Genomic DNA, 56,314 nt, shown 5'->3' on the forward strand with positions numbered 1-56,314 from the left:
GCAGCGAGACGCCGTTGCGCTCCACGCCGAAGCGCGCGCGGAAGGTGCCGCCGCCTTCCTTCACATGGAGGTTGGTGTTGTAGAGCACATGCGTGCCCGGATGCCGCCATTCCGGCTTGCCCCAGCACGGCCAGGGCAGGCCGTAGAAGTCGCCGCGGATCTCGGGCGGCGCGTCGTCCTTCGCGCGCAGCGTCACCAGGTCGAACTTGTCCTGGTGCTGCATGTGCAGCTTCAGGCGTTCCGGCGACTGGCCGGTGTAGCCGGTGGAGATGGCGCCGCGGTTGATCTCGCGCAGGATGCTCTCCGAGGTCGGCGCGTTGTCCTTGATCTCGAAGCCCTGGAACATCTCCGCCTGCATGCGGAAGGGCATGTTGCGCTTCTGCGCCGCCGCGTCGATCGCGCCGGCGAGGCGATAGAGCGCCTCGTAGTCGTCCTTGCTCTCGAAGATCGGCTTCACGATCTGCGAGCCCCACTGCACCGAGCGGTTGGACGCGGTGCGGCTGCCGGAGGTCTCGAACTGCGTGCAGATCGGCAGCAGGTAGGTGTTCTCCCGCCGGTTCGCGAGCACGGCGAAGGTCGTCGGATGCGGGTCCGCGACCACCAGCAGATCCAGCTTCTCGAGCCCGCGCACGGCTTCTGGCATGCGCGTCACGGTGTTGCCGCCATGGCCGAAGACGACCATCGCCTTGAAGTTGTCGCGCTGCTGCACCTGATCGCGCGGCAGCGTCACCGCATCGAAGTAGCGCGTGGTCGGGATGCCCGGCGTCGTCATCATGGCCGGGCTGTCGAAGCGCGCGACGATGCTCTCATAGGAGACGCCCCAGACGCGCGACCAGTGCCTCCACGCATTCTCGTCCAGGCCGTAATAGGCCGGCAGCGTCGTGACATCGAGGCCGAAGTCGGTCGCGCCCTGCACGTTGCAGTGGCCACGGAAGATGTTCGCGCCCGTGCCCTCCTTGCCGACATTGCCGGTGGCGAGCAGCAGGATCGAATAGGCGCGGACATTCGCCGTGCCGACCGTCTTCTGCGTGGCGCCCATGCACCAGATCAGGGTGGAGGGCTTCTGCGTGGCGAACAGCTCGGCCACCTTGCGAAGCTGCGCGCCCGGCACGCCGGTGACGCGCTCGACCTCCTGCGGGTTCCATTTCGCGACCTCGGTGCGGACGTCGTCCATGCCGTAGACGCGCTGGCGGATGAACTCCTTGTCCTCCCAGCCATTCTCGAAGATGTGCCAGAGCAGGCCCCAGATGATGGGGATGTCCGTGCCCGGGCGGATGCGCACGTACTCGGTCGCGTGCGCCGCGGTGCGCGTGAAGCGCGGGTCGATGACGATCAGGTTGGCGCGGTTCATCTCCTTGCCGCTCAGCACGTGCTGCAGCGACACGGGATGTGCCTCCGCGGGATTCCCGCCCATGATGATCATGGTCTTGGAATTGCGGATGTCGTTGTAGGAATTGGTTTGCGCGCCGTAGCCCCAGGTGTTGGCGACGCCGGCGACGGTGGTCGAATGGCAGATGCGCGCCTGATGGTCGACGTTGTTGGTGCCCCAGAAGGCCGCGAACTTGCGGTAGAGGTAGGCGCCCTCGTTCGAGAACTTGGCGCTGCCCAGCCAGAACACGCTGTCAGGGCCCGAAGCCTGGCGCACCGCCATCAGCTTGTCGCCGATCTCGGCCAGCGCGGCGTCCCAGGACATCCGCTGCCACTGTCCGTTCACCAGCTTCATCGGGTACTTGATGCGCCGGTCGCCGTGCACGAGCTCGCGCACCGAAGCGCCCTTGGCGCAATGCGTGCCGCGGTTGATCGGGCTGTCCCAGGACGGTTCCTGCCCGACCCAGACGCCGTTCTGCACCTCGGCGGTCACGGTGCAGCCGACCGAGCAATGCGTGCAGACGTTCTTGATGCGCGTGATCGGCTGCGCGAAGTCGGTCGGCCCGGCGGCGGCCGGGCGCACCGTGGTCAGCGGAATGGCGCCGAGCGCGGAGAGACCGACGCCCGTCAGCCCCGCCTGCCTCAGGAAGGCGCGGCGGTCGAGACCGCCGGCGGAAAGCCCGGCATAGGCCGCGGCGAGACGCTGCTTGCCGGCACGGGCCTCGGAACGCTTGATCAGCATGGGGTTGCGCTCCCGTCGTCTTGCTTCAGCCGCCGTAGCGGTTGGTGCGGTAGAAGGCCTGCACGTCGGCGCTGTTCGGCTGGTAGCGCGCCTTCAGGCGGTCGGCCTCGTTCTCCTTGCGTGCGGCGCCGGGCGGCACGGCATCGGCCCGCACCGGGCCCGCCGCTTCCGCGACGCCCGCCGCGGCGGCACCACCGGCCGCGAGACCCAGCGCTTTCAGGAATCCACGACGTTCGGCCACTTCCCTCTCCCTCGTGCTCATCTCACACCACTCCCGCGGCCATGCCCTAGGCCGGCAGCCCCAGGGCCGCCTGCTCGATATCCATCGTCACACGCCCGAGCCGGCCGACGGCGCGGTAGAAGCGCGCCATCTCCGCCGCCTCGAGATCCGCGAAGAACCTGCCGGCCCACGGCCGCAGGTGCCTCTCGAAAAATGCCTCGGCCTCCGCCGCGCCGCCCTCGAAACTGCCGGAAAGCAGCCCGGCATAGACCTCGCATTCCGAGCCGGCATGATCCTCGGGCTCGGAGACGCCGGAGGCGCGCTCGAGGCCGAGCCGGGCGAGGTCGCCGCGCAACTCGGCCAGTGGCCGGTCATGCAGGAATCCGGTGAGGTAGTAGGAGGCGAAGGGCAGCAGCTCGCCGCGCCCGAGGCCGATGAAGAGGTCGTGGAATTCGCGCTCGACCGACACCGAGTCGGCAACGGCGGCAGCCGCGGCGAGCGCGCCATAGGCCTCCCCGAGGGGGGTGCGGTCGCCGGGAAGGGTCCGCAAGCCGGCCAGCAAGCCGTCGTCGGGTGCCGCGACCAGCAACCGCCCCAGCAGGGCGAAAAGGCGCGCACGCTCGATCGTCTGCGGGTCAACCGCAATATCTGCGCCGTCCCGGGCGGGCATGCCGTGCGTCGTCTCCCACTCCCTCAATTCTTTACAAGAATACTATGGAAACGCATCGGGGGACAGCGAATTGGAACCATCGCCGGTTGTTGCGAATAATTCGCAACAACCGCTCTCAACTTGGAAGGGCGGAGCCGTGACGCCGAGCGGCAGCGGGGGCCGGGGCAGGCGGCACCTCGGCCGGGGTCTCCATGGCGGCCGGGCAGGCCCCGACGGCCGGCGCGGCAGGCGCCGGGCCTTCCGCCTTCGCCGCGTCACCCTCTGCTTTCACCGCGTCACCCTCCGCTTTCACCGCGGCCAGGCGGGCGGCCTCCTCGTCGCGATCGAGCCCGATCGCCTGGGCCAGCAGGCGCCTGACATCACCGCCGAGTTCCAAAGCGAAGCCGGGCACGCCATCCGGTGCGTTGAAATCCCAGGCGTAGTCCGCCGGGCCGACGAAATCGCGGATCGCCGGGTCGATCGCCCAGGCCTTGCGCAGCGCGGCGCGCTTGATCGCCTCCGGCACCTCCTTGCGTAGGAAGGCCGTGAAGTCGCTCTCGGCGGTGAGGTCCTCGATCGGCGGCAGGCTGGCGGGGTCGAATGCCGGCTCGACGGGTGGCGGAGGGGCAGCGGGCTCGGGGACGGGAGGCTGCACCTCCGGTTCCGCGACCGGCAGGCCGGCCTCCGCCGCGCGCTTGCGGCGCGACCAGCGGGACAGGAAGCCTTCCTCGCTCATGCCTCCTCCACCCGCGTCCGGCGGCCGAGCGAATCCGTATCGGCGCGGTCTCGCTTGCGCTTGTGGAATTCGCGCACCTGATGGTGCTCGGCGACGAAGGCTTCGAGCGTCGCGCGCAGCGCGGGCGGCATCGGCAGCGCCTCGAGCAGGTCGGCCCCCGATTCAGCGTAGAGCTGCGCCTCCCCCGCATCCACCGTCACGGCCTGCAGGGCGAAGCCGGGCGCGGCCTCGACCGGGCGCAGCACGACCCAGATGCGCGGCGGGTCCTGCTGCAGGTTGTGGATGTAGTTGTCGGTGTCGGTCGGGTGCAGCGCGACCTCGGCCGCGCCGGCGAAGAACAGGGTGCGGCCGGCTTCCTCCCGCAGCACGGTCCATGCGGCCACCGGCGGCGGGTCCTCGAGCACGTCGCGCGCGCTCCAGGCGAACTCGGCCCAGGGCGTCGCGCCGGGGCGGCGTTCCGCGACCACGCCGACGGGGATGCGGATGGTGCCCGGGACTTCCAGCGTCATGCCGCTTCCTCCTTCGCCACCAGCGGCAGGCCGGAGACCAGGTTCTGCGGCTTCATGCGCACGCGACTGGCCGCATCCATCGCCAGCGCGAGGTAGACCGGCCGGCCGGCGACGCGCGGCAGGACGCGCGAGGCATCGCGGAATTCCAGCACGCCGAGCCAGAGGATGCGCGCGAGCCGGTCCTGCTTCACCTTCTTCCCGTGCCAGAGGTCGTTGGCGACGGCCGTCGCCTCCGCATCCAGGCCGATGTGCCAGGTCCAGTTGGCATCCTCGATCACCGGCACCGGGCGGATCGCGACCTCCTCGGCGAAGATGTGGCGGATGAAGCGTTCCAGCGCGCGCGCCAGGCCGTGCTGGCCGTCGCGCCCCTCGGCGATGTCGAGGGCGAAGTCGTGCGCGTCGGACCGGCCGGCGTAGAGATGGCCGTTCGCCTCGTTGAGCACGTCGAGCTCGACCTCGCGCGGCGGCGAGCCGGCCTCGACCAGCAACTGGCCGAGCGCACCGAAGCCGCCGTCGCGGCCGCGCATCTCGACCACTTCCTCGTCGGCGAGCAGCAGCGCGCCCTGGTGGATGGCGGCGCGCTGCGGGCGATAGAGCAATTCGCCGGCGCGCAGCGCGAAGGGATCCCCCTCCCCTTCCAGCGCCGCGCGCGCGACGAGATGCGTCAGCATCTGCAGCAGGATCGGCGGCACGCCGGTCACGCCATCGCGGTAGAGCGCAAGCCAGGCGGCCTCCAGCGAGGGCTGCGCGGCGACGCGGTCGCGGAAGCGCAGGAAGTGGGCGAAATTCTCCCGCGCATCGGCATCGGCCAGGGCTTCGATGCGCACCGGCGCCACCGCCTGCGACGGGTCCTCCATCAGCGCGGCGTGCAGCGCGCGTTCGGCGTCGCAGGCTTCCTCGGGCGGCAGCAATTCGGGCCGCGCGAGGAAGGCGCGCCAGAGATCCGGCGTCGCCGCCAGCCGCCCGTGCTCCACCACGTCGCAAAGGTGATGGCCCGAGGCGACCCAGAAATCGCCGGGAGAAAGCAGCCCGCTCATCGCTTCGACCCCGATCGCTGCGGCTCGCCGACAGCCGGTTCCTCCGCCGCGCGGGCCATGCGCGCGAGATCCGGCCGGATCGGCTCTTCCGCCTCGCCCTCCACCGGGATGGCGGCGAAGACCGGCAGCGTCTGGAAGCTGCGGTGCTCCTTCGGCCGCTCGTGCAGGGTGCGGAAGCGCTCGCGCTGCTCGCCGCCCTCCAGGCTGCGCGCCAGCGCGACGAGCGTGCCGGGCGGGTGCTCGCAGAGGGATTCGGCGAAGGCGACCTCCTCCTCCGCCGCGGCGCGGGCGGCGGCCTCGTCCGGCGCGCCATAGGCCGCGCGCAGATGCGCGGCGAGCAGCGCGACCGCTTCGGACCGCTGCGCCGCCGTCGCCTCCGCCACCTCGACCAGCGTGGACCAGCCGAAGGAAGACAGGCCGAGGAAGCCCGCGCGGAAGGCCTGGCGGCGCTTGCCGGGCATCTTCGCCGGATCCTCGTCCCAGAAGCAGAAGCCGCCGGGCACGGCCCATTCGCCGGGTTCTGCCGCGGCCGGGAAGACCAGCGCGTCCGATGGATCGAGCCGGAGGGTGCGCAGCAGCCGCGTCATGCCGCCACCGCCTCGGCGAGTGGCAGGCGCTGCTGCTGCTCACCGCGCTGCAGGATCAGGTCGCCGCTCGCCGGGTCGATGCCGCGCCTTGCGCCGCCACTCACCGCCGGATCGAGCCGCGCGAGATAGCGTTCCGCCACCACGCGGACGCCGCGCGCCTGCCAGTCCGCCAGCGTCGCCATCAGGTGGCGCGCCCAGGCGGCGGTCAGTTCGGCCGGGCTGGTGTCGTTGTAGCCTTCCTCGAACAGCGTGGTGCGGCCGGGGTCGCGCCCGGGCTCGGCATCCGCCACATCGGCGAAGCGGATCTCAATGCCGACCACCAGCCAGTCCGGCACCGCATCCTCCGCGCAGTCGGGCGGCGCGGCCAGCCGCGCGCCGCCGACCACGCCGCCATTCACGCGAATCGTCGCCGGCCAGTCGAAGGTCAGCGGCACCTCGGGCGGGCCGAAGGCGCCGGCGGCGTCGGCAAAGGCGCTCATCGCCGCCAGCAGCGCGGGGCGGGCGGCGGCGAGCGGCTGCTCGGGCTCGAGCACCACCGCCGCCTCGATCCGCGCCCAGGACCGCACCCAGGCGAGGCTTCCCGCGCCGTGTTCGGGCGCCATCGCCACCGCGCGCGCCATGGCGTCGCCACCCTCGCGCAGGGCGACGATCGGCGTGAACACGCTCGGCAGGTCGGGCAGGCCCTCCATCACGGCGTCTCCGTCCCTCGCAACTCCGTCAATCGGGGCATATATGCGCCCGGCCCCGGACTTCACAGCGGGGCGCCTCGGGGGTTGTTCGGTCGATGAGCGGAACGGACGGGCGCATTGCCCTGGTGTGCAGCTGCGAAGACACGATGCGCCTCGACGAGCGCGCGATCGCGCGCGGCTGCCGCGCAGAGCTCCGCACCGCCGAGCAGCTCTGCCAGGCGCAACTGGACCGCTTCATGGCGGCGCTCGCCACCGGCCGCCCGCTGACCGTCGCCTGCACCGCCCAGGCGCCGCTCTTCGCCCAGGAAGCCGAGGAGGCGCAGGCGGCGACGCCCACCTTCGTCAACATCCGCGAACACGCCGGCTGGTCGGACGAAGGCAAGGCCGCCGGGCCGAAGATGGCCGCACTGATCGCCGCCGCCGCCGAGCCGATGCCGCCGACGCCGCTGGTGCCGCTGGAAAGCCGCGGCGTCACGCTGGTGCTCGGCCGCGACGCGCGGGCGCTGGAGGTCGCCGCGCGGCTGCAGGACAAGCTCGACCTGACCGTGCTGCTGACCGGCACCGAGGATGTCACGCCGCCGCGCGCCGCGCCTTTCCCGGTGATGAAGGGCCGCGCCCGCGCCGCGACGGGATGGCTCGGCGCCTTCGAGGTGGCGGTGGATGGCGCCGCCATGCCGCGCCCCTCCTCCCGCGCGCGCTACGAATGGGGGCCGGGCAAGGATGGCGCGGTCAGCCGCGCCGACATCGTGCTGGACCTGACCGGCGGGACACCGCTGTTTCCGACGCATGAGCTCCGCCAGGGCTACCTGCGCGCCGACCCCGCCGATGCCGCAGCGGTGGAGCGCGCCATCGGGGCCGCCGGCGACCTGGTCGGCACCTTCGACAAGCCGCGCTTCGTCGCCTTCGACGCCGCGCTCTGCGCGCATGCGCGGAACAGGCGGACCGGGTGCACGCGCTGCCTCGACCTCTGCCCGACCGGCGCCATCACGCCGGGCACCGGGCCGCAGAAGGACCAGGTCGTCATCAGCGCGGAGATCTGCGCCGGCTGCGGCGCCTGCGCCGCGGTCTGCCCGACCGGCGCCGCCACCTACGCCCTGCCGCCGGCCGCCGCCTTGGCGCGGCGCATCCGCACGCTGCTGCTCGCCTATCGCGCGGCGGGCGGCGAGGCGCCCGTCCTGTTGTTCCACGACGAGGCGCAGGGCGAGCCGATGCTCGACGCCCTCGGCCGCCACGGGGATGGCCTGCCGGCGCGCGTGCTGCCGCTGCGGGTGAACGAGCCGACGGCGCTGGACCTCTCGCTGCTCGCCGGCGCCTTCGCCTGGGGGGCGAGCGCGGTGCGCGTGCTGCTGCCGGGCAAACGCAGGCACGGCGCGGACGGCGTGTTCCGCAACATCGACTATGTGAACGCGGCGCTGGAGGGGATGGGCCTCGGCCACGCCACGCCGCGCGCGTCCGCGATCGAGACGGACGACCCCTTCACCTTGGGCGAGGCGCTCGCCGCCCTGCCCGACGCGCCCTTCGGCTTCGCGCCTTCCAGCCACCAGGCGATCGGCACGCCGCGGGAGATGGCGCTGCAGACGCTTCGCGCCCTGCGTGGCGCAGCGGGCGCCGAGGCGGCGACGGTGGCGATGCCGGCGCTGGCCCCCTTCGGCATCGCCAGGGTGGATGCCTCGGGCTGCACGCTCTGCCTCGCCTGCACCAGCGTCTGCCCGACCTCCGCCTTCTCCGCCAACCCGGAAACGCCGCAACTCCGCTTCCTGGAGGATGCCTGCGTGCAGTGCGGCCTCTGCGCCGCCACCTGCCCGGAGAAGGTCATCACGCTGGAACCGCGCCTGAACTTCGCCGCCGAAGCCGCAGCGCCCAAGGTGGTGAAGGAGGAGGAACCCGCCGCCTGCCCGCGCTGCGGCAAGCTGTTCGGGACGAAGGCTTCGATCGCGCGGGTCAGGGCGAAGCTCGCGGCGCACTGGATGTTCGCCGATGCGAAGAAGCTCGCGATCCTCGACCTCTGCGAGGATTGCCGGATCGCGGAAGCGACCGCGGGCGGGTTCGATCCCTATGCCGGGCCTGAAAGGCCGGTCGCCAAGACCACCGAGGACTACCTGCGCGAGGCGGAGCGGGCGAAGCGGGAGGAGTCCTGATGCCGGCCAGCCTCGCGGCGGCCCCGGTATCGGCGTGTTTCGCGCGCGGCTGCCCCCCAGCCCCGCGCGACAGACCGCTGAACCCTGCCGATGAGGTCACCGGCAAGCCTCGGCGGCATGAGCCGGCTTTGGCACGTTTCCTGCGCTGCCCCCCTCGCCCGCCCGGGCCGCATGGTCCGCAGGGGGCCGCGTCCGGCATCCTGCCGTGCGCGAACCGCAAGGGGGTAGCATGCAGATCTCCTCAAGTGGCGGCAGCGCAGCCACCGCCATGATGCAACAGATGCGCGAACGCATGTTCGCGCGCGCCGATTCCGACGGAAGCGGCGGTCTATCGGTCGATGAGTTCAAGGCCATGGGGCCGCCGCCCGGGGGACCGCCCCCGGGTGGCCCCCCGCCGGGCGGTGCCGGCGCGGCAAGTTCTACCGAGGGCTCGGCGAATGCTGCCGCGACCTCGGAAAGCGATGCCGTGCAGTCGCTCTTCAACAGCCTCGACACGGATGGCGACGGCACCGTCAGCCAGGCGGAACTCGAGGCCGGCCGCTCTCAGCGCGAGGCGGGCGCGCAAGGCCCGCTTGGCCATGAGGCGCTCGCCACGCTGCTCGCCGCGCAGGAGCAGGGCAGCGGCGACGCTTCCGCGCAGGACGGCACGGACATGCGCGCAATGGTCGACCAGATCATCCGCCAGGTCATCGCCGCCTACGGGGAGCAGCGGGACAGCAGCACGGCCAGCACGGCCGTCTCGGCCTGAACGACAGGCGGACGCCAGAACGGCGCCCGTCGCCCTCGCCCGCTCAGTTCCTCGGCAGCCGCGCCACGCTCGGCGCGTCCGGATTCTGCGCCCGGTGCCGCAGCAGGTGGTCGGCCAGCACGATCGCCACCATCGCCTCGCCGACCGGGACGGCGCGGATACCGACGCAGGGGTCATGGCGGCCCTTGGTCAGCACCTCCACCTCCCGCCCTTGGCGGTCGACCGAGGCGCGCGGCGTCAGGATGGAGGAGGTCGGCTTCACCGCGAAGCGCGCGACGATCGGCTGGCCGGTGCTGATGCCGCCGAGAATCCCGCCGGCATGATTGGACTGGAAGGCCACCGTGCCATCGGCGTTCATGCGCATCTCATCGGCGTTTTCCGCCCCGGTCAGCCCGGCGGCGCCGAAGCCGTCGCCGATCTCGACACCCTTCACGGCGTTGATGGACATCAGCGCGGAAGCGAGGTCGGCATCGAGCTTGCCGTAGATCGGCGCGCCGAGGCCGGGGGGGGCGCCCTCCGCCACCACCTCGATCACGGCGCCGACGGAATTGCCGGACTTGCGGAGATCCAGCAGCTTCTCCTCCCACCGCGCGGCGGCGGCGCGGTCGGGGCAGAAGAAGGCGTTCTCCTCCACCGCCGCCCAGTCCCAGGCGGCCGGATCGACCCAGTCGCCACCGACCGAGACCAGCGCGCCGCGGATGCGCAGATCGGGGCCCAGCACCTTGCGCGCGACCGCGCCCGCGGCGACGCGCATCGCCGTCTCCCGCGCCGAGGACCGGCCGCCGCCGCGATAGTCGCGGATGCCGTATTTCAGCTCATAGGTGACGTCGGCGTGGCCGGGGCGGAACCGTTCGGCGATCTCGGAATAGTCCTTCGACCGCTGATCGGTGTTCTCGATGTGCAGGGCGATCGGCGTGCCGGTGGTCAGCCCGTCGAACACGCCGGAGAGGATGCGGACCTGGTCCGGCTCCTGCCGCTGGGTGACGAATTTCGATTGGCCTGGGCGCCGCTTGTCGAGCCAGGGCTGGATATCGGCCTCGGACAGCGCGATGCGCGGCGGCACCCCGTCCACCACGCAGCCGATGGCGGGGCCGTGGCTCTCGCCCCAGCTCGTGAAACGGAAGAGATGGCCGAAGGTATTGTGCGTCATGGAATCAGGGCGCCTGCGTAACCGCCTCTCACGGGCTCCGCAACTCCAGCTTGTCGAAGAAGAGCATGACCGCGAAGGCGTGCCAGGTCATGCCGGGGGGCAGGGACATGCTGCGGTCCTCCCGCCGGTAGACCCCGGGTTCCAGCGCCCAACCGCGCGTGATCCGGCCGGCCGGCTCGGCCACGAACCTCATGCTGTCCGTCGCGGCACGGCCGGCGGCCCAGTTCGCGGCGCGAACCTCGGCGGCCCTCGGGCGCAGCGCGAGGTCGTGGCGCAGGGCCGGGACACGCATCCAGAACAGCGCTGCGAAGGCCCCCGCCAGCGCCAGCATGGCCGCCGAGCGCCTGAAGGCAGCCGGCGGCCGCGCCAGGCTCGCCGCCAGCAGCATGGCGGCCACCACCAGCAGTCCCTGGCGGAAGGTTTCGTGCCGCTCGCAGCAGAGCATGCCGAACTGCCTGTACGCGAGGACCATCGAGGCGAAGGTGGTCGCCAGCATGGCTGCAGCGCCGGTCAGGCAGGTAAGGCGTGCCGACATGGAAACCGGCCCCGGCGGCAGCAGCGCCCAGAACCCGGCGAGGAACGCCAGCTTCACCGGGATTCCCCACCGCAGGTCCGCGGGCAGGTCAGGGTCGGCAGGCACCCCCCCCAGGATATCGGCGAGGTGCCGGGTCGCTGCGGCCAGGCTCAGCCAGGTCTCGCCCACCGTGCCGCTGGGCGCGAAGACCTCCAACGCGGCACCGACGCGGTTTGCCACGAGGCCCACCATGATGCCTCCGGCGAGTGCCAGCGGCGGGATCCAGACCCAGGCTCCCTGCTCCGGCGCAATCTGCGGAATCCACCGCCCCAGGCCGTGGCGCAGGAACTGGCCGGCACACAGCAGGAGAGCCGCGATGGCGCCGAGTTCCACGCTCCCGGCAGCCAGCAGCAAGGACGCGCAGATCGCGGCATCGACCCTGCCGCCCCGCCGCGGGCCGGCCAGCAGGACGGCCGCCGCGCACAGGCCGGCCAGCGCCGGCACATAGGCCAAGGCGGCCGCCGGCCAGTACCACATCTCCCCCGGTCGCGCGACGAGCAGCACCGCCGCGGCCATCGCCAGCGGCAGGACAATGCCGATCCGGGCCAGCCGGCCGGCGAGCAGGAGGATGGCGATGCCGCCGGCCCAGGTCGCGGCGAGGATCCAGGCGACCCCCGGCCGGTCCAGCCAGGCAACCGCACTCGAATAGCCGAAGAGCAGCAGTTCGGAGATCGGGCGCGGGCTCCAGCCGAACATCCGTTCCGCCACCTGGCGCCAGCCGAACCGCTGATGCTGGGCGAACTGGATGTATTCGTCTGGAAACCACGCGCCGAGCGGCAGCAGGGCCGCATGGGCCGCGAGCACCACCGCCGCGGCGACCGCGACGGATGCTGTGATGATCAGGGCGCTCGGAATGACCGCTCCGTGGCCGGACATCAGACGGTCGTGATGTCCGGCGCGTCCGGGTTCTTCATGCCGACGATGTGGTAGCCGCTGTCCACGTGGTGCACCTCACCCGTCACGCCCTGCGACAGGTCGGAGAGCAGATAGAGGCCCGACCCGCCCACTTCATCGATCGTCACGTTGCGGCGCAGCGGCGAATTGTACTGGTTCCACTTCAGGATGTAGCGGAAATCCCCGATGCCGCTCGCCGCCAGCGTCTTGATCGGGCCGGCGGAAATCGCGTTCACGCGGATGCCGCGGTCGCCGAGGTCGGTCGCCATGTAGCGGACCGAGGCTTCCAGCGCCGCCTTGGCCACGCCCATGACATTGTAGTGCGGCGTCACGCGCTCCGCGCCCAGGTAGGACAGCGTCAGCAGGGACCCGCCGGCCGACATCATCGCCGCCGCGCGCTGCCCGACCGCCACGAAGGAGAAGCAGGAGATGTCCATGGCCTGCAGGAAGGCCGCGCGCGGCGTGTCGAGGTAGCGCCCGCGCAGGAACTGCTTGTCGGCATAGCCGATGGCATGAACCAGGAAGTCCAGCTTGCCCCAGGCCTTCTCCACCGCGGCGAAGGCCTCGTCCATGCTGGCGTCGTCCGCCACGTCGCAGGGCAGGAGGAGGGAGGAGCCTATGCTCTCGGCCAGCGGGCGGACGCGCTTCTCCAGCGCGTCCCCCTGGTAGGTGAAGGCCACCTCGGCGCCCTGGGCGGCGACCGCGCGGGCGATGCCCCAGGCGATCGAGCGGTCGTTCGCGACCCCCATGATAAGGCCGCGCTTGCCCTTCATGAGGGTGCCCGTGGCGATGCTGGGCTCTGGCGCGGCGTCATTCATCACTGGCGGAACCCATGTGGTTGAATCGGATGGGGGGGGTGGTGCCATGGCAGGAAGCGCCGGGCAAGAGCTTCGGCCCCGGCCGGTCGGAGGGTGCCCCCCTTGCCGCGGCCGCCCGCAGGCCGATACAGGCGGGAGCCCAGGAGCACCGCATGGCCGCCACCCCCACCCCCGACGACCCGATCGCCATCTTCGAAGCCTGGATGGCGGAGGCCGCGAAAAGCGAACCGAACGACGCCAACGCCGTCTGCCTGGCGACGGCGACGCCGCAGGGCCTGCCCTCCGCCCGCATGGTGCTGCTGAAGGGCGTCGATGCCCGGGGCTTCGTCTTCTATACCAATGTCGACAGCCGCAAGGGCGCGGAACTGGCCGCCAATCCCCATGCCGCGCTCTGCTTCCACTGGAAGAGCCTGGCGCGCAGCGTGCGGGTGGAAGGGCCGGTCGAGCGCGTCTCCGACGCCGAGGCCGATGCCTACTATGCCTCGCGCGCGCGGACCTCGCGCCTCGGCGCCTGGGCCTCGAAGCAGTCCCGCCCGCTGGAATCGCGCTTCGCGCTGGAAAAGGCGGTGGCGGAATACGGCGTGAAGTTTGCGATCGGCGAGATCCCCCGCCCGCCCTTCTGGTCCGGCTTCCGCGTCCTGCCGAAGCGCATCGAGCTCTGGCGCGACATGCCCTTCCGCCTGCATGAGCGCCGCGTCTTCCACCGCGACGGCGAAGGCTGGCGGATCGAGACGCTCTACCCGTGACCATCCCGCAGGCGCAGCGGGAGGCGGCGGAACTGCTTGCCCGCCTCTCCGGCGCCGCGCCGGTCGAGACGCACATCTCCGCCGTCTATGTCGGGCGCGACACCGCCTGGAAGATGAAGAAGGCGGTCGCCCTCGGCTTCCTCGACTTCACCTCGCTGGCGGAACGGGAACGCTTCTGCCGGCGGGAGCTGGAACTCAACCAGCCCCATGCGCCAGGCCTCTATCGCGACGTGGTGCCGCTCACCCGCGGCCCGGACGGTCGCCTGCGGGAAGGCGGGGACGGACCGGCGGTGGAATGGGTGCTGCGCATGGCGCCCGTGCCGGCGGGTGATTTCCTCGACGAGATCGCCGCGCGCGAGGGGCTGCCGCCCAGGCTGCTCGATGCGGTGGCCGATGCGGTCGCGGCGATGCATGCGGCGGCGCCGCGCGCGGAAACCGACCCGCCCGCGGCGATGGCCGCGATCCTCGACGGCAACGTGCCCTCCGCCCTGCGCGCCGGGCTCGACCCGGGCCGCGTCCGGGCCTGGGCGGCGGCGGCGCGGGCCGAGCTCGCGCGCGTCGCGCCGGCGCTCGCGGCGCGCGGTGCGGCAGGCTTCGTGCGGCGCTGCCATGGCGACCTGCATCTGGGGAATTTCTGCCTGTGGGAAGGCCGGCCGACGCCCTTCGACGCGCTGGAGTTCGACGAGGCGCTGGCGCGCATCGATGTCGGCTACGACCTCGCTTTCCTGCTGATGGACCTCGACCTCCGGCTCGGCCGCGCGGCGGCGAACCGCGTGCTGAACCGCTACGTCGCGCGCGGTGGCGACGCCGGGCTGCTGGTCGGATTGCCGCTCTGGCTCTCGCTGCGCGCCATGATCCGCGCCCATGTGGAAGGCACGCGCGGGCGGGACTGGTCGGTGCTGCTGACGGCGGCGGAAGCGCATCTCGCGCCCGCCGCCACGCGCCTCGTCGCGGTCGGCGGCCTGCAGGGGACGGGCAAGTCCACCCTGGCGCGGGCGCTGGCGCCGGCGCTCGGCCGCTGCCCCGGCGCGCTGGTGCTGCGCAGCGACGAGATCCGCAAGCGCCGCTTCGGCGTCGCGCCGGAAGCGCGCCTGCCGGCGGCGGCCTATGCCGAGGGCGTCAGCGCCGCCGTGCACGCGGAGATGTTCGCCATGGCGGCGACCGCCCTCGCCGCCGGCCAGGCGGTGGTGCTCGACGCCGTCTTCCTCGACCCCGGACACCGCGCGCAGGCCGAGGCGGTGGCCCGCGCGGCAGGGGTGCGCTTCGACGGGATATGGCTCGAGGCGCCGCTCGAAATCCTGCGCGCACGCCTCGCCGCCCGGCACGGCGATGCCTCCGACGCCAACGAGGCGGTGCTGCTGCGTGCCGCCGCCGTCGATCCCGGCGCCATGGCCTGGCACCGCGTGGCGGCCGACGACGGCGCCGCCGCCGCCGCGCGGTCTGCCATTGGCATGAAAGGGCATTCCATGTGCTAGTCTTCCGCCTCGACCGGTGAAGACTACGGCGAGGAAGGGGAGCTTCACATCATGGCCTATCGCCGCCTGCTGCTGCCGTTGACGGGAACCGCCGCGGGAGAGGCCGCGCTCGCCACCGCCCTGATCGCCGCGCGCATCTGGGGTGCCCATGTCCACTGCCTGCATGTCCGCGTCGATGCGCGGGACGTCGCACCGCTCGCCGGCGAGGGGCTCTCGGGCGCGATGATCGAGGAGATGATGGCGGCGACCGAGCGCGAGAGCGGCGAACGCGCCGAGCGCGTCCGTTCCCTGTTCGACAAGTTCACCTCGGGGCTCGGCGGCGTGACGCTGGCGGACAACCCCGACTCCGCCGCGAAGTCCGGCGGGCCGACGCTCTCCTTCGAATCCATCGCGGGGCGGGAGGAGGACATCGTCGCCCAGCAGTCCCGCCTCTACGACATGGCGGTGGTGCCGCATCCGGAAGCCGGCGAGGATGTTTCCAGCAGCGACGCGCTGCACGCCATCCTGTTCGATTCCGGCCGCCCGGTGCTGATCGCGCCGCGGACCGCGCCAAGCGACATCGGCAACCGCATCTGCGTCGCCTGGAACGGCACGGCGGAGAGCGCGGCCGCCGTCGCCGCGGCGCTGCCCTGGCTGCACAAGGCCTCGGCCGTGCGCATCCTCTGCGCCGACGAGTACCAGCGGCGCGGCCCGAAGGCCGAAGGCATCCAGGCCTATCTGCGCTGGCATTCCATCAATGCGGAGATCGTGCCGTTCAAGCCGACGACGCGGGAAGTGGGCGCGGGGCTGCTCGGCGCAGTGCGGGATTTCGGCGCCGACCTGCTGTGCATGGGTGCCTATTCGCATTCGCGGCTGCGGCAGCTCATCCTCGGCGGCGTCACGCGGCACGTGCTGGAGAACGCCGAGATCCCCGTGCTGATGTGCCGCTGAACGCGGCGCGACGATAGCCGCCGGCCCGCCACCGCATCGCCCGTTCGGGCAGTTGCCGGACCCGACCGGGCCGACCTCGGCGCACCGGTTCCGGGCGGGGCGTGGCGATGGCCGCGATCAGGTCGGCTTCCCCGCGCGCATCGGCCGAGGCGATGCCGCGCGCAGGACCTCATTGATGCAGTGAATGGCGGCGATCGGGACGGGCCCGATGCGCGGGACGCCCTGCGGCGCCTATCTCCCTGTCGAACGGCATCGGGGCCCCGGCGGCCCCGCCCAGGACATGGAGACCCCGCGATGATCGACATCCGCCCCTTCGACAGCCTCGGCAAGGCGAAGTTCGGCTGGCTCAACGCCAACCACCATTTCTCCTTCGGCCACTACATGGACGCGTCCCGGATGAACTGGGGCCGGCTGAGGGTGTGGAACGACGACGAGATCGCGCCGGGCACCGGCTTCGACCCGCACCCGCACCGCGACATGGAGATCATCACCTATGTCCGGCAGGGTGCCATCACCCACAAGGACAGCATGGGCAACGAAGGCCGCACCGCGGCCGGCGACGTGCAGGTGATGAGCGCCGGCAACGGCGTGGTGCACGCCGAATACAACCGCGAAGCCGAGACCACGACGCTGTTCCAGATCTGGATCATGCCCGACCGCCGCGGCGTGAAGCCCTCCTGGGGCGCCAAGCAGTTCCCGAAGGAAAAGCGGGAAGCATCCTTCGAGGTGCTCGCCTCCGGCCGGCCGCAGGATGAGGGCAACGGTGCGCTGCCGATCAACGTCGACGGCGCGGTGATGGCGGCGACGCTGCGGAAAGGCCAGACCCTGGTGCAGCCGCTCGCCGAGGGCCGCGCCGCCTACATCGTGCCGGCCAGGGGTGCGGTGACGGTGAACGGGATCGCCGCCGCCGCGCGTGACGGCATCGCCATCCGCGACGAACGGGACATCGCCATAACCGCCATCGAGGATGCGGAGCTGGTGATGGTGGAGGTGGCGGCCGACTGATCCCGGTGCGCGACGCGCCATGAGGCCCGCCGCACAAGGGCGCAAGCCTTGTGCGGCGGGCATGCGGAGGTTCAGTGCAGGTCGGGGGCCCTGCCCTCCGGGCGGCGCCGGCGGCGAAAGCGCCAGCCGGCGGCATCGAGGCGCCGCGCCAAGCCGATCAGCGGCGGGTCGAGATAGGCCAGCGCCGGCTCATGCATGAAGGCCGCGAGGGCCTCGGCAGGGTGATCGACGCCGAAGGCGGCTTCGGTCACGGCGTACAGGAGCAGCGCCTCATCTCCCGTCAGTCGCGCGCAATGCGGACAGCCGACATCCACCACGCGGACGGCCTGCATGGCGACGCCGTGCATCAGGGCGTGGGCGGACAGGCCGGCCTCCTCCGGCCCGCCGGCCTCGGCGATCGCGGTCAGCACGGCCGGCAGGGGGTCCAGCTTGTCGCGCACCGCGGCGACCCAGGGCCGCAGGCAGGTCATCAGGACGAAGTCGGTGGCGGCGTCGAGGCCGGCGGCCCGGTCAGGCCAGGGCTGCGCGAAGCGGCCGAAGCTGAGGATCTGTCCCATGCGCTGTCTCGTCCCGAAGCGTCGCGGCGGTTTAGCTTTGTTGCGAATGACTCGCAATAGCAGTTCTGCCGCCCCTATGTCACATCACTGTCGTTGATGGGCCGCCCCCCGCCGTCCAGCATGACCCGCCGGCGATCCGCCGGCGCCTTGCCGCTGGGGTCCCATGGAATATTCGCGTCGGTTCAAGTTCCTGCTCTGCGCCCCCGCCTTCGACGAGGTCGGCGACCTGGAAGGTGAGCGCCTCGCCCAGATCGTCCGGGAGATCGAGCAGGACGGCTACCAGGTGGTCCGCGCCCGGCGCGACGACGATGCCGAGCTGGTGGTGCGCACCGACGCCGCGATCGGCTGCATGATCGTCGACTGGGGCAAGAAGGGGCTGCAGGGGAAGTCGGCGCAGCTCATCTCGCTGACCCGCAAGCGCGGCCTCGACCTGCCGGTGATCGTGCTGGTGCGCCGCCACCGGCTCGAGGACATCCCGGTCGAGGTGCTGGATGACGTGGACGGCTTCATCTTCCTCGCCGAGGAGACGCCGGACTTCATCGCCAAGAACCTGGTCTCCCGCCTGCGGCAATATGCCGAGAGCCTCAAGACGCCCTTCTTCGGCGCGCTGGTGGACTATGCCGAGCAGGGCAACATGCTGTGGACCTGCCCGGGGCACAATGGCGGCGTCTTCTACCGGCGCAGCCCGATCGGGCGGATCTTCGTCGAGCATCTCGGCGAGGCGATCTTCCGCGACGACCTCGACAATTCGGTGCTGCAGCTCGGCGACCTGCTGACGCATGAGGGCCCGGCGGCGGCGGCCGAGCGCGAGGCGGCGGCGATCTTCGGCGCCGAGCGCACCTATTTCGTGCTCAACGGCACCTCGACCTCGAACAAGGTGGCGCTCTCCGCCCTGCTGGCGGAGGACGACCTGGTGCTGTTCGACCGCAACAACCACAAGGCGGCGCATCACGGCGCGCTGTTCCTCGGCCAGGCGATCCCGGTCTATCTGGAGACCGACCGCAACGCCTTCGGCCTGATCGGTCCGATCTGCCCGGAGGCGCTGGATGAGGCGGCGATCCGCCAGGCCATCCGCGACAACCCGCTGGTCGGGGACAAGTCCCGCGCCGACGCCCCGCGCCCCTTCCGCGCCGCGGTGATCGAACAATGCACCTATGACGGCACCATCCTCTCGGCCGAGCAGGTGGTCGCGCGCATCGGGCACCTCTGCGACTACATCCTCTTCGACGAGGCCTGGGCCGGGTTCATGAAGTTCCATCCGCTGTTCCGCGGGCGCTTCGGCATGGGGCTGACCGATCTCGGCCCCGACAGCCCGGGCATCATCGTCACCCAGAGCACGCACAAGCAGCTCGCCTCCTTCAGCCAGGCGAGCCAGATCCATGTGAAGGACAGCCATCTGGGCGAGCAGCGGCGCCGGGTGGAGCACCGGCGCTTCAACGAGTTCTTCCTGCTGCACGCCTCGACCAGCCCCTTCTACCCGTTGTTCGCGAGCCTCGATGTCGGCGCGCAGATGATGAAGGGCCGCTCGGGGGAGGTGCTGTGGGACGACACCGTCCGGTTGGGGATCGAGCTGCGCAAGAAGATGCGCATGACCGCGCACGACTTCGCCGCGACCGAGGCCGACCCCGCCCGGCGCTGGTTCTTCGACCCCTTCGTGCCCGACACGGTCGAGGTCCCCGGCAAGGACGGCACACCGAAGCGCCTGCCCTGGGAGGAGGCGCCGACCGACCTGCTCGCCTCCGACCCCGCCCTGTGGGAACTCCGCGAGGGCGAGGCCTGGCACGGCTTCCGCCACGTCGCCCCCGGCTGGGCGATCACCTGCCCGAACAAGCTGACGGTCCTGACGCCCGGCTTCGACCGCGCGGCCGGGACCTATGCGGAGCACGGCATCCCCGCGCCGGTGGTCGCGGAATACCTGCGGCAGAACCGCATCGTCTGCGAGAAGAACGACCTCAACTCGCTGCTCTTCCTGCTGACCCCGGGCGTCGAGAGCAGCAAGGCGGGCACGCTGCTCTCCCACCTCGTCACCTTCAAGAAGCTGCACGACGACAACGCGCCGCTGGACGAGGTGATCCCCGACTTCGTCGCCCGCCGGGCCGCGCGCTATGCCGGGATGCGGCTGCGCGACCTCTGCGCCGGGATGCATGCGCTGTATCGCGAGGCCGGGGTCTCCGCCCTGCAGGGCGCGCAGTTCCGCGCCGAGCACCTGCCCGAGATCGCCATGCCGCCGCATGCCGCGGTGCGGGCGCTCGCACGCAACAAGGTGGACTACCTGCCGCTCGATGAGCTCGATGGGCGGATCGCCACCACGCTGTGGGTGGTCTATCCGCCGGGCATCGCCACCATCGTGCCGGGGGAACGGCTCGGGGCGCGGGCCAGGCCGATGATCGACTACCTGCGCGCCTTCGAACGCGCGGCCAACGCCTTCCCCGGCTTCGAGAGCGAGGTGCAGGGCCTGCACCGGGAAACGCAACCGGACGGGACGGTGCGCTTCTTCACCTACGTCGTGCAGGAGTAGGCTGCGCACCGAGCGAAACGGAGCGCCCGCCATGCCCAGCCTGCCCGACGGCACGCCGATTCCCGCCCTCGGCCAGGGAACCTGGCACATGGGGGAGAATGCGCAGGCGCGGAAGGCCGAGGCGGATGCGCTGCGGCTCGGCCTCGACCTCGGCCTGACGCTGATCGACACCGCCGAGATGTACGCCGAGGGCGGCGCCGAGGAGGTGGTCGGCGAGGCCATCGCCGGGCGGCGGGACGGGGTGTTCCTCGTCTCCAAGGTCTATCCGCACAATGCGTCCCGCCGCGGGGCGGTCGCCGCCTGCGAGCGCAGCCTGAAGCGCATGCGCGTCGAGACGATCGACCTCTACCTGCTGCACTGGCGCGGCTCGGTGCTGCTGGAGGAGACGGTGGAGGCCTTCGAGGCGCTGCAGCGCGCGGGCAAGATCCGCCACTGGGGCGTGTCCAACTGCGATGTGGACGACCTCGAGGAACTCGGCCCGGCGCTGGCGGACTGCGCCACCGACCAGGTGCTCTACAACCTGGAGCACCGCGGCGTGGAGTTCGACCTGCTGCCCTTCTGCGCGGCGCGGCGCATGCCGGTGATGGCCTATTCGCCGGTCGGCCAGGGGGGGCGGCTGCTGCACCACCGCGCGGTGCGGGAGGTGGCGGCACGGCACGACATCACGCCGGCACAGGCGGCGCTTGCCTGGACGCTGCGCGACCCGAACATCGTCAGCATCCCGAAGGCGGCCGAGCCCGCGCATGTGCGGCAGAACGCGGCGGCGCGGGAGGTGGCACTGACGACGGAGGACCTGGCGACGCTCGATGCGGCCTTCGCGCCGCCGGCGCGGAAACGGGGACTCGCCATGCTGTAGCGGGAGCCGGAGAGGGGCGCCGCCCCTCTCCGGACCTCTCCCCGCCAAGGGCCGAAAGGCCCTTGGAACCCGGGATTTGGGCGGTTGCAGGGGGCGACGCGCCCGCCTCGCCTCCCTGACCGCCCATGTCACGGTGTCCAGAGGCCTTTCGGCCTCTGGCGGGTGGGTTCGGGAGGGCAGAGCCCTCCCGACGCCGCCCTTACCGGAACACCGGCACCGCGCTGTCGTCCGACTGGTCCGGCATCGGCACGTCGATCCGCACGCTGGCCGGATCCACCCCGGTGCCGCGGTCCAGCCAGTAGGTCACGCTCTCCGGCCAGGCGATGACGATGACGACCAGCAGCAGTTGCAGCAGCAGCCACGGCACCGCGCCCCAGTAGATGTCGCGGCTTCGCACCTCCCTCGGCGCGATGCCGCGCAGGTAGAACAGCGCGAAGCCGAAGGGCGGGTGCATGAAGGACGTCTGCATGTTGATGCAGAGCAGCACGCCGAACCACACCAGGTCGATGTCGAGCTTGGCCGCGACCGGCACCAGCAGCGGGATGATGATGAAGGCGATCTCGAAGAAATCGAGGAAGAACGCCAGGAAAAAGACGAAGACGTTGACGAAGATCAGGAACCCCGTCTGGCCGCCCGGCAGGTGGGAGAGCAGGTGCTCGATCCACTTGCTGCCGTCCACGCCCTGGAACACCAGGCTGAACACCGTGGCGCCGATCAGGATGAAGATGACCATGGAGGTGAGGCGCATGGTGTTCGCCATCGCCTCCCGCATCAGCTTCCAGGTGAAGCGGCCATTCAGCATCGCCAGCGCCACGGCGCCGACGGCACCCATCGCGCCGGCCTCCGTCGGCGTCGCCAGCCCCATGAAGATGGTGCCGAGCACGAGGAAGATCAGCACGATCGAGGGCACCATGCCCCTGAGCACGCGCCACCAGAGCGACCAGCCACGCGGCGCCAGCGCCTCCGGCGGCAGCGGCGGCACCTTGTGCGGCGCGAAGATCGACACGCCGGCGATGAAGGCGATGAAGAGGAAGACCTGCAGGAAGGACGGCCCGATCGCGCCGGCGTACATGTCGCCGACGCTCTTGCCGAGCTGGTCGCCGAGCACGATCAGCACCAGCGAGGGCGGGATGACCTGCGTGATGGTGCCGGATGCCGCGATGACGCCGGTCGCGATGCGCATGTCGTAGCCGTAGCGCATCATGATCGGCAGCGAGATCATGCCCATGGCGATGACCGAGGCGGCCACCGTGCCGGTGATGGCGCCGAGCACCGCGCCCACCAGGATGACGGCATAGGCGAGCCCGCCCGGCACCTTGCCGAAGAGCTGCCCGGTGCCTTCCAGCAGATCCTCCGCCAGCCCGCAGCGTTCGAGGATTGCGCCCATCAGGGTGAAGAAGGGGATCGAGAGCAGCAGGTCGTTCGACAGGATGCCGAAGACGCGCAGCGGCAGGTTGCCGAGATAGGCGGTGGTGAAGAAGCCCATCTCGATCGACAGGAAGCCGAAGAACAGCCCGACCGCGGACAGCGAGAACGCCACCGGGAAGCCCATCAGCAGGAACACCACCAGGCCGCCGAACATCAGCGGCGGCATGATCTCCAGATCCAGCACGGCGTTACTGCTCCGGTCGGTGGTATTCGGCGAGGTGCGCCGTCGTGGGGTCGATGCCGCGCAGCGCGGCGATCCGCTTCACGAGTTCGGACAGGCCCTGCAGGGAAACCAGCGCGAAGCCGAGCGGCATCATGATCTTGACCGGCCAGCGGATCAGCCCGCCGGCATTGGGCGAGCCTTCCCCGCGCACGAAGGAGTCCCAGAAGAAGGGCCAGGTCATCCAGGCCAGCAACAGCATGCCCGGCAGCAGGAAGAAGATGATGCCGAAGACGTCGATCCACAGCCTCGCCCGCGCCGAGACGCTGCCGTAGACGAGGTCCACCCGCACATGCTCGTTGCGGTTCAGCGTATAGGCCGCGCCGAGCATGACCGTGCCGGCGAACAAATACCACTGTACCTCGAGCCAGGCGTTGGATGACAGCGAGAAGCCATAGCGCACGAAGGCGTTGCCGGCACTGACGGCACAGGCGGCAAGCACCATCCAGTCCGCGATGCGGCCGAAGACGTCGTTCACCGAATCCACGGCGCGGCTGAAGCCGAGAAGTGCACGCATCTAGCGTCTGACCGGGCCGTTCTTCGGCCCCGAATGGCGGCGCATGGCGCGCGGCCCCCCCGTGTGTGACCTTGTCCCCCGACAGGCGAGGCCCCCTCCTAGCCCCGACGGCCAGGCAATGCAAACCGGGTCATATGTTTGGCGTGGCGGCAACGCGGAGCCTATCCTGCCAGGGTGACTCGGTCCTGCCGCCGTCCATGCTGACGGCCCTGGCACTGCTGGTGGCTACCCTGGCGGCGCTCGGTTTCGCCGGGTTGGCGCTTGCCCGCCGCCCGGCGGGGGCGCGGCTGCTGCATGGCGCCTGCGCCGTGGCCGGCTTCGCGCTGGTCGCCGGCGGCGTTGCCGGGCTGCTCGGCGGGCCACAGACGATCGACCTGCCCTTCGGCCCGCCCTGGGGGCCGGCGCGGCTGGCGCTCGATCCGCTCTCCTCCTGGTTCCTGCTGCCGCTCGGCATTGCCGTGGCCTGCGCCTCCCTGTTCGCCCTGGGCGGCATCCACGGGACGGTTCCGGCGCGGGAACTGGTGCCCTGGCCGCTCTTCATCGCCGGCATGGCGCTGACCGTGCTGTCCGCGGACGGCTTCACCCTGCTGCTGGGGTTCGAGGCGATGTCGCTCGCCTCCTGGGCGCTGGTCGCGCACGACCACGCGCAGGCGGAGAATCGCCGGGCGGCGAGGATCTACCTCGGTTTCGCCGGCTTCGGCGGGCTCACGCTCATCCTGGCGATCGGGCTGCTGGCCGGCGGCGCGGGGGATGTCGCCTTCGCGGTCCTGCGGGAAGCCCCCCCCGAAGGCCTGCGCGCCATCGGGGTATTGTTGCTGGTGCTCGCCGGCACAGGCTCGAAGGCCGGGCTCGCGCCGCTGCATGTCTGGCTGCCGCTCGCCCATCCCGCGGCGCCGAGCCATGTCTCGGCGGTGATGTCGGGGGCGATGACCAAGGTCGCGCTCTACATCCTTGCCCGCTTCGCCTTCGACCTGATGGGGCCGGCGCAGCCCTTCTGGATGGGGGCACCGCTGATCGCCCTCGGTGCCGCCTCGGCGGTGATCGGGGCGCTGAGGGCCAATCTGGAGGACGACACCAAGACCCTGCTCGCCTGCTCGACCATCGAGAATGTCGGGCTGATCGCCATGGGGCTCGGCCTGGCGCTCGCCTTCCGCGGTTCGGACCTGACGGCGATGGCGGCGCTGGCGGCCGGGGCGGCGCTGCTGCATGCGCTGAACCACGCGGTCTTCAAGACGCTGCTCTTCCTCGCCGCCGGCGAGGTGCTGCACGGCGCGCTGTCGCGCCGGCTCGACCGGCTCGGCGGGCTGATCCACCGCATGCCCTGGACCGCCTGGGCTGCGCTGGTCGGCACCGCGGCTGCGGCCTCGCTGCCGCCGCTGTCGGGTTTCGCCTCGGAATGGCTGCTGCTGCAGGCGCTGCTGGCCGGCTGGCGGGTCGGCGACCTCGCCTTCCAGATGGGCGTGGCGGCGGCGACGGCGCTGGCGGCGCTGGCCGCGGCACTGGCGGCCTCGGCGATGGTGCGGTTCTGGGGTTTGGCCTTCCTCGGCCGGCCGCGCACGCCACGCGCCGCGGGGGCGGAGGAAACCGGGGGCGCCGCCCGGATCGCGCTGCTGCTGCCGGCCGGGCTCACCGTTCTGCTCGGGCTGGCGCCGGGGCTGATGCTCGACCTCGCGGAACCGGCGCTGCGGCTGATGGCCGGCGCCGCCGCGCCGCGGGCGGGGTCCCTGGCGATCGGCGCGGCGGAAGGCGGCGCCCGCTACTGGCCGCTCTTCGTCGCGGCGCTGCTGGCGGGGGCGATCGGGCTGGCGGTCTGGCTGGTGCGGCGCCGGGCGCCGGCGGGGGTCGCGCGCGGGCCGGCCTGGGATTGCGGCTTCATCGCCGCACCGCCGCACCTGCCCTTCGGCGACCCGGCAACGCAGCCGAGCGCCGCCGGCTTCGGCCAGCCGCTGCGTCGGATGCTGGGCGAAAGCCTGCTCGCCGCGCGCGAGAGCGTCACCATGCCGCCGCCCGGCGACACCCGCCCCGCCCTGCTGCGGGCGAGCCATCACGACCCGGTCCTCGCCGCCCTGGAAGGCCCGCTGCCGCGCTGGCGGGAGGCGATCGCGACCCAGGCGGAGAAGCTGCGGGACCTGTCCATCCGCCAGTGCCTCGGCCTCACCTTCGGGGCGGTGGTGCTGATGCTCGCCCTGCTCGCCTGGCTGGAGGCGCGCTGAGATGGCCGTGGTCTGGGGCATCCTCGCGCAGATCCTTCACCTCGCGCTGATCCTCGCCGCCGCGCCGGCGCTGACCGGCGTGGTGCGCTGGCTGAAGGCGCGGATGATGGGCCGGCAGGGGCCGCATCCGCTGCAGCCGCTGCGGGACCTCGTGAAGCTGCTGCGCAAGCGGCCGGTGCTGGCGGAGAACGCCTCCGCCGTCTCGCGCGCCGCGCCCTATGTCGCGGTCGGCGCGGCGGTGGCGGCGGCGGCGCTGGTGCCCTCCTTCGCCCGCGGCATGGCCTTCGCGCCGCTGGCCGACCTGATCCTGGTGGCGGGGCTGCTGGCGCTCGGGCGCGTCGCCATGGCGCTCGCCGGCATGGATGTCGGCACGCCCTTCGGCGGGCTCGGCGCGGCGCGGGAGATGAGCTTCGCGGCGCTCGCCGAACCCGCGCTGGTGGTGGCGGCGCTGACGCTCGCCATCCTCGCCGCCTCGACCAACCTCGATGCCATCGCCGGCGCCGTGCGCGACGGCGGGCTCGGGCTGCGCGTCTCGCTCGGCCTCGCGCTGGTCGCGCTGCTGGCGGTGGCGGTGGCCGAGAACGCCCGCATCCCGGTGGACAACCCGGCGACGCACCTGGAACTGACCATGGTGCACGAGGCGATGATCCTCGAAGCCTCCGGCCGGCACCTGGCGCTGTGGGACTATGCGGCCATGCTGCGGCTGACGCTGTGGCTCGCCCTGCTGGCGGCGGTCTTCCTGCCGCTCGGCCTGGCGCCGCCGGGTGCTGCGCCGCACCATTGGATCCTCGGCCTGCTCGCCTGGGGGGTGAAGATGGCGGGGCTCGCCCTGGCGCTCGCCGCCTTCGAGAGCGCCATCGCCAAGATGCGCGTCTTCCGCGTGCCGGAATTCCTCGGCGCGGCGCTGCTGCTGGGGCTGCTCGGCGCCATCTTCCTCTTCGTCTCGACGGGGCTGACGTGAGCTTCGGGCAGCTCCCCTACGACGTCGCGCACCTGCTGGGCGGCGGCGTGCTGCTGTTCTCCTTCGTGCTGCTCTACCAGCGGCGGATCGGGGCGGTGATCAACGCCTTCGCGACGCAGGGCACGCTGCTGGCGATCGCCGCGGCCTGGCAGGGCTACGTGCAGGGGGCGCCGGGGCTCTACGTGACGGCGGTGCTGGCGCTGGCGGCCAAGGGCGTGCTGATCCCGCTCGCCCTGCACGCCATCGTCCGGCGGCTCGACCTGCACCGCACGGTGGAGACCGCGCTCGGCATCGGGCCGTCGCTGGTGGCGGGGGTGGGGCTGGTGGGGCTCGCGATCCTCGTCGTGCTGCCGGCGACCGAGGGCGCGCGCGCGCTGGCGCGGGAGGACCTCGCCCTCGCCCTGTCCGTCGTGCTGCTGGGCATGCTCATGATGATCACGCGCCGCAACGCCATCAGCCAGGTGATCGGGCTGCTCAGTCTCGAGAACGGGCTGATCCTCGCCGCCATCGGCGTCGCCGGCATGCCGCTGGTGGTGGAGCTCTCCACCGCCGCGCTGGTGCTGATGGTCGCCGTCGTCGCCGGCGTCTTCGCCTTCCAGATCCGGGAGCGCTTCGACACGCTCGACACCGGCAGCCTGGAAGAACACCGCGGAGAGCGGCGCTGATGCCGCTGCAATGGGCCATCGTCTTCTTCGCCTGGGGCGGTGCGGTCGTGCTGGCGGCGATCCCGAACCTGCGCCATGCGACGCTGGCGAATGCCGCGGTCAGCGCCGGGTCGTTCCTGCTGGCGCTCGCTCTCGCCGCCCAGCCCTTCGCCGAGCATGGCTGGACGCGCACGGATGCGGTCAACCTGCCCTTCATCCTCGTCTCGGCCTTCGTCGGGCTGACCACCTCGGTCTTCTCCGCCGCGACGCTCGACCAGGAAGGCTTCGACCACTGGCGCATCCGCGCCTATCACACCGCCTACCAGGTGTTCATGGGGGCGCAGACGCTGGCGCTGCTGGCGGACAATCTCGGCGTCATGTGGGTGGCGGTGGAGATCGCGACGCTCGCCACCGTGTCGATGGTCGCGGTGCACCGCACGCCAGCGGCCTTCGAGGCGGCGTGGAAGTTCTTCATCCTCTGCGGCGTCGGCATCGCCCTGGCGCTGTTCGGCACCATCGTCCTCTATCTCGCCGCGCAGCCGCTGCTGCACGAGGAAACCGGGCTGTCCTGGGCGGCGCTGATGGGCGTCGCGGCGCAATGCGACCCGGGCACGCTGAACCTCGCCTTCGCCTTCCTGCTGCTCGGCTACGGCACCAAGGCGGGGCTGGTGCCGCTGCATTCCTGGCTGCCGGATGCCCATGCCGAGGGCCCCGTGCCGATCTCCGCCGTGCTGTCGGGGCTGTTGCTGAACGCCGCGATGCTCGCGGTGCTGCGGGCGAAGTCGATCGTCGGCGCGAACCCGGAGGCGATCGCACCGGGACCCTTCCTGCTGGCGCTCGGCCTGGCCTCGGTGCTGCTGGCGGCGCTGGCGCTGTGGCGGCGGCGCGATGCGCGGCGCTTCTTCGCCTGGTCCAGCATCGAGCACATGGGCCTCGCGGCCTTCGCCTTCGGCCTCGGCGGGCCGGCGGCGAACCTCGCGGGACTGCTGCACATGATCGGCCATTCTCTGGTGAAGAGCGCGATCTTCTTCGGCGTCGGCCGCGCCGCCCAGGCCAAGGGCAGCCAGAAGATCGCCGACATCGGCGGGCTGGTGGCGACGCATCCGGCGCTGGGCTGGGGGCTGGCGCTCGCCATCGCGGCGATCGGCGGGCTGCCGCCGGCGCTGATCTTCGCCTCGGAATTCCGGCTGCTCTCGGCGGCGGCGGCGGAGGCGCCGTGGCTCGCCGTGCCGCTGGCCCTCGGCATGATCACGGCGCTGGCGGCGCTGATCACCGTGCTGCAGGCAATGTGCTTCGGAACGCCGACGCCGGACGCGGCGACCGCGCCGAATGGCTGGCGCGAGACGGCGGCGGCGACGCCGCTTTGGCTCCATCTGGCAGTCGCGGCGGGGCTGGGGCTGGCCATGCCGGGGGCGCTGGCGGCGCTGCTGGCCGAGGCTGCGAGGGTGATCGGATGAGCGCCGTGATGAAAGGAAGGTCGGGGGAGGAGAACCTCCCCCGATCCCCCTCCCTTCCTTGTCCCTTGGGAACTGACTTCGGCTGTCAGTCCCCAGGTGCCAGAGAAGGTTGGGGGGTGCGGGGGGAAGTTCCCTTCCCCCCGACCTTTGTCGCCCCATGACCGCAACCGCCCTCATCCGCGGCGGTGCCCCGCAGGGCGCCCGGCCCTTCGAGCGCTTCCTCCTCACTGCCGAGACCTGGGCGGAACTGCCGGCGGCGCTGCTGGCCGAGCCTTCGCTCGCCTTGCTCGGCCTATGGGCGGAGCCCGGCATGGTGCATGCCGCGTTCATGGATGACGAGACGAACGCGGCGCTGCTCGCCTCCGCCCCGGCCGGGGCCGGCCGCTACACCGCCCTCTCCTCCGCCCGCCCCGGTGCCATCCGCTTCGAGCGCATGATCCGCGACCTCTGGGCGCTGACGGCGGAGGGCGCGGTCGATCTCCGCCCCTGGCTCGACCACGGGCGCTGGGGCCTGGAGGGCCCGATGTCCGGCCGCCCCGCGGTGACGGGCGGCGAGCCGCCGCAGCCCGAATTCCTCCCCGTCGAGGGCGAGGGCGTGCATCAGATCCCGGTCGGCCCGATCCATGCCGGCGTCATCGAGCCCGGTCATTTCCGCTTCCACATCCAGGGCGAGCTGGTGGTCCGGCTGGAGGAGCGGCTCGGCTACAAGCACAAGGGCACGCTCGGGCTGATGCTCGGCAAGTCGCCGCGCGCCGCGGCGGCCTTCGCGGCGCGGCTGTCCGGCGATTCCACCGTCGCGCATGGCTGGGCCTTCGCCGCCGCGGCGGAGGCCGCGCTCGGCGCCGAGGTGCCGCCCCGGGCGCTGGCGCTGCGCGCGGTGATGGGCGAGCTCGAGCGCATCCACAATCACCTCAACGACTGGGGCTTCGTCTGCAACGATGCCGCCTTCGCCTTCCCGCATGCCCGCTGCGGCTGGCTGCGCGAAGGCGTGCTGCGCGCCTGCGAGGGCGCCTTCGGCCATCGGCTGATGATGGACCGCGTGCTGCCCGGCGGCGTGGCGCCGGACATCGCGCCGGGCGGGGCGGAGGCGATCCTCGCCGCCCTCGACGCCGTGGAGCGCGAGACGCCCGCCCTGATGCGCATCTATGAGAGCCACGCCAGCCTGCAGGACCGGGTGGTCGGCACCGGGTTCCTCGACCCTATGCTGGCGGCGCGCTTCGCCGCCGGCGGCTTCGTCGGCCGTGGGTCGGGCCGGCGCTTCGATGCGCGGCGGGGGCCCGGCTACGCGCCCTTCGACGCCATGGTTCCGGCGCTCGCGGTGGAGACGGGCGGCGACGTCGATGCGCGGGTGCGGGTGCGGGTGGCGGAGATCGGTACCGCCATCTCGCTCGTGCGGCGCCTGCTGATGACACTGCCGGAGGGCGAGACGCTGCTCCCGCTGCCCTCCCGCGCCGGGGAAGGCAGCGCGATGATCGAGGGCTTCCGCGGGGAGTGCCTCGCCTGGGTGCGGCTGGACGAGGGCGGGCTGATCCGCGCGGTCTTCCTGCGCGACCCTTCCTGGCTGCAATGGCCGCTGCTGGAAGCCGCGATCGAGGGCAACATCGTCGCCGACTTCCCGCTGTGCAACAAATCCTTCAACTGCTCCTACAGCGGGGTGGACCTGTGACCATCCGCTTCGACCAGACGATCCCGATCCTGCGCATCTTCGATCTCGCGAAGGCGCGCGAGTTCTACGTCGACTTCCTCGGCATGAGCTGGGACTGGGAGCATCGCTTCGAGCCGGACCTGCCGGTCTTCGCGCAGGTCTCGCGCGGGGGGCTGCTGCTCTTCCTCAGCGAGCATTTCGGCGACGGCACGCCAGGGACCAAGCTGCTGCTGCGCATGGGCGGACTCGATGCCTTCCGCGCGGAACTTCTCGGCAGGGCCTATCGCCATGCCCGGCCTGGCATCCACGAGCGGCCCTGGGGATGGCGGGACATGGAGGTGACGGACCCCTTCGGCAACCGGCTCGTCTTCTCCGAGCGCATCGGGGAGACATGCGACTGATGCTGTGGCCCCGCCTCGCCCGCGCCCTGCTCGGCAAGCCGCTGACCGATGCACCGCCGCCCGTGCCGCAGCATACGGTCGTCGCGTTGGGGGAACGCCTGGCCGCGGCCGCCCGCGTGCGGCTCGGCCGCAGCCTGGCGATCCGCGAGGTGGACAGCGGATCCTGCAACGGCTGCGAGCTGGAAGTGAACGCGCTGCAGAATGTCGCCTATGACCTCGAACGCTTCGGCCTGCGCTTCGTCGCCTCCCCCAGGCATGCCGACGTGCTACTGGTGACCGGCCCCGCCTGCCGCAACATGACGGAGGCCCTGCAGCGCGCCCTGGACTGCACCCCGGACCCGAAATGGATCGTCGCGGTCGGCGACTGCGCCGTCGATGGCGGCGTCTTCAAGGGATCCTATGCCATTGAGGGCGGCGTCGGCGCGGTGCTGCCGGTGGATCTGCTGATTCCGGGGTGCCCGCCCTCCCCCACCCAGTTGCTGGAAGGGCTGCTGGCGCTGCTGGAAGCCGAGGCGGCGCCGGCCCGGAGATAAAATTGGGCCGGCCGGATCGCTCCAGCCGGCCCAAGAGCCCTTCCAGAGGAAGGACCGGAAACGGTGGCCTGCCGGGAATAAGCCACCGTGACGGAAAGACCTTCGCAGCCGGCACCTCACGGCATGGTGGCAACCGCCTTAACTTCCTGCAACCATTGTGCGAAGGGCTCCACCTCCCGCCATGCCCCCTCCCGCTGCCGTGATGCGGTATGGTGGGCGGCGGAATACCCGGAAGCGGGAGGCCATGATGCGGAACGCAGCCTGGCGGACCGGCGCGGCGGCGAGCCTGCTGCTGAAGGCGGCTGTGGTGCTGGCGGTGCTCCTGGCGGCACTGCCGGCGCTCGCGCAGCAGCGCGTGGCGCTGGTGGTGGGCAACGGCGCCTACCGCGCCGTGCCGCGGCTCGCCAACCCCGCGGCGGATGCGGCGGCGATCGCCGGCGCGCTGCGGGCCGCGGGCTTCTCGACCGAGCTGGTGCGGGATTCCGCCAAGGACGGGATGGAAGCGGCGCTGCGCCGCTTCGGCGTGGCGGCGGAAGGCGCGGAACTCGCGGTCTTCTACTTCGCGGGGCACGGCATCCAGGTCGGCGGCGAGAACTATCTCCTGCCCGTGGATGCCCGGCTGTCCCATGCACGGGACGTGGATTTCGAGCTGATCGGCCTGCCGGTCGTGACCCGGGCGATGCAGCCGGCGCGGGCGCGCGTGCTGATCCTCGATGCCTGCCGCGACAACCCGCTGGCGGCGCAGATGCGCGGGTTGTCCGGCACGCGTTCGGTCGGGCGGGGGCTCGCGCGGGTCGAGACGGTGGACCTCGGCACACTGATCGCATTCTCCACCAGCCCGGGGGCGGTGGCGCTGGACGGCACGGGGCGCAACAGCCCTTTCACCGCGGCGCTGGTGCAGCACATGGCGACGCCGGGCATCGAGATCCGGCAGTTGATGACGCGGGTGCGCCGCTCCGTGGTCGAGGCGACGGGCGGCCAGCAGGTGCCCTGGGACAACAGCAGCCTGATCACCGAGGTGGTGCTGCGGCCCGGGCGCGCCCCCGCCGCGCCGGCCCCGCCGCCGGTCGCCCTGGCGCCGCCGGCATCCCCCGTGCCGCAACCCACGCCGCAGCCCGCCCCGCGCGGCCGTGAGGCCACCATCGCTCCGACGGCCCCGGCCGTGCCGCTGCGTTTCGCGGCAGCCCGGCAGGTGGCGGCGAGCCAGGGCATTCCCCTGCCGGCCGACCTGCCGGCCGAGGCCGGCCGCGGTGCCCACCCCCTGCTCGGTGCCTGGGGCGGCACGCCGCGCTGGAACCGGACCGCGCGCGACTATCTGCTGATCGTCCTCGCCGTGGATGCGGCGGCCGGCTCGGCGGACATCCTGCTCGCGGCCGGCCATGGCACGACGCGCAGTTTCTCCGAAGGGCTGCAGCCAGGCTGGAGCCGCCACCGCGCGGCGCTGCGCGGCGATTCCCTCATCTGGCAGGATGCCCTGGGCGACAGGTTCGAGGCCCGCCGCAGCGACTTCTTCGGCGAGGCGGTGGAGATCATCCACCGGCGGTCGGGCAGCGGCGGCCGCATCGTGAACGCCCAGGGGCAGATCGGGCTGGGCCGGATCGAATAGGTCGCCGCGTCATACCAACGGCCGCCATTTGCGACCGCTGGCATCCGCCCTTTCGTGCCCTGAGACGCCGGGCGCAAACCTCCGGTTTGCCTGGCTTCGCCGGACCACCGGCGGGCCGCATTCCGGATCCGCGGTCACGCCGCAAGGCAACGCGACCGGTTGCCCGTCGCGGCCTCGGCACGAGTCAAGAACTCGTGCCGCCGGTATCAGATCAGGCAGAGCTCCGCCAGGTCCCGCCGCAGCTTCGGCGGCAGCCTGTCCAGCCCGCGGGCGGCAGGGCGTTCCAGCGCGACGTCCGGCGGCGCTTCCTCCGGCTTGAGGTAGCGCCAGCCCTGGAAGGGCTTCATCGGGCGCGCCTCCACCGGCACCAGCGTCGGGTCGAGCACCAGCGCCGCGCAGGCGGTGCCGTCGTCCCATTCCTCCTCGCGGATCTCGAGGATGCGCTGGCGCACCCGGACGAAGCCGGCGACCACCCAGTAGATCGAGCCGCCGTCGGTGACCTCCTCGATCCGCTTGGGGAACATGCGGGTCCAGGCGCGCAGCGGCGGGTCGGTGCGCAGGCGCTCCTGCTGGATCGCCGCCAGCGCGGCGACGTCCTTGGGCCCGACGGAGAGCTTGATCAGGTGCAGCACGGCCCCCTGCATGTCGCGCCGCGGGCCGAGTCGGCAAGCCCCATCCGTCGCAACGCTTCGTAACCGGCCGCGACGCCCCGGCGAAGTCCCGGCAGGAGCGGTCTTCAGGGCCGCGCCGGAGACCCCGATGGCCCGTCCCGACATCCCGGCCGAGCACCGCCCGCGCCTCTATCGCTCGGCGCGGGACACGCCGCTCGATATCGTCCGCGGCTGGCTGCAGGTCTCGGTCTTCGGCGCCCATGCGGTGGGCTCGGCCTTGGGCGCCTGGGGCATCCACGCCGCCCGGCGGCTGTCCAAAGCTTCGGGGCAGTTCCTCTTCCTCTCGGGCTTCGTGCCCGGCTCGGTCCACACGCTCAAGGCGCATCGGAACGAGGTCGGGGCAGCCGGGCGGGACCCGCGGCAGCGGGCCGGCCGGGCGTGGCTGACGCACCGCCTGCTGTTCTGCATGTTCGGGGCGCTGATCCTCCGGGCCAGGATGGCCCTGCCCCTGGCCTTAGAGACCGTTTGGAAAGTCCGTCACCGGTCCGCACCCCCACCCGGCCACCCACGTCAGTATGCTCGAATGGGTGACCGGGTGGGGGTGCGAGCCGGTGACGGACCCGGAAACGCGCCGCGAGGGGCGTTTCCAAACGGGCTCTTGGAGGTGGACCGGCTGCAATGGCGGATGCTGGCGGATGCCCCCTGGACGGCGCTGCTGCTCCACAGGCCGAATTACCACGATATCCTGCCGGTCTTCGTCCTGTGCATGCTCGCCTTGCCCGGCTTCCTGTGGCGGGTGGAGCGGGCGGGCGCGGCGGCGTGGCCGACGGGGATTCGGCTCGGTTCCGCTGCCGAGCCATGCCGGCCTAGGATGCGCGCGCAATCGAACGGGCGCGCCGTGACGGCAGCACAGGACGGCCGGTGGGAAGCATGGATGGCGGCGGCGCAGGCGGGGGACGCCCGCGCCTACGACCTGCTGCTGCGCGACTGCCTGCCCTTGCTGCGCGCCATCGCCCGCCGCCGTATCGCCGACCGGCACGAGGCCGAGGACGCGGTGCAGGACACGCTGCTCACCATCCATCGCATGCTCGCCGCCTACGACCCCGCCCGCCCCGCCCGCCCCTGGATCGCCGCCATCGCCGAGCGCCGCTGCGTGGACCGCCTGCGCCGGCGCGGTCGCGGCGCCGGGCGGGAGACGCCGATCGACGACCATGCCGAGACCCTCGCCGCCCCGCCCGGCACGACGGGGGAGGACCGCATCGCCGGCCGCCAGTTGCGCGATGCCGTGGCGGAGCTGCCCGAGAGCCAGCGCACCGCGCTGCGCCTCGCGAAGCTCGAGGATCTGCCGCTGGCCGAGGCGGCCGCGCGGTCCGGCCTGTCGATCGGCGCGCTGAAGGTGGCGACGCACCGCGCGCTGAAGACGCTGCGCCGGCGCCTGGGCGGGGAGGAGTGACGATGGAGACCGAGGAGCTGATCGGCCGCCTCACCGCCGGGCTCCGCCCCGTGCGGCGCCTGCCGCATCCGCTGCGCCGCGCGGCCACGTGGATCGGCTTCGCGCTGGCCGTGATCGCCGTCTTCGTCGCCGCCTTCGGCCCGCGCCAAGACCTGATGGAGCGCCTCCAACGGCCGCACGAGGTCGCGCAGCTCCTGTTCTGCCTGGCGACCGGCGTGCTGGCGGCGATCGCCGCCTTCGAGCTCTCCCTGCCCGACCGGTCCGCGCGCTGGGTGCTGCTGCCGCTGCCGGCGGCGGCGGCCTGGGTGGCGAGCCTCGGCATGGGCTGCCTCGCGGACATCGCGCGGATGGGGCCGCAGGCGCTGGTGTTCGGCGCCTCCTGGGGGTGCTTCCGATTCATCGTTCTGATGGGCGTGCCGCTGGCGCTCTCGCTGGTGTGGATGCTGCGCCATGCGGGGCCGATCCGGCCGGTGCCCGTTGCCGCCCTGGGCGGGCTCGCCGGCGCGGCGTTGAGCGCGGTCGGGCTGTCGATCTTCCACCACCTCGACGCCGCGCTGATGGTGCTGGCCTGGCATGGCGGCACGACGCTGCTGGTGGTGGCGGGCTTCCTGCTCGCGGGGCGCGCCTGGGGCGCGCGGTCGATGCCGGGCTTCACGGCAGCTTAAGGCGGTACCCGCAGGATGGCTCCGTCCATCCAGCCCGGGGGGGGTCCCGTCCCATGCGTGCGTTCCTGAACCTGCCAGTCGGCCTCAAGCTAGGTGCATCGGGCCTCGTGGCCCTGCTGATGCTCGGCGGTATCATCAGCGCGATCCATGTCACCGGCACGACGGTGCAGGAACGTCTGCACGAGCAGGAGCGCGTCACCGAAGCGGGCGCGCTGCTGTCGAGCGCCTCCACCTCGGCCGCGGAAGCGCCTGTCCATGCATTGACACTGCGCGCCGCCAACACGGCCGAGGAGGTGGAATCCTCCCGCGCAGCGGCGCTCGCCGCGGTCGAGGCGGCGGCGCGTCTCGCCGGCGAGGCCGCCGGCAAGGTCGGCGACGCATCGGCCGCGCGGCTGATGACCGAGGTCGGCACGCGTGCCGAGGCCTACGGCGCGGCCGTGAGCGAGCTGGCGCAGCAGCGCCTGGCCATCCTGCGTGCGCGGGACGAGGTCTTCCTGCAGCGGTCGATGGAATACGACCAGGCCTTCGAAGGCGCCAACGCCACCATCGAGTTCGACCTCACCGGCCCGACGCAGGAGGATGTCCGCAACCGCTTCGTGTCCTTCCACCAGGGCGTGAACGACATGCGGGCCTCGGCGCTGCGCTACCTCGCCACCGGGGATACGCGGCAGGCGCAGCGCGCACGGCGCAGCCTTGCGCAGGCACGGGTGCATGTGCGCGGCGCCGTCTCCGCCGCGCAGGCGCATGCCCGGGTGAAGGAGGAGCTGGAACGCATCGCCCGGCTGGCCGACCAGGCCGGAGAGGGTGCGATCGCCGCGATCGACACCGGAGCGGCACTGCACCGCTACGCCGAGGAGACGGGACGACCCGCGCGCGATGCCTTCGGCGCGGCAGTGACCGCGGCGAATGCACGGCTCAGGGAGCTCGACCGCGGCTCGGCGGCGGCGGTGACCAATGCGCTCTCGCACCAGTCGAGCATCGTGTTCGGCGTGGCCGGCGGCATCGCTCTGGTGCTGCTGCTCTCGGCCTGGGTGATGACGCGCGCGATCGGCACGCCGCTGCGCCGCCTTGCCGGCGCGATCGGCGGGATCGCCGAGGGCCGCAGCGACATCGAGGTGCCGGACCGCGGCCGCCGCGACGAGATCGGCCGCATCGCCGAGGCGCTGGAAGGGCTGCGCGGCAAGGTGGCGGAGGCCTTCAGCCGCAGCCAGATGATCGAGCAGTTGCCGATCGGCGTGGTGGTGGCCAACCCGAATGACGGCTTCCGCATTTCCTATGCCAATGCCTGCTCGCTGGATCTCGCGCGTGGCATGGAAAAGGACATGCGCGTGAAGCCGGAGGAGATCGTCGGGCAGGCCATCGACATCTTCTACGACCGGCCCGCCGAGGCGCGCGCCATCCTCGCCGACGCCACCCGCCTGCCGCACAAGTCGCGCGTGCGCATGGGGGCGGAGGTGCTGGACCTCAACGTCTCGGCGCTGCGCGATGCGGGCGGTGCCTACAGCGGCGCGATGCTGGCCTGGTCGCGCGTGACCGAGCAGGCGCGGCTCGCCGACACCTTCGAGGAGGAGGTCGGCGCCGTGGTCAATTCCGTGGCGGCCGCAGCGGGGCAGCTCCAGCATTCGGCGCGCGCGCTGACCGATGCGGCGGCCGAGGCCGGGCGCGAGGCGGTCGCGGTCTCCGAGGCCGGCGCGCAGGCCAATGCGGATGTGCAGGCGGTCGCCGCCGCGGCAGAGGAGATGGCGGCCTCGGTCGAGGAGATCACCCGTCGCGTCTCCGAGGCCGCCGAGGTTGCCCGCCGCGCCGTCGCCGAGGCCAAGGCGACCGATTCCACCGTGCGCGGACTGGCCGAGGCGGCATCGCGCATCGGCGACGTGGTGCGGCTGATCGGCGAGATCGCCGGGCAGACCAACCTGCTCGCGCTCAACGCCACGATCGAGGCGGCGCGTGCCGGCGAGGCCGGCAAGGGCTTCGCCGTGGTGGCGAGCGAGGTGAAGAACCTCGCCGGCCAGACCGCCAAGGCGACCGAGGAGATCGGCCGCCAGATCGCCGAGATGCAGGGCGCGACCACCCAGGCGGTGGAGGCGATCCGCGCCATCGGCACCACCGTGGACCGCACCAGCGACATCGCCACCGCCATCGCCGCCGCGGTCGAGGAGCAGGGCGCCACCACGCGGGAGATCGCGCGCAGCGCCGCGCAGGTGGCGCAGGCCACCGACACGGTCGCGCGCAAGATCGAGGGCATCCGCGCCGCGGCGGATTCCACCGGGGAATCGGCCGGGGCCGTGCTGCAGGCTTCCGGCGCGCTGTCCGGCGATGCCGAGACACTGCGGGCGCGGGCCGACGGCTTCCTTCGCGCGGTACGGGTCGCCTGACGCGGGGCCTTCCCACCCCTCACCGGCATGTCCTGGAGCGGTTTCCACCCGGGTGGGAACCGCTCCAGCCATGTCCCGGCCGGCATCTGCGCGCATGCGGCCGATTTCCAGCCATGCGCGATCTGCTCTAGACCCCCCTTCGCGCGGCACTGCGGCCGCGCGAAAGGTCAGGAGCTAGCGCATGGGCTACCGGGTCGCGGTCGTCGGCGCCACCGGCGCGGTGGGGCGGGAGATGCTGAAGACGCTCGCCGAGCGGAACTTCCCGGTGAGCGAGGTGGTCGCCCTGGCCTCCGGCCGTTCCGCGGGCGCCGAGGTCTCCTTCGGCGAGAAGACGGTGCTCAAGGTGCGGGACCTCGAGCGCTTCGATTTCACCGGCATGGATATCGGGCTGTTCTCGCCCGGCGCGGCGGTCTCCGCCGTGCATGCGCCGCGTGCGGCGGCCGCGGGATGCCTCGTGATCGACAATACCTCCCAATTCCGCATGGAACCCGGCGTGCCGCTGGTGGTGCCGGAGGTGAACCCGCATTCCATCGCCAGGCGGCCGAAGAAGGGGATCATCGCCAACCCCAACTGCTCGACCATCCAGATGGTGGTGGCGCTCAAGCCGCTGCACGACATCTCACGCGTGAAGCGCGTGGTGGTCGCGACCTACCAGTCGGTCTCCGGCGCGGGGAAGGAGGCGATGGACGAGCTGTGGTCCCAGACCCGCGGCGTCTTCGTCAACGACCCGCCGCTCGCGGAGCAGTTCACCAAGCCGATCGCCTTCAACGTCATCCCGCATATCGACCGCTTCATGGACGATGGCGCGACGAAGGAGGAATGGAAGATGGCGGTGGAGACACGGAAGATCCTCGACCCCGACATCCAGGTGATGGCGACCTGCGTGCGCGTGCCGGTGATGATCGGCCATGGCGAGGCCGTGCATGTGGAGTTCGAGAATCCGATCACCGAGCGCCAGGCGCGCGAGGCGCTGCGCGACGCGCCGGGCATCACGCTGCTCGACAGCCGTGACGATGGCGGCTACGCGACGCCGCTCGAGATCGCCGGCGAGGATGCTGTGTTCGTATCGCGGCTGCGGCGCGACCCGACGGTGCCGAACGGGCTCGCCTTCTGGTGCGTGGCGGACAACCTGCGCAAGGGGGCGGCGCTGAACGCGGTGCAGATCGCGGAGGAAGTGCATCGGAACGGAAGCCTGAAGGTTGGGGGAGGGTGAACCTCCCCCAGACCCCCTCCCTTTTCTGGCTTCTGGGAACTGACATCGGAAGTCAGCTCCCAAAGGACAAAAAAAGGAGGGGGACCGGGGGAGTTCACTCCCCCGGCCTTTTCCCCTTCGGCCAAGCCAGCACCAGCCCCGCCGCGGCGATCAGCGCACATCCCGCCAGCGCCCATGCATCCGGGAACCGCGCGAACAGCAGCGCATCCAGCCCCAGCGCGAAGACGATCCGCGAATAGTGCCAGGGCGCGAGGCCCGAGACCTCCGCCCGCCGCACCGCCCCGGCGAGGCACAGCAGCGCCGCCGTCTGCACCGCGGTGTAGAGCGCGACCAGCGCCAGCGCCGCCAGGTCCGGCGCCCGCCACAGGAAGGGCATCGCCGGGCCGAGCATCGTCACGCCGACCAGCGCGCCCTGCAGCGTCGCGTCCCATTCGCTGGCGACGTCCCGGATGCGGCGCGTCAGCACCTGGTAGAGCGCGTAGATCAGTGCCGCCAGGACAGGCACGGCGGCGGTCCAGGTGAAGAGCTCGCCGTCCGGCCGCACCACCAGCAGCATGCCGCCGAAGCCGAGCACGACGGCCACCCAGCGGCGGCTGCTCACCTTCTCCCGCAGCACCACGGCACCGAGCGCGACCAGGATGATCGGGGCGGTGAAGCCGAGGGCCGAGGCTTCGGTCACCGGCACCAGCGCATAGCCGAGCACGGCGATGGTGGTGGAGACGATCAGCGCCACGCCCGCCAGGCGCTGGTCCCTTGCGCGTGCCGGCACGATCAGCCGGCGGACGGCCCCGGCCGGGTCGGCGGCGCGCGGCAGCCACAACGCGGCGGCCGCCAGCACCAGCACGGAACGCAGGAAGGTGATCTGCACCGGATCGAGCGTGGCGGAAAGCACCTTCGCCAGCGCATAGCCGAGCGTGTAGAGCGCGCCCGCCGCCAGCGTCAGCAGGATGGCGAGGACGGGTTGGCTCACCGGCTGTCCGGGTAGTTGCGGCCCGGCCGGGCGCGATAGGCCGGCAGCGACCAGCCGGTGACGATCGCCACGGCGCGCGCGCCGAAGGCGAGCAGCCCGCCGAGACTCACCGCGACCTCCCGCGCCACGCCGGCGTCCTGCAGCAGGACGCAGACGAGGGCGCCGAGGGCGGCGGCGGTGGCGTAGATCTCCCGCCGCAGGATCAGCGGGATCTCGGCGCAGACGATGTCGCGCAGCATGCCGCCGGCGGTCGCGGTGATGGTGCCCATCAGCACCGCGACCCAGAGCGTGGCGCCGGTCCGCAGCGCGGCTTCCGCCCCCAGCACGGCGAAGAGGCCGAGGCCGACCGCATCGGCCCAGAGCAGCACGACGAAACGGCGTTCCAGCAGATGCGCGGTGAAGAACACCACGAGGGCAAGACCGGCGGCGAGTGCGACCATGCCCGGCACCGCCAGCCAGAAGACCGGCTGGTTCAGGATGACGTCCCGCACCGTGCCGCCGCCGAAGGCGCAGAGGCAGGCCACCAGCATGAAGCCGACCGGGTCGAGCTGCTTGCGGGAGGCGCTGAGGGCGCCGGCGACTGCCAGCACGGCGACGGCGGCCCAGGTCAGCGCGGCGAGGAGGTCGTCGAAGACGATCATGCGGTGGGCCGACGAGGGCGCCGCCCCCGAATCCCCGCCCGGGGGCCAAAAGGCCCCCGGCCCCCCATGACATGGGCGGGGCGCGCGACGGGAATGGTGCGTCCGTGATCGTTGCCGGGGCTGTCGAGCCCCCGCCGCACCCCGACCATGTCGAGGGTTCGAGGGGCCCTGAGCCCTTGGCGGGAGGGTTCCGGAAGGCAGCGCCCTCCCGAGGCGGCCGGCATCACTCCGCCGGCGCCGGCGCGGCCCGACGGCTGCGTGCCTCCGCCTGGGCGGATCCGGCGCAGAGCAGCGAGAGCCCCAGCAGGCCCGCGACCACCGGCAGCACGAGCTGCGGGTATCCCATGTCGATCAGGAAGCCGAGCGGCACCGGCGTGATCGCCCCGCCCAATGGCAGGCCGGAGGAGACGAAGCCGAACACCTTGCCGATCTGCCCCGGCGGGGAGGCATCCTTCAGCATCACGTCGCGCGGCGTGCGGGAGGCGCCCATGGCCAGCCCGCCGAGCAGCCCGACCAGCGGCAGCACCAGTTCCGGCAAGGGCAGCAGGCCGAGCGCGAGGATCATCGCCATGGCGAACAGCGTGAGCACGACGACGAAGCCGATGAGGCTCTTCTTCGTGCCGTCGGCGATCCAGCCGCCGACCAGCGTGCCGCCGGTGGCACCCACCATGTAACCGGTCAGCACCGTCGAGGCGACCGCGACCGGCGTGCCCCACAGCTTGCCGAGCACCGTGATGACGAAGGCCTGGATGCCCGAGCCCGCCATGGAGGAGAGCAGGAAGAAGGCGAAGAACATCAGGATGGGGCGGGAGAGCAGGATCTCGCGCCCCGTGGGCTCGTCGCCCGTCTTCTTCGGCTTGGCCTGGTCGCGCAGGATGCGGCTCTGCACCAGGATGGCGGCGACCACCGGCACGCCGAGCAGCCCGACCAGCAGCAGCGCGGGCCGCCAGCCCATGGCCGCGGCAAGCAGCGCGATCACCGGCGGCGCCAGCGCGAAGCCAAGGTTGCCCGTGAAGGTGTGCAGCGCGAAGGCGCGGCCCATGCGCGACTTGTCGATCGACCCCGCGAGGATCGCATAATCCGCCGGGTGGATCACCGAATTGCCCACGCCGGAGAGCACCGCCAGCGCCCAGATCGCCCAGATGCCGGGCGCCGCCGCCATGGCGGAGACCGCGAGCGCCATCAGCAGCGTTCCGCCCACCAGGAAGGGTCGCGCCCCGTGCCTGTCCACCCAGAAGCCGACCGGCGTCTGCAACAGCGCGGTGGTGCCGGACATCAGCGCGACGGCCAACCCGAGTTCGGCGAAGGAGGCACCGAATTCCTCCCGCCAGAACAGGAAGAGCGGCGGCAGGCACAGCATGTAGAAATGCGACAGGAAATGCCCCGTCCCGATCAGGGCGATGATCCGCGCATCCTGCGCGGTGCCGGGCTTGGGATCGGCGCTCATTCAGGCATCCGTTGTGAAGACCCCGACAACGCTGCGCGCCGGCCGCTTCCCCGTCAACGGCACGGCGGCCCGGCAAGGCTGGCATGAGTATGGCGCGAGCCATCACGCCGGTCCTGCCGGGCGGCGGCGCGGTGCGCTGGGAGTGCGGCGATGAGTAGTTGAGAATCGTTCGCGATGCCTCCGCGATTTGACGCTGCGCCGCGCCGCACCATACAAAGACCCCGCAAAGGCCGGCTCCGGCTCGGGATCGGGGCACGCGGCCACCTGGAGTTCGGACCCATGTCCAAGATCACCGACGCGCGGGAGGCCGTGATGGTCGGCCGCCGGTCGGACGGCACGCTCGTCCGCCGTCCGCTCTCGCCGCATCTGCAAGCCTACGACATGCTGCAGATGACGAGCGCGCTTTCCATCACCCACCGCATCACCGGCACGATCTGGTCGATCGGCCTGGTCTTCCTGGTCTGGTGGCTGTGCGCGGCCGCCGCCGGCGAATCGGCCTTCAACGCGGTGCAGTGGGTGCTCGGCTCCTTCCTCGGCGTGCTCGGGCTGATGGCGGTGACCGCCGCCGCCTGGTACCACACGCTGGCGGGCATCCGGCACCTCTACTGGGATTCGGGGCGCGGCTTCGACCTGCCGACGACCTACCTCACCGGCCGGGCCGTGCTGATCGGCACCGCGGCGCTCACGGCGCTGACCTGGCTGATCATGCTGATCACCTGGATCTGACGACCATGGCCGAGCCTTCGATCCGCACCCTTCGTTCCCCGCTCGGCCGCGTGCGCGGCCTGGGGTCCGCCAAGGGCGGCACGCATCACTGGTGGATGCAGCGCGTCACCTCCATCGCGCTGCTGCCGCTGACGATCTGGCTGGTCTTCTCGCTCGCGCGCATGCCGGACAGCACCTGGCAGGAAGCGACCGCCTGGATCGGCCGGCCGTTCAACGCCGTGCTGCTGCTCGCCTTCCTCGCGGCCGCCTTCCACCACGCCGCCTACGGCCTGCAGGAGGTGATCGAGGATTATGTGCGCGGCGAGCTGACGCGCATCGGCGCGCTGCTCGCGGTGAAGGGGCTCTGCCTGCTGCTGTGGCTCGCCTCGACGCTCGCGGTGCTGCGGATTGCGGTCTGACGCGCGCCGCGGCGCGCATGCTGACTGGGTTGGTTCGAGGAAAGTACGCGGGCCGGAGGGCACAAGCCCCGCCGCGGAACGGATGAGACGGGTGCGATGAACGCGATCAGCAAGCCTTCCAACGGCGCCTACCGCATCGTGGACCACACCTACGACGTCGTCGTCGTGGGCGCGGGCGGCGCGGGGCTGCGCGCCACCTTCGGCATGGGTGCCGCCGGCCTCAAGACCGCCTGCATCACCAAGGTCTTCCCCACCCGCAGCCACACCGTCGCCGCGCAGGGCGGCGTCGGCGCGGCGCTCGGCAACATGGGCGAGGACGACTGGCGCTGGCACATGTACGACACCGTGAAAGGCTCGGACTGGCTCGGCGACCAGGACGCCATCGAATACATGTGCCGCGAGGCGATCCCCGCGATCATCGAGCTCGAACACTACGGCGTGCCGTTCTCCCGCACCGAGGACGGCAAGATCTACCAGCGCCCCTTCGGCGGCCACATGAAGCACTACGGCAAGGAACCCGCGATGCGGGCCTGCGCCGCGGCCGACCGCACGGGCCACGCGATCCTGCACACGCTCTACCAGCAGTCGCTCAAGCACAATTGCGAGTTCTTCGTCGAGTACTTCGCCCTCGACCTCATCATGGACGATGAGGGCGCCTGCCGCGGCGTCACCGCCTGGTGCCTCGAGGACGGCTCGATCCATCGCTTCCGCGCGCAGACGACCGTGCTCGCCACCGGCGGCTACGGCCGCGCGTACTTCTCCTGCACCTCGGCGCACACCTGCACGGGCGACGGTGGCGGCATGGTGCTGCGCGCCGGCCTGCCGCTGCAGGACAACGAGTTCGTGCAGTTCCACCCGACCGGCATCTACGGCTCGGGCTGCCTCGTCACCGAAGGCGCCCGCGGCGAGGGCGGATATCTCACCAACTCCGAGGGCGAGCGCTTCATGGAGCGCTACGCGCCGACGGCGAAGGATCTCGCCTCCCGCGACGTCGTCTCCCGCGCCATGTCGATGGAGATCCGCGAGGGGCGCGGCGTCGGTCCGCTCAAGGACCACATCCACCTGCACCTCGAACACCTGGGTGCGGACATCCTGCACGAACGGCTGCCCGGCATTTCCGAGACGGCGAAGATCTTCGCCGGCGTGGACGTGACGAAGGAGCCGATCCCGATGCTCCCGACCGTCCATTACAACATGGGCGGCATTCCCACGAACATCCATTGCGAAGTGCTGGCCGCGACCGGCACCGACCAGGACAAGGTGGTCCCCGGCCTGATGGCCGTCGGCGAGGCGGCCTGCGTCTCGGTGCATGGCGCGAACCGCCTCGGTACCAACTCGCTGCTCGACCTCGTGGTGTTCGGCCGCGCCGCCGCGCACCGCGCCGCCGAGACGATCAAGCCGGGCGCGAGCCAGGCGCCGCTGCCGCCCAAGGCCGGCGAGGCGTCGCTCGACCGCTTCGATCGCGTGCGCAATGCGAAGGGCTCGACCTCGGTCTCCGAGCTGCGCCTGAACATGCAGCGCACGATGCAGACGCATGCCGCCGTCTTCCGCACCGCCGACCTGCTGAAGGAAGGCGTGGAGAAGATGAACAAGGTCGCCGCCGGCTACAGCGACATCAGGATCGCCGACCGCTCCCTGGTCTGGAACAGCGACCTGATGGAGGCGCTGGAACTCGACAACCTGCTCGGCAATGCGCTGACCACCATCACCGGCGCCGATGCGCGCAAGGAATCCCGTGGCGCCCATGCGCATGAGGACTTCCCGGAGCGCGACGACGTCAACTGGATGAAGCACACCCTGGCGCGCGTGGACGAGAACTACCGCGTGAGCCTCGACTACCGCGACGTGAAGATGCGCACCCTCACCAACGAGGTGCAGGTCTTCCCGCCGAAGCCGCGCGTGTACTGAGGATCCCGACCGATGGCCACTTTCACGCTTCCGAAGAACTCCACGGTCGGCGAGGGCAAGACCTACCGCGCACCGGCCGGTGCCAAGAACGTCAGGTCCTTCAAGATCTACCGATGGGACCCGGATGCCGGCGCCAACCCGCGCACCGACACCTATGAGATCGACCTCGACCAGTGCGGCCCGATGGTCCTGGACGCGCTGATCAAGATCAAGAACGAGGTGGACAGCACCCTGACCTTCCGGCGGTCGTGCCGCGAAGGCATCTGCGGCTCCTGCTCGATGAACATAGACGGGCTGAATACCCTCGCCTGCCTCAAGCCGATCGAGGACGTGAAGGGCGACGTCCGCATCTCCCCGCTGCCGCACATGCCGGTGGTGAAGGATCTGGTGCCGGATCTCAGCCAGATCTATGCGCAGCTCCGCTCGGTCGAGCCCTGGCTGAAGGCCGAGACGCCGCCGCCGCCCGATGGCGAGCGCCTGCAGTCCAAGGAGGAACGGGCGAAGCTCGACGGCCTCTGGGAATGCATCCTGTGCTTCTGCTGCTCGACCGCCTGCCCCTCCTACTGGTGGAACGGCGACCGCTACCTCGGCCCGGCGGTGCTGCTGCAGGCCTATCGCTGGATCGCGGACAGCCGCGACGAGGCCGCGGGCGAGCGGCTCGATGCGCTGGAAGATCCGTTCAAGCTGTATCGCTGCCACACCATCATGAACTGCACCCGGACCTGCCCGAAGGGGCTGAACCCGGCGCAGGCGATCGGCGAGATCAAGAAGCTGATGGTCGAGCGCCAGGGCTGAACCGCCCGCGCCCGACGCGCCTTCGAGGCGCCGCGGCCCCTTCGTCGGGGCCGCGGCGCTTTGCATGTCGAAATGATGGCTCTCCCGGGCACCGTGGCGCTAGCCTTCCGGCAACGCCATGACGGGAGGCCGGAATGTCCAGGACCATGCACGCCCTGCTCGCGGGGGCGCTCGCATTTGCCGCACCCGCGGCGATCGCACAGACGCTGACCCTCGGCTCCGCCGCCCCGGTCACCTCGATCGACCCGCACTATCACAACCTCGGGCCGAACAACGCGCTGACCATGCACATCTTCGACCGGCTGGTGGAACGCGACGGGCGCGCCCGTCCGCATCCCTCGCTGGCGGAATCCTGGCGCGTGGTTTCCGACACTGTGTGGGAATTCAAGCTGCGTCGGGGCGTCACCTGGCACGACGGCCGGCCGTTCACCGCCGACGACGTGGTCTTCACCTTCTCCCGCGTGCCGAACGTGCCCAACAGTCCGGGCGGCTTCCAGGGCTTCCTGCGCGCCATCGAGCGGATCGAGGTGGTGGACCCCCACACCATCCGCATCCACACCAAGCGGCCGCATCCGCTGATGCCGCTCGACCTCGCCTCCGTCTCGATCATCTCCCGCCATGCGGGGGAGGGCGCGAGCACCGAGGACTACAACAGCGGCAAGGCCGCGATCGGCACCGGCCCCTATCGCTACGCCTCGTATCGTCTCGGCGACCGGGTGGAGATGGAGCGCAACCAGGCCTGGTTCCGCGGCGCCGAGCCCTGGGCGCGGGTGAACTACCGCATCCTCAACAACGACGGCGGCCGCACGGCGGCGCTGCTCGCCGGCGACGTGGACCTGATCGAGCAGATCCCGACCTCCGACCTGGCGCGGCTGCGGCAGGATTCGCGCGTGATCGTCACCTCCATTCCCAGCCTGCGCACGGTCTACATCGTGCCTGATTACGGGCGGGCCGGCGGCGACCCGCAGGTGACGGACAATTCGGGCGCGCCTCTGCCGGCGAACCCCTTCCGCGACCTGCGCGTGCGCCGGGCCCTCTCCATGGCGATCAACCGCCAGGCGCTCGCGGAACAGGTGATGGAGGGCGCCGGCACCGCGACCGCGCAATGGCTGCCGGAAGGCGCCTTCGGCTACGCGCCCGGCGTCCGTCCGCGTGGGTTCGACCCTGACGGGGCGAAGCGCCTGCTCGCCGAGGCGGGCTATCCGGACGGCTTCCGCGTGACCATCACCGCGCCCAATGACCGCTGGCCGAACGATTCGCGCATCGCGCAGGCGGTGGCGCAGATGTGGACGCGCATCGGCGTGCGTACGCAGGTGCAGACCTACCCGTGGACCGGCTTCGTGCCGCGCCGGATGCGGTTCGAATACCCGATCCAGCTCGCCGCCTGGGGCAGCAGCACCGGCGAGGCGTCCAACTTCCTCGCCAATGTCGTGGCGACGCGCGACCGCGCACGGCTGACCGGGGCCAACAACAATGCCCGCTTCTCGGATGCGGCCTTCGACGACCTGCTGATGCGCGCCTCCGCCACGCTCGACGACGAGCGGCGCGAGGCGATGTGGCACCAGGCCGTCGCCCGCTATGCGGAGGAGGAGCCCTATATCCAGCTCATCCAGTACGTGAACACCTGGGCGGCGCGCCGGGGCTTCACGCACGACCCGCGGATGGACGAGCGGACCATCGCCATGGGGGTGCGCCCCGCGCGGTAGAGCGGATCCCGATCAGGTGGCCTCGCCTGGACGGGTGAAGATGCTCGCGAAAGCACGAGGCTCGAGCGGCCGCCATGGGCCGGAGCGAGCGGAAACCGCTTCAGCCGGCCGGGCGGCGCCCCTGAGCGGGGCGTTCCGGGTGGTGCGGTGCCGGTGGCGGCTACAGGAAGCCCACCGGGTCCACGTCCACCTGGACGCGGACATTGTTCGGGACCTGGACCTTCGCGAGCCAGGCCTCCAGCAGCGGCTGCACCGCGATGTCGCGCCGCGTCTTCAGCAGCAGCCGCCGGCGATGCCGCCCGCGCAGGATGGCGAGCGGCGCCGGGGCGGGGCCGAGCACCTCCACCCCCTCCCCGCCCGGCGCCGCCAGGCCGAGGTCCCGTGCGGCCCGGTCGGCCGCCCGCTCGTCCTCGGAACTGACGATCAGCGCGGCGAGCCGCCCGAAGGGCGGCCAATGGCCGGGCCGGCGGCCATCCGCCTCCGCGGCCATGAAGGCATCGAGGTCGTTCGACACCAGCGCCTGCATCACCGGATGCTCCGGCACGAAGCTCTGCAGCAGCACCCGGCCGGGGCGCTCCTCCCGCCCCGCGCGGCCGGCGACCTGGTGCAGCAACTGGACGGTGCGTTCGGAGGCGCGCAGATCGCCGCCGGCCAGGCCGAGATCCGCATCCACCACGCCGACCAGCGTCAGATGCGGGAAATGCCAGCCCTTGGCGACGATCTGCGTGCCGATGATGAGGTCCACCTGCCGGTCCTGGATCGCCTGCGCCGCCGCCGCGGCCGCGGCCGGGCCGGGGATCGTGTCGGATGCCATGACCAGCAGCCGCGCCTCGGGCCACAGCGCCGTCGCCTCCTCCAGCACGCGCTCCACGCCCGGCCCGATCGGCACGGTGGAATGGGCGGCGCCGCAATTCGGGCAGGCCTCCGGGATCGGCTCCACATGGCCGCAATGGTGGCATTGCAGGCGGCGGGCGGCGCGGTGCTCGACCAGCCAGGCGGTGCAATTGGGGCAGCGCAGCCGGTGCCCGCAAGCGCGGCAGAGCGTCATCGGCGCATAGCCGCGGCGGTTCAGGAACAGCATCGCCTGTTCCCCGCGTGCCAGCGTCTCCGTCACCGCCGCGACCAGCGGCGGGGAGAGGAAGCGCCCGCGCTCCGGTGGCGTGCGGCGCAGATCGACCGCCTCCACCACCGGCATTTCCGCCCCCCCGTGCCGCGCGGGCAGGTGCAGGGCGGCATAGCGGCCGGTCTGCGCATTGTTGGCGCTTTCCAGCGAGGGCGTGGCACTGACGAGCACGCAGGCGGCGGCCGACAGGCGCGCGCGCACCACGGCCATGTCGCGCGCGTGGTAGACGACGCCTTCCTCCTGCTTGAAGGCGGTCTCGTGCTCCTCGTCCACCACGATGAGGCCGAGATCCGGATAGGGCAGGAACAGCGCGGAACGTGCCCCGACCAGCACCGGCGCCTCCCCTTCCGCCACGGCGCGCCATGTCTCCCGCCGGGTGCGGGAGGTCAGCTCCGAATGCCACAGCGCCGGCGCGGCGCCGAAGCGCGCGCGGAAACGGTCGAGCCATTGCGCGGACAGCGCGATCTCCGGCAGCAGCACCAGCGCCTGGCGGCCCTGGCGCAGGCATTCGGCGATGGCCTCGAAATAGACCTCGGTCTTGCCGGAGCCGGTCACGCCGGTCAGCAGGGTGGTGGCGAAGGCACGGCGGGCCACGGTGGCCTTCAGGGCTTCGGCGGCCTGATGTTGTTCCGGGCGCAGCTCGGGGCCGGGCCGGTCGGGGTCCGGCGGCACGAAGCGCGGGCGGCGGGGCAGCAGGACGGGCTCGATCAGCCCGGCATCGGCCATGCCGCGCAGCACGGCGGGGGCGACGCCGGCCGCCTCCGCAAGTTCCCCGCCGGCACGGGCGGCGCCGTCGGCCAGCACCTCCAGCACGCGCCGGCGTGTCGGCGTGATGCGCGCCCCCCCGGGCAGCGCGGCGGCGCGGCGCCAGCCGGCCTGCGGCGCCGGGGGCTCGAGCGCGGAGGGCGCGCTCATCGCCATGCGCAGCACCGCGCCGGGCGGGCTCAGCGTATAGTCGGCCACCCAGTCCACGAAGCGGCGCAGCGTCGCCGTCATCGGCGGCGCGTCGAGCACGGAGAGGATGTTGCGCAACCGCTTCTCGGGCAGTGCCGGGTCGGGTTCCCCGTCCCAGGCGACGCCCAGCACCTCCCGCCCGCCCAGCGGCACCGCGACGAAATTCCCCGGCCTCACCGCGAGCCCCGGCGGGACGCGGTAATCATAGGCATCTGCCAGAGGAAGCGGCAGCAGCACGCGAAGTCGTGGCAGTGGCGAAACAGGCGTTGCTGCCACATCACTGCGCGTTCTTTTCCCCTCCACCATCGTCTATAGCGTGATCTGGATCAGTGTTCGCAGACGCATCTGCGTACAGATTGTTGCTGGAAGGTTCCGCATCATGAAGTTTTTCGTCGACACCGCAGAGGTTGCAGACATCCGGTCGCTCGCAGCGGCCGGCCTCGTGGACGGCGTCACCACCAACCCCTCCCTGGTCGCGAAATCCGGCCGCGACTTCAAGGAGGTGATCGCGGAGATCTGTGCCATCACCCCCGGCCCGGTCAGCGCGGAGGTCACCGCCACGGACGCCGCCGGCATGATCGCCGAGGGCAAGGTGCTGCGCGCCATCGCGCCCAATGTCGCCGTGAAGGTGCCGCTGACCGAGGCCGGCCTGGTCGCCTGCCGGACCCTGGCGGGCGAAGGCGCGATGGTCAACGTCACCCTCTGCTTCAGCCCCGCGCAGGCGCTGCTGGCCGCCAAGGCGGGCGCCACCTTCATCTCCCCCTTCGTGGGCCGGCTCGACGACATCTCGACCGACGGCATGCGGCTGATCGCGGACATCGTCCAGATCTACCGCAACTACCCCGCCCTGAAGACCGAGGTGCTGGTCGCCTCCGTCCGCCACCCGATCCACCTGATCGAGGCGGCGAAGATGGGCGCCCATGTCGCAACCCTTCCGCCGAACGTGATCCGGATGCTGCTGAAGCACCCGCTCACCGACCGCGGCCTGGAGGCCTTCCTGGCCGACTGGCAGAAGACGGGGCAATCCATCCTGTGAGCGAAAGCCTCCCCGCCAAGGGCGTCCTGACGGACCTCCAGGCGGAGGAGGTCGAAGCCTTCCTGCGCGCCCATCCGGGCTTCCTGGCGGAGCGCCCGGACCTCTACCGGGCGCTGCTGCCGCCGCGACGCGTACATGGCGAACGGCTGGCCGACCACATGGCCGCGATGCTCGAGGCCGAGCGCAGCCGCACCCGGGCGCTCGAGACCGAGATGTTCGCCGCGATCGAGGCCGGCCGCGCCGGCGCGGGCCTGACCGTGCGCATCCGCCTCGCCGTGCTGGCGCTGATGCGCGCCCAGGACGTGCTGGAGGCGGTGACGCAGGAGATCCCTGCGCTGCTTGGCGTCGAGACCTGCACCCTGGCCGCCGAGCCTTCCGGGATGTTGTTGCCGGCCCTGCCGGCCGGCATCCTGCCGCTGCCACCGGGCGCCGTCGTCCGGCTGATCGGGCGCGGCCGCGACGCGGTGGTGCGGTCCCACCCGACCGAAACGGTTCTGCTCCATGCCGAGGCCGCCGGCCTGGTGATGCGCGACGCGCTCGCCCGCGTGCCCCTGTCGGTCGGCCCGCCGGCGCTGATCGCGCTCGGCGCGCGGGAACCGGCCGCCCTGCCCGCCCGGCAGACGGTGGCGATCCTCTCCTTCCTCGGCCGCGCCGTGGCGGCCGCGCTGTCGCGCTGAGATGACCGGCGATCAGGCGCGCGCCGCCTGGCTCGCCTGGCTGGCGCAGGAGCGGCGGGCGAGCCCCAACACGCTGGAAGCCTACGGCCACGACGCCGCGGCGTTCCTCGGCTTCCTGACGCGCCACCTGGGCGGGGAGCCGGATCTCGTGGCGCTCGGCGCGCTGCGCCCGGCGGATCTGCGCGGCTTCCTGGCGGAACGCGCCGCGGCGGGCGATTCCAACGCGACGCGCGCGCGTCGGCTTGCCGCCATCCGCGGCTTCCTGCGCTACCTGACGCGGCGGCACGGCATGGCGGCACTGCCGGTCGGCGCGCTGCGCGGCCCGCGGCCGAAACCGCCCATCCCCCGCGCGCTGACGCCCGAGACCGCGCGCAGCGTCGCCACCGAGGCGGGCGATGTCTACGACCCCGAACGCCACGAGCGCGCGCCCCTGCAGGCGGCGCGCGACGTCGCGCTGTTCAGCCTGCTCTATGGCGCCGGGCTGCGCATCGCGGAGGCGCTGGCGCTGAACCTCGGCGATGCACCGCTGCCGGGCAGCGAGGCCGCGCTGCGCGTCATCGGCAAGGGCAGCAAGGAACGGCTGGTGCCGGTGCTGCCGGCGGTGCGCGCCGCGGTCGCCGCGTACCTGAAGCATCGCGGGCCGGGCGGGCCGGGGGAACCGCTCTTCATCGGCGCGCGCGGCAAGCGGCTCGATCCCGCCGTGGCGCAGCGATCGCTGCGGGAATTCCGCCGCCTCGCCGGCCTGCCCGAGCACGCGACGCCGCACGCGCTGCGGCATTCCTTCGCGACCCATCTGCTCGGCGCCGGCGCCGACCTGCGCGCCATCCAGGAACTGCTGGGCCATGCCAGCCTGTCCACCACGCAACGCTACACGGCGGTCGATGCCGCGGGGCTGCTGGCGACCTGGAAGAAGGCGCATCCGCGGGCGGGCTGATCGGCGCTCTACCGCCTTCCTGCATCGTCATGCGTCATGACACTGCCGTGAAGCGCCCGGCGCGAGGCGCGCGGCCGGATGGGATCACCATGTTCGAAGCGGCCGAACTCGAGCACGAGGTCAGCAAGGAAGACTACAGGAAGGAGGAGGCGGAGCTCCGCCGCGCCCTCCTGGCAGCGCAGCGGGAGCTCGGCCAGCAGCGCCGCTTCCCGGTGCTGATCCTGATCGCCGGCGTCGAGGGCGCGGGCAAGAGCGAGACGGTCCATCTGCTGAACGAGTGGCTGGACCCCCGCTTCATCGAGGTGAGCGGCTTCGGCCTGCCCACCGAGGAAGAAGCCGTTCATCCGCCCATGTGGCGCTTCTGGCGCGCCCTGCCGCCCAAGGGGCGTATCGGCATCTTCTTCGGCGCCTGGCAGACGGTGCCGATCCTCGAGCGCGTGCTGGGCAAGCTCGGTCCCGGCGGCTTCGCCACGCGCATGGAGGAGATCATGCGCCTCGAGCGCATGCTCGCCCAGGAAGGCGTGCTGCTGCTGAAATACTGGTTCCATTTGTCCAAGGCCCAGCAGAAGAAGCGCATCAAGTCGCTGGAGAAGGACAAGGAGACCTCCTGGAAGGTCACGCGCTACGACCGCACGCTGTTCGAGCACTACGACGACTTCATCGAGGTCTGCGAGCCCTACCTGCGCGAGACCTCGACCGGCGAGGCGCCCTGGACGGTGGTGCCGGCGGCGAATGAGCGCTTCCGCGCGCTCTTCGTCGGGCGACACTTGCTGGGCGCGCTGCGTGCGCGGCTCGATGCGCCGGCGCCGGCGGCGGTGAAGGCAACGCCCGCGCCGCCGGCGGCGCCGGAGCAGGTCAACATCATCCGAGCCCTGACGCTGAAGCAGGAGATGTCGCGCGACGACTACGACAAGGAGCTCGCCGAAGCGCAGGGCCGTCTGGCCCGCGCGACGCGGCACAAGCGCTATGGCAGCATCAGCGTCATCGCGGTGTTCGAGGGCAACGACGCGGCCGGCAAGGGCGGCGCGGTGCGGCGGCTCGGCGCCGCGCTCGATCCGCGCGCCTACCGCATCGTGCCCGTCGCCGCGCCGACCGAGGAGGAACGCGCCCAGCCGTACCTCTGGCGCTTCTGGCGCCACGTGCCGCGGCCCGGAAGGCTGACGATCTTCGACCGGTCCTGGTACGGCCGCGTACTGGTGGAGCGCGTGGAAGGCTTCGCGGCGGAACCCGACTGGCGCCGCGCCTATGCCGAGATCAACGATTTCGAGGAGCAGCTCGTCACCAACGGCGCCGTGGTGGCGAAGTTCTGGCTGGCGATCAGCAAGGACGAGCAGCACCGCCGCTTCAAGGACCGCGAGGCGACCGCCTTCAAGCGCCACAAGATCACCGAGGAGGACTGGCGCAACCGCGAGAAGTGGGACGCCTACGAAGCCGCGGTCTGCGAGATGGTGGAACGCACCTCCACCGGCATGGCGCCGTGGACGCTCGTCGAGGCCGACAACAAGCTGCACGCGCGGGTGAAGGTGATCAGGACGCTCGCCGAGATGGTCGAGGACGGGCTGAAGCGGGCGAAGTGATGCGGTCGGTGCCCGCACCGGCCGCATTGCATGTGCGCTGGTGGGCGGCCAGGCGCCGGACAAGGCGGATTCGGGCCGCGGGTGGTCCGGCGAAGCCAAGCAAACCGGAGGTTTGCGCCCGGCGCCTGAGGGCACGAAACGGCCGATGCCAGCGGTCGCGAAGAGCGGCCGTTGGCATGAGGTCGGGGGAGGAGAACCTCCCCCGATCCCCCTCCCTTCCTTGTCGGGGCGCATCGCCGATGGCGATGCGCAAGGATCCCAAAGAAGGTTGGGGGGTTCGGGGGGAAGTTCCCTTCCCCCCGACCTTTCACCGCGCCGGCAAGGGCGGCGGCCGCGTCGTCGGCACGTCCGCCGGCTGCGGCCCACGCAGCATCGCCGCGATCCCTTCCAGCCCCGTCCCCCCGCCCGTCACCAGCGTCTGCGGCACCAGCCGCGGCGCCAGCGAGATCAGTTCCGGCTTCTCCCGCAGCGTCGCCAGCACCTGCTGCAATGCCTGCAGCAGCAGCGCGTTGGACGGACCGAGCACGTTTGCCTGCGCTTCCTGGCCGCGCGCCAGCGATTCCAGGTAGCGCCGCTCCGCCTCGCCGAGGTTCTGCCGTTCCACCATCGTGCGTTCCGAGACCTGCACGGCGATCTGCGCGCGCACCAGTTCCCGCTGCTGGTCGGCGGTGGCGCGGGCCTGCTCGGTCTTCACCCGTTCCTCCTGCGCGATCGTCTCCTGCTGGTAGGCCTGGCGGAGCTGCTGCGCGAGCTGCTCGCGACGGCGGGCGACCAGCAGTTCCGGCGGGATGACGCTTTCGCCGAAACGGAGCTGGTTGACCTCCAGCCCGGCCTTCGCCGCCTCCTCCCGCACCAGGCGCTCGATCGTCGTCTCGATGGCGTCGCGCTGGTCCACCAGGTCCAGCACGCGGGTCGCGCGGCGCGTGGTGCCGACGACGATCTCGGACCCCACCACGTTTCGCACGACGGAGCGGATCATCGGCGTGATGACACGGTCCTCGATCTCGCCGAGGCCGCCGACGGAGGCGACCACGAAGGGCGCGTTGGTCGGCGTCACCTGCACCAGCACGCGCAGTTCCTGCGGCACGTCCCACCCCTCGACCCGGACCATCACGGCGCGGTCGGCGGCCTCGCGCGGGACGGGAACGGGCTGCGTCGTGGCGCTCTGCTGGATCTCACCGCGCTGATCCACCGTGAGGTTGATCCGACGCTCGTCATAGCCACCGCGATATTCCCAGGTCTGCAGTCGGACATCGACCAGCGTCACCGCATAGGCATCGCGGTTCATGTAGTACGCGCCGGGAAGCAGCGGGTCGCGCCAGACGCCGCGGCAGCCGGCCGGCACCAGGGCGACGGTCAGCGCCTCGGCCTGGGCGGGGGCACGTTCCTCGCGGCAGTCGCGGCCGCGCTCGGTCACGTTGGACTTCACCACGCCGACATGGCCCGCCGGCACCTCGATCACCGAGGTCAGTTCCGTCTGCGGGCGCTCGTGGCGCACCACGCGCAGCCCGGCGCGGTCGTAGGTGACGGTGCGGTCCGGCTGCCGGATCTCGACCCGGAAGAGGTAGAGATTCAGCGGATAGCGACCGGGCTTCAGGATCGAGGTCTGCGCGCCGCGTTGCCCCCGAGGGCCGGCGCCGGCGCGTTCCTCGCCGAGGAAGAAGGTCGCGTCGAGCATGCGCGCGGAAAGCTCTTCCGGCCAGGAATCGGCCATCACCTGGTCGGCCGGCATGGGGGCGCCGTCGGCGGCCTGGATGCGGCCATAGGTGCCGTTCGGGATCTCCACCATCGGCAGCAGGTCGATGTCGTGCGTCAGGCGGATGAGCGGCCAGAAGGACACGCCCGGCGGCAGCACCTGCGCCTGGAAGCCGTTCTCGCCGCCCGTCGCGATGACGCGGCCGGCGGGCATGGAGCGGCCGCCGTAGATCTTGCGCAGGTGGCCGACCTCATCCGCGCCGACCTGCACGATGGAGGCACCGGCGAAGAGGCAGACCACGCCCGCGCCGGCCAGGATGCCGCTGGTCAGGCGCCAGCCCTGGGCGGCTGCGGCGCCTGCCGGCCCCTCCAGCGCCGGCGGGCCGCGGCGGCGCTGCAGCCAGATCCGCACCGGCAGCAGCACGGCCAGCGCAAGCGCCGCGACGCCGGCCAGGAGAAAGAGGAAGGACAGCATCGCGGTCTCCGCCGTTGGCTACGCGCACCGATCCTACGGGGCGCGGCGGCGGCGAGCCATGACGATCCTCACGTGCGCGGCACTACTCCACGCGAACATCGGCGGTGCGGATCACCTCGCCCCAGCGCGCGACCTCGGCGCGCAGGAAGTCACCGGTCGGGCCCGGCGGCCGGCCTTCGACGACGAAGCCGAGATCCTGCAGGCGGCGCGTCATGGCGGGCTCGCGCACGATGGTGGCGACCTCGGCCGCGATGCGGTCCAGCACCGGCTGCGGCGTGCGCGCGGGGGCGAGCAGCATGCACCAGGAGCTGGCGACGAAATCCGGCAGGCCGCCCTCGATGATGGTCGGCAGTTCGGGCGCGAA

50 protein-coding genes (2 of these 50 only partly in view) are annotated in these 56,314 nt (G+C 71.8%); 29 read left to right on the plus strand and 21 right to left on the minus strand.

Features of this window, described 5'->3' with window-relative positions:
* From GXW74_RS02590 to GXW74_RS02625, 8 genes are all read right to left on the minus strand, one after another.
* Nucleotides 1–2,110 carry the 5' portion of a formate dehydrogenase subunit alpha gene (locus tag GXW74_RS02590; protein WP_211844722.1) on the minus strand. Its footprint begins 818 nt before the window's first position, so only the first 2,110 of its 2,928 coding nucleotides appear in the window; its start codon is at nucleotides 2,108–2,110; its stop codon lies off the left edge, out of view.
* A 25-nt stretch (nucleotides 2,111–2,135) separates the two neighbouring features.
* On the minus strand, nucleotides 2,136–2,372 hold the full coding sequence (locus GXW74_RS02595) for a hypothetical protein (RefSeq protein ID WP_211844723.1): 237 nt from the start codon (nucleotides 2,370–2,372) through the stop codon (nucleotides 2,136–2,138).
* 25 nt (nucleotides 2,373–2,397) lie between these two features.
* Complete coding sequence (locus GXW74_RS02600) at nucleotides 2,398–3,000, minus strand: TorD/DmsD family molecular chaperone (protein ID WP_211844724.1); 603 nt, start codon at nucleotides 2,998–3,000, stop codon at nucleotides 2,398–2,400.
* Between the two features lie 115 nt (nucleotides 3,001–3,115).
* Nucleotides 3,116–3,715: a DUF3306 domain-containing protein gene (locus GXW74_RS02605; protein WP_211844725.1), complete on the minus strand. Its 600-nt coding sequence runs from the start codon at nucleotides 3,713–3,715 to the stop codon at nucleotides 3,116–3,118.
* Nucleotides 3,712–4,224, minus strand: a complete 513-nt coding sequence (locus GXW74_RS02610; protein WP_211844726.1) for a DUF3305 domain-containing protein — start codon at nucleotides 4,222–4,224, stop codon at nucleotides 3,712–3,714. Before GXW74_RS02610 ends, GXW74_RS02605 begins: the two co-directional genes overlap by 4 nt.
* Nucleotides 4,221–5,261: a DUF6352 family protein gene (locus GXW74_RS02615; protein WP_211844727.1), complete on the minus strand. Its 1,041-nt coding sequence runs from the start codon at nucleotides 5,259–5,261 to the stop codon at nucleotides 4,221–4,223. Before GXW74_RS02615 ends, GXW74_RS02610 begins: the two co-directional genes overlap by 4 nt.
* The gene (locus GXW74_RS02620; RefSeq protein WP_211844728.1) at nucleotides 5,258–5,848 is read right to left on the minus strand and encodes a DUF6505 family protein; all 591 of its coding nucleotides are present in this window, start codon (nucleotides 5,846–5,848) and stop codon (nucleotides 5,258–5,260) included. The genes GXW74_RS02615 and GXW74_RS02620 overlap by 4 nt, the downstream gene beginning before the upstream one ends.
* Nucleotides 5,845–6,537, minus strand: a complete 693-nt coding sequence (locus GXW74_RS02625) for a biotin/lipoate--protein ligase family protein (RefSeq protein ID WP_246522785.1) — start codon at nucleotides 6,535–6,537, stop codon at nucleotides 5,845–5,847. Before GXW74_RS02625 ends, GXW74_RS02620 begins: the two co-directional genes overlap by 4 nt.
* A 95-nt stretch (nucleotides 6,538–6,632) precedes the next feature.
* On the opposite strand from GXW74_RS02625, the gene GXW74_RS02630 reads away from it, so the two are divergent.
* Together GXW74_RS02630 and GXW74_RS02635 are read left to right on the plus strand one after the other, a co-directional pair.
* Entirely contained in the window at nucleotides 6,633–8,675 is a 2,043-nt protein-coding gene (locus GXW74_RS02630; RefSeq protein ID WP_211844730.1) for a 4Fe-4S dicluster domain-containing protein, read from the plus strand.
* Nucleotides 8,676–8,967: 292 nt separating this feature from the next.
* Nucleotides 8,968–9,423: an EF-hand domain-containing protein gene (locus tag GXW74_RS02635; protein WP_338148125.1), complete on the plus strand. Its 456-nt coding sequence runs from the start codon at nucleotides 8,968–8,970 to the stop codon at nucleotides 9,421–9,423.
* Between the two features lie 43 nt (nucleotides 9,424–9,466).
* Here GXW74_RS02635 and aroC read toward each other — a convergent pair whose 3' ends face one another.
* Genes aroC through fabI form a run of 3 tightly spaced genes read right to left on the minus strand, consistent with a single transcriptional unit; the run spans nucleotide 9,467 to nucleotide 12,859 of the window.
* Entirely contained in the window at nucleotides 9,467–10,573 is a 1,107-nt protein-coding gene (gene aroC / locus GXW74_RS02640; protein ID WP_211844732.1) for a chorismate synthase, read from the minus strand.
* A gap of 28 nt (nucleotides 10,574–10,601) precedes the next feature.
* Nucleotides 10,602–12,023 carry a hypothetical protein gene (locus GXW74_RS02645; RefSeq protein ID WP_211844733.1) on the minus strand — a complete coding sequence of 474 codons (1,422 nt, stop codon included), beginning with the start codon at nucleotides 12,021–12,023 and terminating at the stop codon, nucleotides 10,602–10,604.
* A complete protein-coding gene (gene fabI, locus GXW74_RS02650) occupies nucleotides 12,023–12,859 on the minus strand; it encodes an enoyl-ACP reductase FabI (RefSeq protein WP_211844734.1) in 837 nt (278 codons plus the stop codon). The genes GXW74_RS02645 and fabI overlap by 1 nt, the downstream gene beginning before the upstream one ends.
* Nucleotides 12,860–13,011: 152 nt before the next feature.
* Between fabI and pdxH the strand changes: the two genes are divergently transcribed.
* The 4 genes from pdxH (at nucleotide 13,012) to GXW74_RS02670 (ending at nucleotide 17,015) form a co-directional block, all read left to right on the plus strand.
* Nucleotides 13,012–13,605 carry a pyridoxamine 5'-phosphate oxidase gene (gene pdxH / locus GXW74_RS02655; RefSeq protein WP_211844735.1) on the plus strand — a complete coding sequence of 198 codons (594 nt, stop codon included), beginning with the start codon at nucleotides 13,012–13,014 and terminating at the stop codon, nucleotides 13,603–13,605.
* A complete protein-coding gene (locus GXW74_RS02660) occupies nucleotides 13,602–15,080 on the plus strand; it encodes a bifunctional aminoglycoside phosphotransferase/ATP-binding protein (protein ID WP_211844736.1) in 1,479 nt (492 codons plus the stop codon). Before pdxH ends, GXW74_RS02660 begins: the two co-directional genes overlap by 4 nt.
* A 51-nt stretch (nucleotides 15,081–15,131) precedes the next feature.
* Nucleotides 15,132–16,010: a universal stress protein gene (locus GXW74_RS02665; RefSeq protein WP_211844737.1), complete on the plus strand. Its 879-nt coding sequence runs from the start codon at nucleotides 15,132–15,134 to the stop codon at nucleotides 16,008–16,010.
* A 294-nt stretch (nucleotides 16,011–16,304) separates the two neighbouring features.
* Nucleotides 16,305–17,015, plus strand: coding sequence for a pirin family protein (locus GXW74_RS02670; RefSeq protein WP_211844738.1), 711 nt, complete (start codon nucleotides 16,305–16,307; stop codon nucleotides 17,013–17,015).
* A gap of 71 nt (nucleotides 17,016–17,086) precedes the next feature.
* Here GXW74_RS02670 and GXW74_RS02675 read toward each other — a convergent pair whose 3' ends face one another.
* Complete coding sequence (locus tag GXW74_RS02675) at nucleotides 17,087–17,572, minus strand: hypothetical protein (protein WP_211844739.1); 486 nt, start codon at nucleotides 17,570–17,572, stop codon at nucleotides 17,087–17,089.
* Between the two features lie 163 nt (nucleotides 17,573–17,735).
* On the opposite strand from GXW74_RS02675, the gene GXW74_RS02680 reads away from it, so the two are divergent.
* Nucleotides 17,736–20,090, plus strand: a complete 2,355-nt coding sequence (locus GXW74_RS02680) for an Orn/Lys/Arg family decarboxylase (protein ID WP_211844740.1) — start codon at nucleotides 17,736–17,738, stop codon at nucleotides 20,088–20,090.
* A gap of 31 nt (nucleotides 20,091–20,121) precedes the next feature.
* Complete coding sequence (locus GXW74_RS02685; protein WP_211844741.1) at nucleotides 20,122–20,946, plus strand: aldo/keto reductase; 825 nt, start codon at nucleotides 20,122–20,124, stop codon at nucleotides 20,944–20,946.
* Nucleotides 20,947–21,145: 199 nt separating this feature from the next.
* Here GXW74_RS02685 and GXW74_RS02690 read toward each other — a convergent pair whose 3' ends face one another.
* Nucleotides 21,146–22,558 carry a TRAP transporter large permease gene (locus GXW74_RS02690; protein ID WP_338148117.1) on the minus strand — a complete coding sequence of 471 codons (1,413 nt, stop codon included), beginning with the start codon at nucleotides 22,556–22,558 and terminating at the stop codon, nucleotides 21,146–21,148.
* A 4-nt stretch (nucleotides 22,559–22,562) separates the two neighbouring features.
* Entirely contained in the window at nucleotides 22,563–23,111 is a 549-nt protein-coding gene (locus GXW74_RS02695; protein ID WP_211844742.1) for a TRAP transporter small permease subunit, read from the minus strand.
* A 197-nt stretch (nucleotides 23,112–23,308) separates the two neighbouring features.
* Between GXW74_RS02695 and GXW74_RS02700 the strand changes: the two genes are divergently transcribed.
* The 8 genes from GXW74_RS02700 (at nucleotide 23,309) to GXW74_RS02735 (ending at nucleotide 32,571) form a co-directional block, all read left to right on the plus strand.
* Nucleotides 23,309–25,324, plus strand: coding sequence for a proton-conducting transporter transmembrane domain-containing protein (locus GXW74_RS02700; RefSeq protein ID WP_211844743.1), 2,016 nt, complete (start codon nucleotides 23,309–23,311; stop codon nucleotides 25,322–25,324).
* A 1-nt stretch (nucleotide 25,325) separates the two neighbouring features.
* The gene (locus GXW74_RS02705) at nucleotides 25,326–26,285 is read left to right on the plus strand and encodes a respiratory chain complex I subunit 1 family protein (RefSeq protein WP_211844744.1); all 960 of its coding nucleotides are present in this window, start codon (nucleotides 25,326–25,328) and stop codon (nucleotides 26,283–26,285) included.
* Nucleotides 26,282–26,950, plus strand: coding sequence for a hydrogenase-4 component E (locus tag GXW74_RS02710; RefSeq protein ID WP_211844745.1), 669 nt, complete (start codon nucleotides 26,282–26,284; stop codon nucleotides 26,948–26,950). The genes GXW74_RS02705 and GXW74_RS02710 overlap by 4 nt, the downstream gene beginning before the upstream one ends.
* Nucleotides 26,950–28,386: a hydrogenase 4 subunit F gene (locus tag GXW74_RS02715; protein ID WP_211844746.1), complete on the plus strand. Its 1,437-nt coding sequence runs from the start codon at nucleotides 26,950–26,952 to the stop codon at nucleotides 28,384–28,386. The genes GXW74_RS02710 and GXW74_RS02715 overlap by 1 nt, the downstream gene beginning before the upstream one ends.
* Before the next feature lie 157 nt (nucleotides 28,387–28,543).
* Complete coding sequence (locus GXW74_RS02720; RefSeq protein WP_211844747.1) at nucleotides 28,544–30,052, plus strand: hydrogenase large subunit; 1,509 nt, start codon at nucleotides 28,544–28,546, stop codon at nucleotides 30,050–30,052.
* Nucleotides 30,049–30,432, plus strand: a complete 384-nt coding sequence (locus tag GXW74_RS02725; RefSeq protein WP_338148118.1) for a glyoxalase superfamily protein — start codon at nucleotides 30,049–30,051, stop codon at nucleotides 30,430–30,432. Before GXW74_RS02720 ends, GXW74_RS02725 begins: the two co-directional genes overlap by 4 nt.
* Entirely contained in the window at nucleotides 30,432–30,965 is a 534-nt protein-coding gene (locus tag GXW74_RS02730; protein WP_211844748.1) for an NADH-quinone oxidoreductase subunit B family protein, read from the plus strand. The genes GXW74_RS02725 and GXW74_RS02730 overlap by 1 nt, the downstream gene beginning before the upstream one ends.
* Nucleotides 30,966–31,209: 244 nt before the next feature.
* Entirely contained in the window at nucleotides 31,210–32,571 is a 1,362-nt protein-coding gene (locus GXW74_RS02735) for a caspase family protein (RefSeq protein WP_211844749.1), read from the plus strand.
* Between the two features lie 206 nt (nucleotides 32,572–32,777).
* Here the strand turns inward: GXW74_RS02735 and GXW74_RS02740 are convergent, their stop codons facing one another.
* Complete coding sequence (locus GXW74_RS02740; protein ID WP_211844750.1) at nucleotides 32,778–33,203, minus strand: DUF1489 family protein; 426 nt, start codon at nucleotides 33,201–33,203, stop codon at nucleotides 32,778–32,780.
* 127 nt (nucleotides 33,204–33,330) lie between these two features.
* On the opposite strand from GXW74_RS02740, the gene GXW74_RS02745 reads away from it, so the two are divergent.
* From GXW74_RS02745 to GXW74_RS02760, 4 genes are all read left to right on the plus strand, one after another.
* Nucleotides 33,331–34,635, plus strand: coding sequence for a sigma-70 family RNA polymerase sigma factor (locus GXW74_RS02745; protein ID WP_211844751.1), 1,305 nt, complete (start codon nucleotides 33,331–33,333; stop codon nucleotides 34,633–34,635).
* Between the two features lie 2 nt (nucleotides 34,636–34,637).
* Complete coding sequence (locus GXW74_RS02750) at nucleotides 34,638–35,300, plus strand: NrsF family protein (protein WP_211844752.1); 663 nt, start codon at nucleotides 34,638–34,640, stop codon at nucleotides 35,298–35,300.
* A 53-nt stretch (nucleotides 35,301–35,353) separates the two neighbouring features.
* Nucleotides 35,354–37,675: a methyl-accepting chemotaxis protein gene (locus GXW74_RS02755; protein ID WP_211844753.1), complete on the plus strand. Its 2,322-nt coding sequence runs from the start codon at nucleotides 35,354–35,356 to the stop codon at nucleotides 37,673–37,675.
* Between the two features lie 181 nt (nucleotides 37,676–37,856).
* Entirely contained in the window at nucleotides 37,857–38,888 is a 1,032-nt protein-coding gene (locus GXW74_RS02760) for an aspartate-semialdehyde dehydrogenase (RefSeq protein ID WP_211844754.1), read from the plus strand.
* A 94-nt stretch (nucleotides 38,889–38,982) separates the two neighbouring features.
* Here GXW74_RS02760 and GXW74_RS02765 read toward each other — a convergent pair whose 3' ends face one another.
* From GXW74_RS02765 to GXW74_RS02775, 3 genes are all read right to left on the minus strand, one after another.
* Entirely contained in the window at nucleotides 38,983–39,858 is an 876-nt protein-coding gene (locus GXW74_RS02765; protein WP_211844755.1) for a DMT family transporter, read from the minus strand.
* Nucleotides 39,855–40,499, minus strand: coding sequence for a trimeric intracellular cation channel family protein (locus tag GXW74_RS02770; RefSeq protein WP_211844756.1), 645 nt, complete (start codon nucleotides 40,497–40,499; stop codon nucleotides 39,855–39,857). Before GXW74_RS02770 ends, GXW74_RS02765 begins: the two co-directional genes overlap by 4 nt.
* A 223-nt stretch (nucleotides 40,500–40,722) precedes the next feature.
* Complete coding sequence (locus GXW74_RS02775; RefSeq protein ID WP_211844757.1) at nucleotides 40,723–41,946, minus strand: MFS transporter; 1,224 nt, start codon at nucleotides 41,944–41,946, stop codon at nucleotides 40,723–40,725.
* Nucleotides 41,947–42,225: 279 nt separating this feature from the next.
* On the opposite strand from GXW74_RS02775, the gene sdhC reads away from it, so the two are divergent.
* The 5 genes from sdhC (at nucleotide 42,226) to GXW74_RS02800 (ending at nucleotide 47,479) form a co-directional block, all read left to right on the plus strand.
* A complete protein-coding gene (gene sdhC, locus GXW74_RS02780; RefSeq protein WP_211844758.1) occupies nucleotides 42,226–42,672 on the plus strand; it encodes a succinate dehydrogenase, cytochrome b556 subunit in 447 nt (148 codons plus the stop codon).
* A 5-nt stretch (nucleotides 42,673–42,677) separates the two neighbouring features.
* The gene (sdhD, locus tag GXW74_RS02785) at nucleotides 42,678–43,070 is read left to right on the plus strand and encodes a succinate dehydrogenase, hydrophobic membrane anchor protein (protein ID WP_211844759.1); all 393 of its coding nucleotides are present in this window, start codon (nucleotides 42,678–42,680) and stop codon (nucleotides 43,068–43,070) included.
* A gap of 96 nt (nucleotides 43,071–43,166) precedes the next feature.
* A complete protein-coding gene (sdhA, locus tag GXW74_RS02790; RefSeq protein ID WP_211844760.1) occupies nucleotides 43,167–44,978 on the plus strand; it encodes a succinate dehydrogenase flavoprotein subunit in 1,812 nt (603 codons plus the stop codon).
* A gap of 12 nt (nucleotides 44,979–44,990) precedes the next feature.
* Entirely contained in the window at nucleotides 44,991–45,773 is a 783-nt protein-coding gene (locus GXW74_RS02795; protein WP_211844761.1) for a succinate dehydrogenase iron-sulfur subunit, read from the plus strand.
* Between the two features lie 134 nt (nucleotides 45,774–45,907).
* Complete coding sequence (locus GXW74_RS02800; RefSeq protein WP_211844762.1) at nucleotides 45,908–47,479, plus strand: ABC transporter substrate-binding protein; 1,572 nt, start codon at nucleotides 45,908–45,910, stop codon at nucleotides 47,477–47,479.
* A 160-nt stretch (nucleotides 47,480–47,639) separates the two neighbouring features.
* Here the strand turns inward: GXW74_RS02800 and GXW74_RS02805 are convergent, their stop codons facing one another.
* Nucleotides 47,640–49,862, minus strand: a complete 2,223-nt coding sequence (locus GXW74_RS02805; protein ID WP_211844763.1) for a primosomal protein N' — start codon at nucleotides 49,860–49,862, stop codon at nucleotides 47,640–47,642.
* A 73-nt stretch (nucleotides 49,863–49,935) separates the two neighbouring features.
* On the opposite strand from GXW74_RS02805, the gene fsa reads away from it, so the two are divergent.
* The 4 genes from fsa (at nucleotide 49,936) to pap (ending at nucleotide 53,780) form a co-directional block, all read left to right on the plus strand.
* The gene (gene fsa / locus GXW74_RS02810) at nucleotides 49,936–50,592 is read left to right on the plus strand and encodes a fructose-6-phosphate aldolase (protein WP_211844764.1); all 657 of its coding nucleotides are present in this window, start codon (nucleotides 49,936–49,938) and stop codon (nucleotides 50,590–50,592) included.
* Entirely contained in the window at nucleotides 50,589–51,269 is a 681-nt protein-coding gene (locus tag GXW74_RS02815) for a DUF484 family protein (RefSeq protein WP_211844765.1), read from the plus strand. The genes fsa and GXW74_RS02815 overlap by 4 nt, the downstream gene beginning before the upstream one ends.
* Nucleotide 51,270: 1 nt before the next feature.
* Nucleotides 51,271–52,203, plus strand: coding sequence for a tyrosine recombinase XerC (locus tag GXW74_RS02820; RefSeq protein ID WP_211844766.1), 933 nt, complete (start codon nucleotides 51,271–51,273; stop codon nucleotides 52,201–52,203).
* A gap of 89 nt (nucleotides 52,204–52,292) precedes the next feature.
* A complete protein-coding gene (gene pap, locus GXW74_RS02825) occupies nucleotides 52,293–53,780 on the plus strand; it encodes a polyphosphate:AMP phosphotransferase (protein ID WP_211844767.1) in 1,488 nt (495 codons plus the stop codon).
* Between the two features lie 307 nt (nucleotides 53,781–54,087).
* On the opposite strand, the gene GXW74_RS02830 is transcribed toward pap, so the two are convergent.
* Both GXW74_RS02830 and GXW74_RS02835 read right to left on the minus strand, forming a co-directional pair.
* A complete protein-coding gene (locus GXW74_RS02830) occupies nucleotides 54,088–55,950 on the minus strand; it encodes an SPFH domain-containing protein (RefSeq protein ID WP_211844768.1) in 1,863 nt (620 codons plus the stop codon).
* Between the two features lie 82 nt (nucleotides 55,951–56,032).
* Nucleotides 56,033–56,314: the 3' end of a Bug family tripartite tricarboxylate transporter substrate binding protein gene (locus tag GXW74_RS02835; protein WP_211844769.1), read on the minus strand. The gene runs 717 nt beyond the window's last position; 282 of the gene's 999 nt are visible here — the last part of the coding sequence; the start codon falls outside the window, past its right edge; its stop codon occupies nucleotides 56,033–56,035.

The sequence above is a fragment of the Neoroseomonas eburnea genome, assembly GCF_018129005.1.
In the GTDB taxonomy this organism is placed as follows: Bacteria; Pseudomonadota; Alphaproteobacteria; order Acetobacterales; family Acetobacteraceae; genus Neoroseomonas; species Neoroseomonas eburnea.

Bases quoted from the DNA above. Each gene is read 5' to 3' on its own strand.
- fsa (WP_211844764.1), top strand. From the start codon at position 49,936: ATGAAGTTTTTCGTCGACACCGCAGAGGTTGCAGACATCCGGTCGCTC.
- GXW74_RS02630 (WP_211844730.1), top strand. From the start codon at position 6,633: ATGAGCGGAACGGACGGGCGCATTGCCCTGGTGTGCAGCTGCGAAGAC.
- pap (WP_211844767.1), top strand. From the start codon at position 52,293: ATGTTCGAAGCGGCCGAACTCGAGCACGAGGTCAGCAAGGAAGACTAC.
- GXW74_RS02715 (WP_211844746.1), top strand. From the start codon at position 26,950: ATGCCGCTGCAATGGGCCATCGTCTTCTTCGCCTGGGGCGGTGCGGTC.
- GXW74_RS02700 (WP_211844743.1), top strand. From the start codon at position 23,309: ATGCTGACGGCCCTGGCACTGCTGGTGGCTACCCTGGCGGCGCTCGGT.
- GXW74_RS02800 (WP_211844762.1), top strand. From the start codon at position 45,908: ATGTCCAGGACCATGCACGCCCTGCTCGCGGGGGCGCTCGCATTTGCC.
- GXW74_RS02620 (WP_211844728.1), bottom strand. From the start codon at position 5,848: ATGACGCGGCTGCTGCGCACCCTCCGGCTCGATCCATCGGACGCGCTG.
- GXW74_RS02670 (WP_211844738.1), top strand. From the start codon at position 16,305: ATGATCGACATCCGCCCCTTCGACAGCCTCGGCAAGGCGAAGTTCGGC.
- GXW74_RS02685 (WP_211844741.1), top strand. From the start codon at position 20,122: ATGCCCAGCCTGCCCGACGGCACGCCGATTCCCGCCCTCGGCCAGGGA.
- GXW74_RS02720 (WP_211844747.1), top strand. From the start codon at position 28,544: ATGACCGCAACCGCCCTCATCCGCGGCGGTGCCCCGCAGGGCGCCCGG.
- GXW74_RS02675 (WP_211844739.1), bottom strand. From the start codon at position 17,572: ATGGGACAGATCCTCAGCTTCGGCCGCTTCGCGCAGCCCTGGCCTGAC.
- GXW74_RS02795 (WP_211844761.1), top strand. From the start codon at position 44,991: ATGGCCACTTTCACGCTTCCGAAGAACTCCACGGTCGGCGAGGGCAAG.
- GXW74_RS02735 (WP_211844749.1), top strand. From the start codon at position 31,210: ATGATGCGGAACGCAGCCTGGCGGACCGGCGCGGCGGCGAGCCTGCTG.
- GXW74_RS02830 (WP_211844768.1), bottom strand. From the start codon at position 55,950: ATGCTGTCCTTCCTCTTTCTCCTGGCCGGCGTCGCGGCGCTTGCGCTG.
- GXW74_RS02680 (WP_211844740.1), top strand. From the start codon at position 17,736: ATGGAATATTCGCGTCGGTTCAAGTTCCTGCTCTGCGCCCCCGCCTTC.
- GXW74_RS02615 (WP_211844727.1), bottom strand. From the start codon at position 5,261: ATGAGCGGGCTGCTTTCTCCCGGCGATTTCTGGGTCGCCTCGGGCCAT.
- GXW74_RS02805 (WP_211844763.1), bottom strand. From the start codon at position 49,862: ATGGTGGAGGGGAAAAGAACGCGCAGTGATGTGGCAGCAACGCCTGTT.
- GXW74_RS02625 (WP_246522785.1), bottom strand. From the start codon at position 6,537: ATGGAGGGCCTGCCCGACCTGCCGAGCGTGTTCACGCCGATCGTCGCC.
- sdhA (WP_211844760.1), top strand. From the start codon at position 43,167: ATGAACGCGATCAGCAAGCCTTCCAACGGCGCCTACCGCATCGTGGAC.
- GXW74_RS02605 (WP_211844725.1), bottom strand. From the start codon at position 3,715: ATGAGCGAGGAAGGCTTCCTGTCCCGCTGGTCGCGCCGCAAGCGCGCG.
- GXW74_RS02820 (WP_211844766.1), top strand. From the start codon at position 51,271: ATGACCGGCGATCAGGCGCGCGCCGCCTGGCTCGCCTGGCTGGCGCAG.
- fabI (WP_211844734.1), bottom strand. From the start codon at position 12,859: ATGAATGACGCCGCGCCAGAGCCCAGCATCGCCACGGGCACCCTCATG.
- GXW74_RS02730 (WP_211844748.1), top strand. From the start codon at position 30,432: ATGCTGTGGCCCCGCCTCGCCCGCGCCCTGCTCGGCAAGCCGCTGACC.
- GXW74_RS02705 (WP_211844744.1), top strand. From the start codon at position 25,326: ATGGCCGTGGTCTGGGGCATCCTCGCGCAGATCCTTCACCTCGCGCTG.
- GXW74_RS02745 (WP_211844751.1), top strand. From the start codon at position 33,331: ATGGCCCGTCCCGACATCCCGGCCGAGCACCGCCCGCGCCTCTATCGC.
- GXW74_RS02665 (WP_211844737.1), top strand. From the start codon at position 15,132: ATGGCCTATCGCCGCCTGCTGCTGCCGTTGACGGGAACCGCCGCGGGA.
- GXW74_RS02775 (WP_211844757.1), bottom strand. From the start codon at position 41,946: ATGAGCGCCGATCCCAAGCCCGGCACCGCGCAGGATGCGCGGATCATC.
- GXW74_RS02635 (WP_338148125.1), top strand. From the start codon at position 8,968: ATGTTCGCGCGCGCCGATTCCGACGGAAGCGGCGGTCTATCGGTCGAT.
- GXW74_RS02600 (WP_211844724.1), bottom strand. From the start codon at position 3,000: ATGCCCGCCCGGGACGGCGCAGATATTGCGGTTGACCCGCAGACGATC.
- GXW74_RS02610 (WP_211844726.1), bottom strand. From the start codon at position 4,224: ATGACGCTGGAAGTCCCGGGCACCATCCGCATCCCCGTCGGCGTGGTC.
- aroC (WP_211844732.1), bottom strand. From the start codon at position 10,573: ATGACGCACAATACCTTCGGCCATCTCTTCCGTTTCACGAGCTGGGGC.
- pdxH (WP_211844735.1), top strand. From the start codon at position 13,012: ATGGCCGCCACCCCCACCCCCGACGACCCGATCGCCATCTTCGAAGCC.
- sdhD (WP_211844759.1), top strand. From the start codon at position 42,678: ATGGCCGAGCCTTCGATCCGCACCCTTCGTTCCCCGCTCGGCCGCGTG.
- GXW74_RS02755 (WP_211844753.1), top strand. From the start codon at position 35,354: ATGCGTGCGTTCCTGAACCTGCCAGTCGGCCTCAAGCTAGGTGCATCG.
- GXW74_RS02595 (WP_211844723.1), bottom strand. From the start codon at position 2,372: ATGAGCACGAGGGAGAGGGAAGTGGCCGAACGTCGTGGATTCCTGAAA.
- sdhC (WP_211844758.1), top strand. From the start codon at position 42,226: ATGTCCAAGATCACCGACGCGCGGGAGGCCGTGATGGTCGGCCGCCGG.
- GXW74_RS02760 (WP_211844754.1), top strand. From the start codon at position 37,857: ATGGGCTACCGGGTCGCGGTCGTCGGCGCCACCGGCGCGGTGGGGCGG.
- GXW74_RS02645 (WP_211844733.1), bottom strand. From the start codon at position 12,023: ATGTCCGGCCACGGAGCGGTCATTCCGAGCGCCCTGATCATCACAGCA.
- GXW74_RS02770 (WP_211844756.1), bottom strand. From the start codon at position 40,499: ATGATCGTCTTCGACGACCTCCTCGCCGCGCTGACCTGGGCCGCCGTC.
- GXW74_RS02695 (WP_211844742.1), bottom strand. From the start codon at position 23,111: ATGCGTGCACTTCTCGGCTTCAGCCGCGCCGTGGATTCGGTGAACGAC.
- GXW74_RS02750 (WP_211844752.1), top strand. From the start codon at position 34,638: ATGGAGACCGAGGAGCTGATCGGCCGCCTCACCGCCGGGCTCCGCCCC.